Annotated in this window: 58 protein-coding genes and 1 tRNA gene (2 of these 59 running past the window's edge); 37 read left to right on the forward strand and 22 right to left on the reverse strand. The window is 35.1% G+C overall.

The window, feature by feature from the left end:
- On the forward strand, positions 1-1,212 hold the 3' portion of the coding sequence (locus ACODST_RS09225) for a gliding motility protein GldB-related protein (protein ID WP_488931825.1). The gene continues 84 nt to the left of window position 1, outside the view; the window shows 1,212 of its 1,296 coding nt (coding positions 85-1,296); its start codon lies off the left edge, out of view; the stop codon is at positions 1,210-1,212.
- Between the two features lie 32 nt (positions 1,213-1,244).
- A complete protein-coding gene (locus ACODST_RS09230; protein WP_488931826.1) occupies positions 1,245-1,805 on the forward strand; it encodes a hypothetical protein in 561 nt (186 codons plus the stop codon).
- A 378-nt stretch (positions 1,806-2,183) separates the two neighbouring features.
- On the opposite strand, the gene ACODST_RS09235 is transcribed toward ACODST_RS09230, so the two are convergent.
- A complete protein-coding gene (locus tag ACODST_RS09235; protein WP_488931827.1) occupies positions 2,184-2,801 on the reverse strand; it encodes a thioredoxin family protein in 618 nt (205 codons plus the stop codon).
- A gap of 190 nt (positions 2,802-2,991) precedes the next feature.
- On the opposite strand from ACODST_RS09235, the gene pyrH reads away from it, so the two are divergent.
- From pyrH to ACODST_RS09250, 3 genes are all read left to right on the forward strand, one after another.
- Positions 2,992-3,699, forward strand: a complete 708-nt coding sequence (pyrH, locus tag ACODST_RS09240; protein ID WP_207298697.1) for a UMP kinase — start codon at positions 2,992-2,994, stop codon at positions 3,697-3,699.
- 55 nt (positions 3,700-3,754) lie between these two features.
- A complete protein-coding gene (frr, locus tag ACODST_RS09245; RefSeq protein WP_488931828.1) occupies positions 3,755-4,318 on the forward strand; it encodes a ribosome recycling factor in 564 nt (187 codons plus the stop codon).
- Positions 4,319-4,437: 119 nt separating this feature from the next.
- Entirely contained in the window at positions 4,438-6,933 is a 2,496-nt protein-coding gene (locus tag ACODST_RS09250; protein WP_488931829.1) for a DUF5686 family protein, read from the forward strand.
- A 129-nt stretch (positions 6,934-7,062) separates the two neighbouring features.
- Here ACODST_RS09250 and ACODST_RS09255 read toward each other — a convergent pair whose 3' ends face one another.
- From ACODST_RS09255 to ACODST_RS09270, 4 genes are all read right to left on the reverse strand, one after another.
- Positions 7,063-9,333, reverse strand: a complete 2,271-nt coding sequence (locus ACODST_RS09255) for a cation:proton antiporter (protein WP_488931830.1) — start codon at positions 9,331-9,333, stop codon at positions 7,063-7,065.
- 113 nt (positions 9,334-9,446) lie between these two features.
- Positions 9,447-10,166, reverse strand: a complete 720-nt coding sequence (locus tag ACODST_RS09260) for a LytR/AlgR family response regulator transcription factor (protein WP_488931831.1) — start codon at positions 10,164-10,166, stop codon at positions 9,447-9,449.
- Complete coding sequence (locus ACODST_RS09265; protein WP_488931832.1) at positions 10,129-10,887, reverse strand: sensor histidine kinase; 759 nt, start codon at positions 10,885-10,887, stop codon at positions 10,129-10,131. The genes ACODST_RS09260 and ACODST_RS09265 overlap by 38 nt, the downstream gene beginning before the upstream one ends.
- A 25-nt stretch (positions 10,888-10,912) precedes the next feature.
- Entirely contained in the window at positions 10,913-11,500 is a 588-nt protein-coding gene (locus ACODST_RS09270) for a YcxB family protein (RefSeq protein WP_488931833.1), read from the reverse strand.
- A gap of 288 nt (positions 11,501-11,788) precedes the next feature.
- Here ACODST_RS09270 and ACODST_RS09275 point away from each other — a divergent pair, with 288 nt between their 5' ends.
- The 4 genes from ACODST_RS09275 (at position 11,789) to rpoN (ending at position 18,418) form a co-directional block, all read left to right on the forward strand.
- Positions 11,789-14,155, forward strand: a complete 2,367-nt coding sequence (locus ACODST_RS09275; protein WP_488931834.1) for an efflux RND transporter permease subunit — start codon at positions 11,789-11,791, stop codon at positions 14,153-14,155.
- Positions 14,156-14,179: 24 nt separating this feature from the next.
- Complete coding sequence (locus ACODST_RS09280) at positions 14,180-15,163, forward strand: PDDEXK nuclease domain-containing protein (protein ID WP_488931835.1); 984 nt, start codon at positions 14,180-14,182, stop codon at positions 15,161-15,163.
- 198 nt (positions 15,164-15,361) lie between these two features.
- Positions 15,362-16,810 carry an asparagine--tRNA ligase gene (gene asnS, locus ACODST_RS09285; RefSeq protein ID WP_488931836.1) on the forward strand — a complete coding sequence of 483 codons (1,449 nt, stop codon included), beginning with the start codon at positions 15,362-15,364 and terminating at the stop codon, positions 16,808-16,810.
- A gap of 147 nt (positions 16,811-16,957) precedes the next feature.
- Entirely contained in the window at positions 16,958-18,418 is a 1,461-nt protein-coding gene (gene rpoN, locus ACODST_RS09290) for an RNA polymerase factor sigma-54 (protein ID WP_091494921.1), read from the forward strand.
- A gap of 120 nt (positions 18,419-18,538) precedes the next feature.
- Here rpoN and ACODST_RS09295 read toward each other — a convergent pair whose 3' ends face one another.
- The 7 genes from ACODST_RS09295 to ACODST_RS09325 all read right to left on the reverse strand — a co-directional run bounded on the left by ACODST_RS09295 (position 18,539) and on the right by ACODST_RS09325 (position 25,884).
- On the reverse strand, positions 18,539-19,537 hold the full coding sequence (locus tag ACODST_RS09295; RefSeq protein ID WP_488931837.1) for a helix-turn-helix domain-containing protein: 999 nt from the start codon (positions 19,535-19,537) through the stop codon (positions 18,539-18,541).
- A 30-nt stretch (positions 19,538-19,567) separates the two neighbouring features.
- On the reverse strand, positions 19,568-20,581 hold the full coding sequence (locus ACODST_RS09300; protein ID WP_488931838.1) for a helix-turn-helix domain-containing protein: 1,014 nt from the start codon (positions 20,579-20,581) through the stop codon (positions 19,568-19,570).
- Positions 20,582-21,174: 593 nt separating this feature from the next.
- On the reverse strand, positions 21,175-22,284 hold the full coding sequence (locus ACODST_RS09305; RefSeq protein WP_488931839.1) for a hypothetical protein: 1,110 nt from the start codon (positions 22,282-22,284) through the stop codon (positions 21,175-21,177).
- Positions 22,285-22,329: 45 nt separating this feature from the next.
- Positions 22,330-23,352 carry a hypothetical protein gene (locus ACODST_RS09310; RefSeq protein WP_488931840.1) on the reverse strand — a complete coding sequence of 341 codons (1,023 nt, stop codon included), beginning with the start codon at positions 23,350-23,352 and terminating at the stop codon, positions 22,330-22,332.
- 8 nt (positions 23,353-23,360) lie between these two features.
- On the reverse strand, positions 23,361-24,416 hold the full coding sequence (locus ACODST_RS09315) for a hypothetical protein (protein ID WP_488931841.1): 1,056 nt from the start codon (positions 24,414-24,416) through the stop codon (positions 23,361-23,363).
- A gap of 423 nt (positions 24,417-24,839) precedes the next feature.
- Positions 24,840-25,259 carry a hypothetical protein gene (locus ACODST_RS09320; protein WP_488931842.1) on the reverse strand — a complete coding sequence of 140 codons (420 nt, stop codon included), beginning with the start codon at positions 25,257-25,259 and terminating at the stop codon, positions 24,840-24,842.
- Between the two features lie 34 nt (positions 25,260-25,293).
- Complete coding sequence (locus tag ACODST_RS09325; protein WP_260673092.1) at positions 25,294-25,884, reverse strand: thymidine kinase; 591 nt, start codon at positions 25,882-25,884, stop codon at positions 25,294-25,296.
- A 245-nt stretch (positions 25,885-26,129) separates the two neighbouring features.
- On the opposite strand from ACODST_RS09325, the gene ACODST_RS09330 reads away from it, so the two are divergent.
- The 9 genes from ACODST_RS09330 (at position 26,130) to ACODST_RS09370 (ending at position 35,297) form a co-directional block, all read left to right on the forward strand.
- Positions 26,130-27,128: a DUF8457 domain-containing protein gene (locus tag ACODST_RS09330; RefSeq protein ID WP_488931843.1), complete on the forward strand. Its 999-nt coding sequence runs from the start codon at positions 26,130-26,132 to the stop codon at positions 27,126-27,128.
- Between the two features lie 101 nt (positions 27,129-27,229).
- A complete protein-coding gene (rsmI, locus tag ACODST_RS09335) occupies positions 27,230-27,949 on the forward strand; it encodes a 16S rRNA (cytidine(1402)-2'-O)-methyltransferase (protein WP_488931844.1) in 720 nt (239 codons plus the stop codon).
- 166 nt (positions 27,950-28,115) lie between these two features.
- On the forward strand, positions 28,116-28,460 hold the full coding sequence (locus ACODST_RS09340; protein WP_488931845.1) for a HopJ type III effector protein: 345 nt from the start codon (positions 28,116-28,118) through the stop codon (positions 28,458-28,460).
- A 322-nt stretch (positions 28,461-28,782) separates the two neighbouring features.
- Positions 28,783-30,489 carry a single-stranded-DNA-specific exonuclease RecJ gene (recJ, locus tag ACODST_RS09345; RefSeq protein ID WP_488931846.1) on the forward strand — a complete coding sequence of 569 codons (1,707 nt, stop codon included), beginning with the start codon at positions 28,783-28,785 and terminating at the stop codon, positions 30,487-30,489.
- Positions 30,473-31,753 carry an MFS transporter gene (locus tag ACODST_RS09350; RefSeq protein ID WP_488931847.1) on the forward strand — a complete coding sequence of 427 codons (1,281 nt, stop codon included), beginning with the start codon at positions 30,473-30,475 and terminating at the stop codon, positions 31,751-31,753. Before recJ ends, ACODST_RS09350 begins: the two co-directional genes overlap by 17 nt.
- Positions 31,754-32,668, forward strand: a complete 915-nt coding sequence (locus ACODST_RS09355; RefSeq protein WP_488931848.1) for an alpha/beta fold hydrolase — start codon at positions 31,754-31,756, stop codon at positions 32,666-32,668.
- A gap of 47 nt (positions 32,669-32,715) precedes the next feature.
- Positions 32,716-33,579: a carboxypeptidase-like regulatory domain-containing protein gene (locus ACODST_RS09360; protein WP_488931849.1), complete on the forward strand. Its 864-nt coding sequence runs from the start codon at positions 32,716-32,718 to the stop codon at positions 33,577-33,579.
- Positions 33,580-33,658: 79 nt separating this feature from the next.
- A complete protein-coding gene (locus tag ACODST_RS09365) occupies positions 33,659-34,015 on the forward strand; it encodes a hypothetical protein (protein ID WP_488931850.1) in 357 nt (118 codons plus the stop codon).
- Positions 34,016-34,097: 82 nt separating this feature from the next.
- Entirely contained in the window at positions 34,098-35,297 is a 1,200-nt protein-coding gene (locus ACODST_RS09370; protein ID WP_488931851.1) for a cytochrome c3 family protein, read from the forward strand.
- Between the two features lie 12 nt (positions 35,298-35,309).
- On the opposite strand, the gene ACODST_RS09375 is transcribed toward ACODST_RS09370, so the two are convergent.
- The 4 genes from ACODST_RS09375 to ACODST_RS09390 all read right to left on the reverse strand — a co-directional run bounded on the left by ACODST_RS09375 (position 35,310) and on the right by ACODST_RS09390 (position 37,805).
- Positions 35,310-36,053 (reverse strand): UDP-2,3-diacylglucosamine diphosphatase, encoded by a 744-nt coding sequence (locus ACODST_RS09375; RefSeq protein ID WP_488931852.1) that lies wholly within the window; start codon positions 36,051-36,053, stop codon positions 35,310-35,312.
- A 66-nt stretch (positions 36,054-36,119) separates the two neighbouring features.
- Entirely contained in the window at positions 36,120-36,572 is a 453-nt protein-coding gene (locus ACODST_RS09380) for a 6-pyruvoyl trahydropterin synthase family protein (RefSeq protein ID WP_488931853.1), read from the reverse strand.
- A gap of 32 nt (positions 36,573-36,604) precedes the next feature.
- Positions 36,605-36,781: a hypothetical protein gene (locus ACODST_RS09385; protein ID WP_488931854.1), complete on the reverse strand. Its 177-nt coding sequence runs from the start codon at positions 36,779-36,781 to the stop codon at positions 36,605-36,607.
- 259 nt (positions 36,782-37,040) lie between these two features.
- Positions 37,041-37,805, reverse strand: coding sequence for an enoyl-CoA hydratase/isomerase family protein (locus tag ACODST_RS09390; protein ID WP_488931855.1), 765 nt, complete (start codon positions 37,803-37,805; stop codon positions 37,041-37,043).
- Between the two features lie 106 nt (positions 37,806-37,911).
- On the opposite strand from ACODST_RS09390, the gene ACODST_RS09395 reads away from it, so the two are divergent.
- A tRNA-Ala gene (locus ACODST_RS09395) sits at positions 37,912-37,985 on the forward strand.
- Positions 37,986-38,064: 79 nt separating this feature from the next.
- Here ACODST_RS09395 and ACODST_RS09400 read toward each other — a convergent pair.
- The gene (locus ACODST_RS09400) at positions 38,065-38,241 is read right to left on the reverse strand and encodes a hypothetical protein (protein ID WP_488931856.1); all 177 of its coding nucleotides are present in this window, start codon (positions 38,239-38,241) and stop codon (positions 38,065-38,067) included.
- 173 nt (positions 38,242-38,414) lie between these two features.
- Between ACODST_RS09400 and ACODST_RS09405 the strand changes: the two genes are divergently transcribed.
- The 15 genes from ACODST_RS09405 (at position 38,415) to ACODST_RS09475 (ending at position 49,436) form a co-directional block, all read left to right on the forward strand.
- Complete coding sequence (locus tag ACODST_RS09405) at positions 38,415-38,918, forward strand: YfbM family protein (protein ID WP_488931857.1); 504 nt, start codon at positions 38,415-38,417, stop codon at positions 38,916-38,918.
- 100 nt (positions 38,919-39,018) lie between these two features.
- Positions 39,019-39,618, forward strand: coding sequence for a hypothetical protein (locus ACODST_RS09410; RefSeq protein WP_488931858.1), 600 nt, complete (start codon positions 39,019-39,021; stop codon positions 39,616-39,618).
- 14 nt (positions 39,619-39,632) lie between these two features.
- Entirely contained in the window at positions 39,633-40,085 is a 453-nt protein-coding gene (locus ACODST_RS09415) for a hypothetical protein (protein ID WP_488931859.1), read from the forward strand.
- A 3-nt stretch (positions 40,086-40,088) separates the two neighbouring features.
- Complete coding sequence (locus ACODST_RS09420; protein ID WP_488931860.1) at positions 40,089-40,436, forward strand: hypothetical protein; 348 nt, start codon at positions 40,089-40,091, stop codon at positions 40,434-40,436.
- A gap of 124 nt (positions 40,437-40,560) precedes the next feature.
- Positions 40,561-40,992 (forward strand): YybH family protein, encoded by a 432-nt coding sequence (locus ACODST_RS09425; protein WP_488931861.1) that lies wholly within the window; start codon positions 40,561-40,563, stop codon positions 40,990-40,992.
- Positions 40,993-41,209: 217 nt separating this feature from the next.
- Complete coding sequence (locus tag ACODST_RS09430; RefSeq protein WP_488931862.1) at positions 41,210-41,491, forward strand: hypothetical protein; 282 nt, start codon at positions 41,210-41,212, stop codon at positions 41,489-41,491.
- 290 nt (positions 41,492-41,781) lie between these two features.
- Positions 41,782-42,792: a PDDEXK nuclease domain-containing protein gene (locus ACODST_RS09435; RefSeq protein ID WP_488931863.1), complete on the forward strand. Its 1,011-nt coding sequence runs from the start codon at positions 41,782-41,784 to the stop codon at positions 42,790-42,792.
- Between the two features lie 195 nt (positions 42,793-42,987).
- The gene (locus tag ACODST_RS09440) at positions 42,988-44,022 is read left to right on the forward strand and encodes an oxidoreductase (protein ID WP_488931864.1); all 1,035 of its coding nucleotides are present in this window, start codon (positions 42,988-42,990) and stop codon (positions 44,020-44,022) included.
- An 18-nt stretch (positions 44,023-44,040) separates the two neighbouring features.
- Positions 44,041-44,166, forward strand: a complete 126-nt coding sequence (locus tag ACODST_RS09445) for a hypothetical protein (protein ID WP_488931865.1) — start codon at positions 44,041-44,043, stop codon at positions 44,164-44,166.
- Positions 44,167-44,322: 156 nt separating this feature from the next.
- Entirely contained in the window at positions 44,323-45,036 is a 714-nt protein-coding gene (locus ACODST_RS09450; protein ID WP_488931866.1) for a hypothetical protein, read from the forward strand.
- Positions 45,037-45,074: 38 nt separating this feature from the next.
- Entirely contained in the window at positions 45,075-45,635 is a 561-nt protein-coding gene (locus tag ACODST_RS09455; protein ID WP_488931867.1) for a hypothetical protein, read from the forward strand.
- A 143-nt stretch (positions 45,636-45,778) separates the two neighbouring features.
- Entirely contained in the window at positions 45,779-46,372 is a 594-nt protein-coding gene (locus tag ACODST_RS09460; RefSeq protein WP_488931868.1) for a hypothetical protein, read from the forward strand.
- An 8-nt stretch (positions 46,373-46,380) separates the two neighbouring features.
- Complete coding sequence (locus tag ACODST_RS09465; RefSeq protein ID WP_488931869.1) at positions 46,381-47,544, forward strand: leucine-rich repeat domain-containing protein; 1,164 nt, start codon at positions 46,381-46,383, stop codon at positions 47,542-47,544.
- Positions 47,545-48,127: 583 nt separating this feature from the next.
- A complete protein-coding gene (tnpA, locus tag ACODST_RS09470; protein ID WP_488931870.1) occupies positions 48,128-48,580 on the forward strand; it encodes an IS200/IS605 family transposase in 453 nt (150 codons plus the stop codon).
- A 463-nt stretch (positions 48,581-49,043) separates the two neighbouring features.
- Positions 49,044-49,436, forward strand: a complete 393-nt coding sequence (locus ACODST_RS09475; RefSeq protein ID WP_488931871.1) for a helix-turn-helix domain-containing protein — start codon at positions 49,044-49,046, stop codon at positions 49,434-49,436.
- Positions 49,437-49,522: 86 nt separating this feature from the next.
- Here ACODST_RS09475 and ACODST_RS09480 read toward each other — a convergent pair whose 3' ends face one another.
- Complete coding sequence (locus ACODST_RS09480) at positions 49,523-49,936, reverse strand: hypothetical protein (protein WP_488931872.1); 414 nt, start codon at positions 49,934-49,936, stop codon at positions 49,523-49,525.
- Between the two features lie 10 nt (positions 49,937-49,946).
- Positions 49,947-50,963: a type I restriction enzyme HsdR N-terminal domain-containing protein gene (locus ACODST_RS09485; RefSeq protein ID WP_488931873.1), complete on the reverse strand. Its 1,017-nt coding sequence runs from the start codon at positions 50,961-50,963 to the stop codon at positions 49,947-49,949.
- A 372-nt stretch (positions 50,964-51,335) separates the two neighbouring features.
- Between ACODST_RS09485 and ACODST_RS09490 the strand changes: the two genes are divergently transcribed.
- Positions 51,336-52,106 (forward strand): DUF2185 domain-containing protein, encoded by a 771-nt coding sequence (locus ACODST_RS09490; RefSeq protein WP_488931874.1) that lies wholly within the window; start codon positions 51,336-51,338, stop codon positions 52,104-52,106.
- Positions 52,107-52,170: 64 nt separating this feature from the next.
- On the opposite strand, the gene ACODST_RS09495 is transcribed toward ACODST_RS09490, so the two are convergent.
- Genes ACODST_RS09495 through ACODST_RS09505 form a run of 3 tightly spaced genes read right to left on the reverse strand, consistent with a single transcriptional unit; the run spans position 52,171 to position 55,011 of the window.
- Positions 52,171-53,130 (reverse strand): lipid A deacylase LpxR family protein, encoded by a 960-nt coding sequence (locus ACODST_RS09495; protein ID WP_488931875.1) that lies wholly within the window; start codon positions 53,128-53,130, stop codon positions 52,171-52,173.
- Entirely contained in the window at positions 53,117-53,899 is a 783-nt protein-coding gene (mtgA, locus tag ACODST_RS09500; protein ID WP_488931876.1) for a monofunctional biosynthetic peptidoglycan transglycosylase, read from the reverse strand. The genes ACODST_RS09495 and mtgA overlap by 14 nt, the downstream gene beginning before the upstream one ends.
- A complete protein-coding gene (locus ACODST_RS09505) occupies positions 53,899-55,011 on the reverse strand; it encodes an NAD(P)/FAD-dependent oxidoreductase (RefSeq protein ID WP_488931877.1) in 1,113 nt (370 codons plus the stop codon). The genes mtgA and ACODST_RS09505 overlap by 1 nt, the downstream gene beginning before the upstream one ends.
- Positions 55,012-55,264: 253 nt before the next feature.
- Here ACODST_RS09505 and ACODST_RS09510 point away from each other — a divergent pair, with 253 nt between their 5' ends.
- Both ACODST_RS09510 and ACODST_RS09515 read left to right on the forward strand, forming a co-directional pair.
- Entirely contained in the window at positions 55,265-57,166 is a 1,902-nt protein-coding gene (locus ACODST_RS09510) for a S9 family peptidase (protein WP_488931878.1), read from the forward strand.
- 179 nt (positions 57,167-57,345) lie between these two features.
- Positions 57,346-57,671, forward strand: partial view of an ATP-binding response regulator gene (locus ACODST_RS09515; RefSeq protein ID WP_488931879.1) — the start only. 2,116 nt of this gene lie beyond the right edge of the window; the window shows 326 of its 2,442 coding nt (coding positions 1-326); it begins with the start codon at positions 57,346-57,348; the stop codon falls past the right edge of the window.

The following is a 57,671-nucleotide window of genomic DNA, read 5'->3' on the forward strand; positions in this document are numbered from 1 at the left end:
ATTGATCATTTCTGGGAGGCTTATGATAAAATTACTTCCGAAAAAGACACCACAAAACAATATCAGTTTTTAAAAAAACTCTATATCGACAAAGCAGCTCCCGGTTTAAAGAGTTTACTTGAGGTTCGAAATTATACTTCTAAAAATTTTATTGATGCAATAAACCAATATCCGAAATTCTGGAATTCGATACGGCCAAACACCTTAAACGTGAAAAATCTTTATCCGGAAATTGAAGCTGATATTAAAAAACTCAAAGAAGCTTATCCTGATTTAAAACCGTCGACTATTTATTTTTCTATTGGTGCTTTCAGGACCAACGGTACCATTCAGAACGATCGCATTTTAATTGGAAGTGAATTGTCTTTAGCAGATGAAACTACTTTTACAGACGAACTTCCCGCATGGAGGCAGCCTTTCTATAAAGAATACGAACCCAGAAAAAACATTGCTCTTTTATGCACACATGAGTACATTCATACACAGCAGAAGGAACCAGCGGAAAATCTGCTTGCTATGTGCTTATACGAAGGTACTGCCGAATTTATTTCCTGTACAGTAACCGGTAAAAAATCTGCCAGTCCCGCCATAGAATTCGGAAAAAACAACCAGCAGCAGGTAGTCATACATTTTATTCAGGACCTTTTTATCGCAAGTAACCAGTACAACTGGTTATGGGGCGAAAACAGAAACACTTTAAAAGTCCGTGATTTAGGATATTACATAGGCTATGAAATCTGCGAACGTTATTACCATTCAGCCAAAGACAAAGCAAAAGCCCTAAAAACGCTTATTGAACTGGACTATCAGAATGAAAAGGAAACAGCACAAATTGCCGATGCTTCAAAGTTATTTCCGAAAAGCATAAAAAAATTACAGGAGGACTACGAAAAACAGCGTCCGGCTGTAACGGCGGTATCCGGCATTAAGAACGGAAGCCAAAAAGTAAAACCGGGCCTGACTGAAATTACCCTTATATTTTCGGAACCGCTAAACGGCTATAATACCGGTATTGATTTCGGGCCTCTCGGCGAAGAATTCTGTCCAAAAATAAGCCCTGAAAGAATTTGGTCTCCGGATAAACAATCATGGACTTTTAAAGCCAATTTAAAACCGGATCAAAAATACCAGATCCTCATTACCAATAATTTCAGAAAAGAAAACGGAACGAGATTAAAACCTTATCTGATCGAATTCAAAACTTCAAAATAACATGACCAAAACTTTAGGATTTTAAGATCAACATGAAAAAAAAGTTAACGCTATTTATTCTGGTATTTCTGTTCTCTCTGACTATTTCCGGTCAGGCCAAAAAAATCACCTATGTGCAATTTGATATTGCAGCTTCTATAACCGGGAATCCCAACAGAGATAATGTTCAAAACAACGGTGAGCCGTCATCGTCTAATGCTTTTTTTGTTCCCAATGGTCTGGGAATAAAAGCAGGATACGGGGTTCATTATAAAAAATGGATTACGCTGGGAATTCACAGTGGTATTGACTGGAAATGGGACGATAAACTTGCTGCGGTCCCTGTCTTTTTAAATCTTGGTTTAAACCCCAAAATAGCTCCCGAAACCCGAATTATGCTGCAGGCCGGTTACGGAAAAGGATTTGCCTTAGGGCGCGGCGACTTAAACGGTGATTATAAAAAATTAAAACTGGGAATAGGTTCTGATGATTTTACGCTTTTCGCAGAAATCAGCGAATATGGTTTTCCTCTTCATGAGGAAAAAACGGTAGGAGCTATTTCTTTTGGAATAACTTTACTGGATTTCTTCTATTACAAACCTAAAAGCGATTAGTCGTTTTTCTAAAAATAAGAAGCACATTACATCTAAATTGTAATGTGCCTACTTCTAAAAAATAATGTTGCATCATACTTGTTCCTGATTAATAGTGAGGAACGTTTTTTCCTCCAAACAAGAATGTTGAAAAAAAATCGTAGAACCTTTCGAATAACTTTTTCATGATAGTGGTATTTTTTTAATCGTTAGTATTAAATAGACACCAATAAAAAGAGTAAATCAAAAAATAATAATAGAAGTGGGATCTTTACAGCAAGATACAAAATTTTCTATTACGAACAACATCTTCTGCGATTTTTTACAACATTATTTGTTTTATTATCAATATGTTACCATATAAGTAAAGAGATATTTATTACAAAAACAAAACAAAAATTACAGTCGGTTGTATTGAATATTCTCCATGATTTGAACCAGCTCCTGCTGAACAGAAACCCCTTTGTCAGCCAGATACCATAATTGTAAATCGGTTTTGATCTTTTCATCGATCGGTCCCACCTCCCTTTTATGTCTGGTCATCAAATCGGCTGCACCTTTTGGTCTCGGCCCCCAGTCGGCGCGAACAATTCCAGCTTCTTTACAAATCACGATTACTTTTGGAATTGCTCTTCCGCCATTGGTTAAATACTGGTTCATTAATTCGTCATTTTCATCACGAAGCGCAATACGCAGGTCTATTTTTTTATCAGACTCATGTGCCATTTTATTTAAAATGGGCAGAATTTGTGCTGCATCACCGCACCAGCCTTCCGACAAAACCAGCCAGATATAATGATTATCGAGCTGTTTTAATTTTGAAATAACATCTTCAGAAATCGTGATTGTTTTTTCGAGACGGTTCATTCTGGCCTCATTTAGTTTTGAATAATTGGTCAGGCTTTCGGACTGTTCGAATCCTGTCGATTTCCCTTCCGATAACAAATCCGTTACTAATTTTCGGTATTCAGCATAAGAGTGGCTATTGAATAATGCCTTGGCTACAGTACTTTTCATAGATTTTTATTTTGCTTATTATAAAATTACGGATTTTAGAAAGACAGGTGAATGACTTTTATCACATTGAAAAGAAAAAATAAAAAAAGTCTTTATAAAATTAAAACCTGTGGTCCAATTAATTTTTTGTAAACATTATTTTTAAAAATCAGAATATGTCTATATTTGCACAAATTAACGCAACACAAACATGAAATATAAAAGAATTCTTCTAAAACTTAGCGGCGAGGCCTTAATGGGTGATTTACAATACGGAATTGACCCGAAAAGATTAGGCGAATATGCAGATGAAATTAAGCAGATTCACGATAAAGGAGTAGAAATTGCAATCGTTATTGGAGGAGGAAATATTTTTAGAGGCGTTGCCGGTGCAAGTTCGGGAATGGACAGAGTTCAGGGAGATTACATGGGAATGCTTGCTACTGTTATTAACGGAATGGCGCTGCAGGGTGCACTCGAAGATAAAGGAATGAAAACGCGTCTTCAGACGGCTTTAAAAATGGAATCTATTGCCGAACCATACATTAAAAGAAGAGCTGACCGCCACCTTGAAAAAGGAAGAATTGTAATTTTTGGTGCCGGAACCGGAAACCCGTATTTTACCACTGATACAGCAGCGGTTTTAAGAGGAATCGAAATCAATGCCGATGTAATCCTGAAAGGAACCCGTGTCGATGGTGTTTACGATTCAGATCCTGAAAAAAATGCTGCGGCTGTAAAATTTGATTTCATCTCTTTTGATGACGTAATCAAAAAAGGATTAAATGTAATGGACACTACTGCTTTTACTTTAAGCCAGGAAAATAAACTGCCAATCGTTGTTTTTGATATGAACAAAATTGGAAATCTTTTGAAAATCTGCGAAGGCGAAAACATCGGAACTGTAGTAAATATATAGTCATCAGTACAGGCTTATCCCTAAACTGAAACTAAAAACTGAAAACTAAAAAAAAATGACTGAAGAAATCGATTTTATATTAGAAAGTACTGAAGAATCTATGAATGGTTCTATTGCACACTTAGAAAAAGAATTTCTGAACATTCGTGCAGGAAAAGCTTCTCCGGCAATGCTTGGAGGTGTTTTTGTTGACTACTACGGTTCAGCAACACCCCTTTCTCAGGTATCAAAAATTAGTGTTCCTGATGCCAGAACTATTACTTTGCAGCCTTTTGAAAAAAACATGCTGCAAGCCATTGAGAAAGCAATTTTAATTGCCAACATTGGTTTTAACCCAATGAACAATGGAGATATGATTATTATCAGCGTGCCGCCTTTAACAGAAGAACGTCGTCGTGAATTGGCAAAACAAGCCAAATCAGAAGCGGAAGATGCGAAAATTGGTATTCGTAACGTTCGTAAAGATGCCAACACTGATATTAAAAAATTAGAAAAAGAAGGAACTTCAGAAGACATCTGTAAATCTGCAGAAGAAGAAGTTCAGAACTTAACCAATACTTTTACTAAAAAAATTGATGAGTTATTAGCTGCAAAAGAAGCTGAAATCATGAAAGTATAAGTATTTGATACTGAATTTTAAAAATCCGTCTGATAAAACTATCAGGCGGATTTTTTTTATTACTATTTTTGCATACCAAAATCAAATACTTTACGTTTTTGAATTCTATATAATTCTCTATGAGGCTATTTTGTTTACTGACTTTTTTTTTCACGCTTAGTATTCAGGCACAATTTCAAATAAGCGGAATTGTTACTGATTCGGATAACAAACCTCTTCCCTTTGCCACTATTACGACTTCCGATAACAATAATACGATCACGGATGTTGATGGAAAATTTATATTTAATACTCTCACTAAATCAGGGACTTTCACCATTTCGTATATTGGTTTTCAAAGCAAAACAATTTCCTTAACCGAAGAAAAAAAGTTTTACTCTGTGTCTCTGATGCAAAAAACAGATGCACTGAAAGAAGTTATTGTTTCTAATGAAAACCCGGCTTTAACTATCATCAAAAAAGTGATCGCCAATAAAAACAACAATAATCCTCAAAAACGATTACGCAGTTTTGAATATAAAACCTACAATAAACTAATCGTAACGGCCAATCCTGACTCAATTCAGGGACGTATCGATTCATCGGCGGTTTATAAAGACCTGGACAAAAAGAAAATTAATATCGATTCTTCCGATTATAAATTCAAAGAAATTATAAGTAAACAGCATTTATTTCAAACCGAAAAAGTTTCACAATACCAGTTTGCCGACAACAAACTGAAAGAAACCGTACTGGGTACCAAAATAGCCGGTTTTAAAAACCCTATTTACGAAGTGATCGCTTTTAGTCTGCAGTCCATTTCGATATACGACAATAAGTACGAGCTTTTTGAAACCAAATATGAAAATCCGATTTCAAATACCGCAACTGTTAATTACAATTATAAATTACTGGATACAGTAAACATAAAAGGCCGTGAGACCTATATGATTTACTTTAAAAATAAACATAAAAGAAAAACATCCGGTCTTGAAGGGGTTTTATATATTGACTCTCAGAATTTTGCCATTGCCAAAGCTGTCATGCGGATAAAAGGCGTTCTGGACATCAGCGGTATACATGAATTTGAGTATGTACCCAGTGAAAAAGTGTGGTTCCAGAGCAATACGACTTTTAAAATTGTAAAAGGAAAAAATGATGACGACATCAAAATTTTAGGCGGAACGATTCAGTTTGACGGAGACGTTTCGGAAGATTTTGAACCCCGAAAGAAAAGCGCTTCGGATTTCACCTATCTGCTTTCTGAAAGTAACAATTTTGATATTCATTACAATACCGTAACTCCCATAAAAAACCCGTCGCTTTATATTGAAATTAAAGATGATGCCAGCAAAAAAACAGAAGAATTCTGGAATCAGTACCGAAAAGAAATTTTAGACCCGAAAAGCCAGAAAACCTATCAGCTTCTAGACAGTATCTCCGTAAGCAACCGAATCGAAAAACGTTTAGGTTTTGGGCGAAAAATCATTAACGGCTACATTCCGGTTGGTCCTGTCGATTTTGATTTAAAAAAACTCATTAGTTACAATAATTATGAAGGGTTTCGATTAGGGCTTGGCGGTGTTACGAATGAAAAGTTTTCTAAGAATTTCAGAATAGAAGGTTATACGGCTTACGGTACCAAAGACGGCGTAATAAAATACAGTTTAGGCACGGGATTCCTTTTAGATAAAAACACCAATACCTGGTTAAACGGATCTTACACGAATGATATTCGGGAGATTGCGAGTACCGTTTTTGCGGTGGACAAACGTGTCTTTAAAATTTACGATCCAAGACCTATCAACATTAGTACATTCTACCATTACAACAGCTGGAAAGCCAATGTACAGACCAAAATTGTTCCCAAAACAGAAGCTGTCGCAGAACTGGCCAGAACCTATGTAGAACCTAAGTTCGATTATTTATTTAATTACAACGGACAGCTGTATTCAAGTTATATTATGACAACGGCTATGGTTTCGCTGGTATGGGCGCCTTTTAGCGATTTTATGCAGACTCCAACAGGACGAACAGAATCTGACAAGAGGTTTCCAAGATTTACTTTTCAGTACACACAATCACTGCCGAATGTTTTAGGCAATGACTTTACTTTTGGAAAAATAGATTTTAAAACCGAATACGAGAAGAAATACCTGAACGGTCAAAAAACAAGCCTGCTTTTACAGGGAGGTTATGCTATAGGCGATGTCCCGTTGACACACTTGTACAATACTATGCCCAATAATCTTACTAAAGAAACGGTTATCCAGCGTATTACTTTTGCCGGAAGAAACAGTTTTGAAACCATGTATTTTAATGAGTTTTTCTCAAGTCAGTACCTGTTTTTCCAGATAAAACACGGCTTCAAACGTCTTCAGATTCTCAAAAAAGTACGTCCCTCAATTGTGCTGGTAAGCCGAATGGCCTGGGGAGATCTCGACAAACCGGAACAGCATGTAGGCCCTGCTTACAAAACACTTGAAAAAGGCTTTTTTGAATCGGGTATTGAACTGAATAAAATCTACAAAGGTTTTGGTCTGGGCGGATTTTACCGTTACGGACCAAATCAGTTAAACGAATTTGAAGACAATATTGCGGTTAAGATTTCTTATGTTCTGGATTTGGGGCTTTAGCGAATTAAATTCCAATAAAAAATCCCAAATTCCAATTTAAAGCCGTTTACATCAAAAAAACAAAAAAATCCCAAATCCCAATCAGTAAAAATTGGAATTTGGAATTTAAAAAATTGAGATTTAAACTATTTAGGGTTTCAAAATCAGCACTGACGGTGTATTATTCAGCCAGGTACTTTGAGATTCGATTAGTTTTTTCCAGCTGTCTAAACTTATGATCATTAGGTCCTGACCGTCTAAAAATTCCTTTTTAATTGTCCTGTCATGCATAATCATGATATGATTTGGAGCAATCTGTTCAATAGACCGAATGGTTTCCTGAATATCACGGGTGTTTTTTACTTCACCGCTGGCATCCAGAACCGTAATCTGCGAACCGTTATTATTGATCAGCTTTTTGGCATAATCAATTAAAAAGGCGTCTTCTTTACTAAAAACCGGCATAAAAACCTGATTCACCTCTTCTAAATCTTTCTCGATTAAAATACCAACCGGCATTTTGGTTTTAGTAATAATGTGGCGTGTTCTTTCATCAAACGGATTGTTTTCAAACAAACCTTCTTTTCCGGTAAACTTATCGATCAAACGATCCGGATTTACTATTCGGGTTGTAAAACCAAGGATTTTCCCCAATAAAGTGCCATCAAAAATAGACTGTCCTAAACCAACCAATAATAAATCGTATTCTCCCTGATTGGCTGAATCGATAATATCAGTATCAATATCATTCGAAACTTTAAAAAGGCTGACCATATTCTGGTTTAAACGATGCGATTCTTCCACAACCGGAACCAGCATTTTACGTTCGTGGTCTTTTATATCAAACGAATGTATTTCGGTACTTAATGACAAGTGCATGGCGGTTACAATCGAATTGTCCTGTTGTTTTTTAACTAAACTATTGGCAATTTTAAGAAGCTTTTTTCCTCTTTCAGGAGTTGCAAACGAAAGCAGGATTTTGTATTTGCTTTTATTTCCAATTTCCTGAGGAACGGCTGTAATTTTATCCTTGAAAACAAATCCGATAAAATCCAGAGCCGGACCTGTCATAAAAGTCGTAACCAAAGCCATAATTACCATCATCGTAAAAATTTCTGTAGATAAAACGCCAAGATCATAACCGATGTTTAGAACAACAAGTTCCATTAAACCTCTCGTATTCATCAATGCTCCAATGGCTAAACTATCTTTCCAGCTTTGTCCGACAAATTTCGCTGCCAAAGCACTTCCAAAAAACTTTCCCGCTACAGCAACAGCAATAATTAAACCTGTTATTTTCCATAATTCGGGATCATTTAACAAACCAATTTGTGTACGTAAACCAGTAAATACAAAGAATAATGGCAATAAAACGATAATGGCTACATCTTCTACTTTTTCAATAAATATGTTTCTGAATTTATTGTTCTCCGGCATAATTGCTCCTGCCAGGAAAGCCCCAAATAAAGCATGAATTCCGATTAATTCTGCCGCATAAGCAGAAACCAAAAGTGTGATAAAGAAAATCGCAACAACTGGTTTATTCAAACTTTCACGAGTCGAATTTAAATCGCCGACACGTTTCAGGAACGGACGAACGATTTTCAACATAATAATTACGTACAAAATCGCTAAACCGATAACGTATAACGAACTTGTAAATGAACCTGCTTTTACGATAGCAATCACAACAGCCAAAATACACCAAGCTGTAATATCATCGGCTGCCGCACAAGTAATCGCGATGGTTCCCAGTTTTGTTTTCTGCATTCCTCGTTCCTGTACAATTCTGGCCAAAACCGGAAAAGCAGTTATACTCATGGCAATTCCCATAAATAATCCGAAAGAAGAAAACTCAACACCAATTGGGGCAAAAGTGTGGTATATAAAATAGGCTAAAGTTAATCCTAAAGCAAAAGGAATTACAATACTGGCGTGGCTGATTACAACCGCATCATGTGCTTTGTTTTTTAACACTTTAAGATCCAGTTCCATTCCGATTACGAACATGAAAAGAATTAAACCAATCTGGCTTAAAAACTGTAAATTCCCTAATGATTCTTTTGGAAATAAAGCGGCTGAAAATTCAGGAAAATACATTCCAACCAAAGACGGCCCAAGAACAATGCCTGCAATCATTTCTCCAATTACAGATGGCTGACCGATTTTTCTGAAAAACCATCCAAATAAACGGGCTACTAAAATAATCGTAACAATCTGTGCCAATAAAATGGCTAACGGATGCTGTAAATTATGAACCATAGAATCCAGGAAGTCATTCCAATGGTTGCTTTCGATTTGTTTTTTAACGATGTTGCGCCCCACTTCTAATGCGGCTCCTTTTGAAATTACCCAATAAATCAGCGCCGTAAAACCGCCAATAATTGTAATGTAAAATACAGAGTTTTTAATGTTATTCATAACTCGTTCTTTTGATTTATTGCCGCAAATATCAGAACTGAGTTTTAAGTGAAAAAGCAAATTTCCAGCTAATTTTCAATGTATGTAACAAGATGGAAAAACTTTGTAATAAGTTATAATTTTACCTTTTTCAAAAAATCAGAACGATAGGTTTCACTTAAGATTAAGGCTGTATTTTTATTGTTTTCTTCTAAATGATGAAGCACAATTTCGTTGTGATTAAAAAATTTTATCGCCTTTACCGCTACAATTTCTTTTTTGTTAATTCTACAGAAATCGGCGTCGGGTAATTCATGTAAAAGAGTATCGAATTTTACGTTCTTTAAATTCAGAAAACTTCCGTCGGCAAGCAAAACTGTTTTATCGCGGCTGTCACTTGAAGCTGTTGTGATGTATTGGATTTTATTAAAATACAGCAAAGTCTTTCCTTTATCTGTATTTAATTGTATAAACTTTTTTGCATTATCTGATTTATCGAAACGTTCAAAAGCTTTTGTAATGGCTTTTTGAAGACGTTCCAGTTTTACAGGTTTTGTGATATAATCAACAGCATCAATATTAAAAGCATCGGCAGCATACTCTTTATAAGCCGTACAGAAAATCACTAATTTATTATCTAACATTTCAGCTAAATGCAAACCGTCCATTCCCGGCATTTCGATATCTGAAATTAAGAGATCAAAATCCAGGTCCGGAATATCAGACAAAAGTTTCTGCGGATTATTGAATGTTTTGACGATTTCCAGTTCCGGAATTTGTTCGCAAAGCATTTTCAAATAAGTCAATCCAGGAAGCTCATCGTCCAGAAGCAAGCATTTCAGTTTTGTATTCAAGTAAATCTATTTTAAGATGAGCAATATAAATGTCGTTTTCTATAAACTTATCGAGTTTGAAATTATTCTTGTAAATAATCCGCAGACGATGTTCCAGAGTAGCATGGCCAAAACCGCTTCGCTCCTTTTTCAATACTTTTTTATCTGAGATTTTGTTTGAAACCGTCATAAAAAAAGCATTGTCTTTAAATTCAAAAACTACCGAAATAAAAGCATCGGCACTTTGAAGATCGGCGTGTTTAAATGCATTTTCTATTAAATCAATAGAAATCAAAGGCGCTAACAAAGGCTGATCGTATAATTTATCATCTTCATTAATATTGGTTTTAATCTTCAATTCAAAAAGCGGACTGATTTTAATTTTATTGATTTCGATTAGATTCAATGCAAAATTGATTTCTTCTTTTGCCGTCACAAATTTCTTTTTGCTTTCATATAAAATATAATCCAAAACATTAGCCAGTTTATCTAAAGCGAAGTAAGTCTGATAAGCATGTGACTGAATCGAATTTAAAATGTTCTTAAACAAATGCGGATTGAGTTTTGATTCAAGATTTTCTAACTGAAGATCATTTACTTTTACTTCAAGTGCATAAAAACTTCTTTCAGCATCTTCTTTTGCTTTTTTCGCCTGCATTAACTGATAGACCATAAAACAGATAATAACGATCAGTAGTAAGAGGATCGCTAAAAAAATAAAAGTGGTGGTATTATCCTGCATACTTATTAGTGTAAAAAAGAAACTATTATTTTAATTTCTGAATATTTTTTGCTTTAAGCAGTTTAAACAAATTGTCCAGGTCCTCGCTGCTTAGCCATCTTTTGTCTATTGTAATTATGGAAGCAGTCCCCTGAAAACCAATAAAAATATACTCCTCATATATTTTATAATTTGAAAACACAACCCAATTCATCTTCATATAAACATCCGGGCTATTGTATTCTACATAATCTTCCTCAATCTGAATAGAATATTGATTACCTGTTTCCAAGAACCGCTCCGCCTTTTCTTCTGCTTTCTTTAAAAAAGCTCTTTTTCTCAGACCATCATAATAAAGTGTCCAAATCAAAAGGGAAATCATGAGAAAGCCCGTTGATTCTAAAACATGTCGATTTGAATATTTATTGTAGGTCTGTACCTGCACATTGGATTCTGAATAGTAGGACTCGTTTTTAGAAAACTCCGTGGAATGCATTAAGCCATAGACAAAAAGAAACATGCTGAAGACAAGCAGAAAAATCAGTATCGGCTGCCTTTTTCCGGAAAGCGCCTTCCACAAGGCTTTATTCATTTCTAAAATACTTTCAGATGCATTTGAACATTTTATTTCCATATCATACAGTTTATTTACGGGGAACAAATTTTGAATATTGCTTGAGTAAAAAATAACAACAGAAATCTCCTCCAAAAAACTACACCGCCACTGAATAGTACAGTATCTATTCGGCTTCTTTTTGAATTAGTTGCAAATATGAGAAAAGGGAATGGTTTGACCATAAAAACTAAAATAATATTTCTGAACCAGTCTCTTTCTATTTGTGTTAACATTAAGTAAAATACAATCGATTGTGGATGATTTCTAGCACTTTTCACTACATTTGCATCCATTTTTACAGATTTTATGAAAAACACAGTTCAAGTTGGATTTTGGGAGAAACTAGCCAGAATCATACTTAAAAACAGAATTACAATTCTGGTTATCCTTTCTGCCTTAACTATTTTCTTTGGTTACCAGTGGAAAAACCTTTCTATGACCTATACTGAAGCCAATCTGCTTCCGAAAGATCATATTGCGAATAAAGAATATCAAAAATTCTTAGACAAATTTGGAGAAGAAGGAAACCTCATTGTTATTGGTTTTCAGGACAAAAACTTTTTTACACCAAAAAATTATGCTGCCTGGACTGAATTGATGAATGGGCTTAAAAAAGCCAAAGAAGTGGATTTGGTCATTTCTTTAAATGACCTGAAGAAACTGGAAAAAGATACGGTAAACCAAAAATTTGTTTTAGCACCATTTATTGATGAAAGCAAAGTTCTTGATGATGCTTATTTAAAAAGTGTTCAATATGATTTGTTTCACAATCTGCCTTTTTATGAAGGTTTGTTATTTAATAAAGAAAGCGGGAGCGTTCGTTCTGCTATCTACATGAACAAAGCACTTGTAAATACGGCTGAAAGAAAAATTTTTATCTTAAATGATTTAGTTCCGAAAATCGATAAATTCGAAAAAACTACCGGAATAGATCTTAAAGTTTCGGGAATGCCCTACATTCGTACGATTAATGCGGACAATATGAAAGGTGAAATCGGACTTTTCATTGGAGCCTCTTTATTGACGGTTTCTTTGATTTTCTTTTTCTTTTTCCGTTCATTCAGAGCTACGTTTATTTCGATTTGTATTTTAATTGTCGGTGTAACCTGGTCATTTGGAACACTGGGATTATTTGGTTATAAAATCACGATTTTAACGGCAATTATTCCGCCGCTGATTATTGTAATCGGAATTACGAACTGTATTTTCCTGATTAATAAATACCAGCAGGAAATTAAAATTCACAACAATCAGGCAAAAGCTCTACAGCGTGTGATTTCAAAAATTGGTTCTTCGACTCTGATGACCAATTTAACAGCTGCGATTGGTTTTGCAACTTTGATGATTACAGGAAATGAACTCCTTTTTGAATTTGGTTTGGTTACTTCTATCAACGTACTTTCTGTTTATACGCTGACACTTTTTATCGTGCCGATTATCTACAGTTTTATGCCATTGCCAAAAGCAAAACATTTATACCATTTAGATAAAACTTATATTTCAACACTTTTGAATACGGTTGCAACTATACTAAAAGGTAAAAAGACAATCGTATATATCATTTATGCAGTACTTTTTGTAGTAAGTTTAAATGGAATTAGACAGATGAAAGTATCAGGAAGTTTGATTGGTGAAATGCCGAAAAGTGCTTCTTTCTTTAAAGATATTTTATTTTACGAAAAAGAATTCAATGGTGTAATGCCTCTTGAAATCATGATTGACACCAAAAAGAAAAAAGGTGTTATGAAACCGTCGACTATTCGTAAAATGGACGAATTGCAGAATACTATTTCTGAAGTTCCTGAATTGGCAAAACCGGTTTCTGTTGTAAACCTGGTGAAATATGCCAAACAGGCTTTCTACAACGGAAACCCTGAATATTACCAATTGCCAACTTCTCAGGAACAGACTTTTATTTTGGGTTATGCTAAAAATGCCACCAAAAACAGCAAAGAAAACTTAATGAAAGCGTACGTGGATTCGACTGGACAATATGCGAGAATTACCACTTTCATGAAAGATATCGGAACCGATGAAATGGCAAAAGTAGAAGGGAAATTACGCAAGAAAATTGACGAAATTTTCCCGAAAGACCGTTATGAAGTTACGATTACCGGAAAAGCATTGGTTTTCCAGAAAGGAACAACGTATCTGGCACACAACTTAATCGAATCGCTCCTTTTTGCGATTGCCACTATTGCGATTTTGATGCTGTATTTATTCCGTTCGTTTAAAATGGTAGCCGCTTCTTTGATCACGAATATTTTACCACTTTGTATTACTTCCGGATTAATGGGGTATTTCGGAATTCCGTTAAAACCTTCTACGATTCTGGTATTTAGTATTGCTTTTGGAATCTCGGTTGATAATGCGATTCAGTTTATGGCGAAATACAAACATGACTTAATTCAAAATAAAGGAAAAGTAAAAAAATCAGTTTTCAGCGCTTTAAGAGAAACCGGAGTAAGTACTTTCTATACTTCTGTCGTTCTGATTTTAGGTTTTGCGACTTTCACGTTATCCAGTTTCAGCGGAACAATCGCTTTAGGAGGATTAATTTCCTGTACATTGGTTTTTGCAATGTTTGCAAACTTGGTTGTATTACCTTCGCTGGTTTTAACTTTTGAGAAGAAGAAAACTAAGAAAGAGGAATTGGAAAATTTGGAGAAGTAAAAAGTAATTCCCACAAACAATTGTATGGATAAAAGTTTTGCAGAAATAACCAGTTTAATTAAACAAACCCGCAATAACACCTTAAGATTTGTTAATGCCGAGCTGATTAATTTATACTGGAACATTGGAGAACATATCCATATAAAAATAGAACAAGCGAGTTGGGGACAAGCTGTTGTAAAAGAATTAGCTAAATACATTCATGATAATGAACCAGAACTAAAAGGCTTTTCTGACAAGAACCTTTGGAGAATGAAGCAATTTTATGAAGCTTATAAGGATTTTCCAAAACTCTCACCACTGGTGAGAGAAATTAGTTGGACAAATAATTTGCTCATATTTACCAGAACTAAAACAGCAGAAGAAAAAGAGTTTTACTTAAAAATATGTAAACAGGAATCTTATAGCAAAAGAGAACTTGACCGCCAAATTTCGGCAAGTCTTTTTGAAAGAACGATGATTGGAAACTCAAAACTCTCAACAACGTTGAGAGAAATTGATTCAGATATCACTAATTCTTTTAAAGACAATTATATTTTTGAATTCTTAAATCTTCCTGAGTTACATAACGAAAAAGATTTACAAAAAGGTCTTGTCAATCAGATGAAAAATTTTATTCTTGAACTAGGAAAAGATTTTTTATTTATAGACGAAGAATACAAATTACAAGTAGGGAGCAGTGATTTTTATATTGACTTATTGTTTTATCATCGTGGTTTACAATGTTTAGTTGCTTTTGAATTAAAAACGGACAAATTTAAACCCGAACATTTAGGCCAATTAAATTTTTATTTAGAGGCACTTGACCGGGATGTGAAAAAGCCAAATGAAAATCCAAGTATTGGGGTTTTACTTTGTAAAGACAAAGATAATGAGGTTGTAGAATATGCATTAAGCAGAAGTCTGTCACCAACATTAGTTTCAGAATACAAAACACAGCTTCCGGATAAGAAACTTTTGGAGAAAAAATTACATGAAATCTTTGAAAGTAAAAATGAAGAAGAGTAATTTTCTTTACTCAAAAAAATATCCGCCACGAATTCACGAATAAAAAACAAATAATTCGTGAATTCGTGGCGAATAAATTTACACGAACAATTATCAGAATAACAAAAGGAACTTGAAACAGCTTCAAAAATTAATTATTATCGATTATATTTGCAGTTGTTCAAAATGAATATTACTTAATATCAATTATATATAAAAATGAAACACACAAAGGTTAGAGACTTATTAAACAGTACGACGACGTTACAGGAAGTGAATGCAAAAGGATGGGTGAGAACTTTTAGAAATAATCAGTTCATCGCTTTAAATGACGGTTCTACCATTAATAATATTCAATGTGTTGTTGATTTTGAAAATACACCAGAGGAGACTTTAAAAAGAATTACGCCGAGTGCAGCAATTTCTGTAATCGGAACTTTGGTTGAAAGTAAAGGCGCTGGTCAGAAATACGAAATCCAGGTTTCTAAATTGGAAATTCTCGGAGATTCGGATGGAGAAGCTTATCCAATTCAGTTAAGAAACAGACCAAGTTTAGAATTTTTAAGAGAAAAAGCGCATTTACGTGTACGTACAAATGCTTTTGGTGCGATCATGCGTGTTCGTTCAGTATTGTCTTATGCCGTTCACAAATATTTTCAAGATAAAGGTTTTGTTTACGTAAACACGCCAATTATCACCGGAGCTGATGCTGAAGGTGCTGGAGAAATGTTCCAAGTAACATCTTTACCATTGGATAATCTTCCAAAAACAGAAGATGGAGCTATTGACTACAAACAGGATTTCTTTGAAAAACATACCAACTTAACGGTTTCCGGGCAGTTAGAAGGTGAAACTTTCGCTATGGCATTGGGTCAGATTTATACGTTTGGTCCAACTTTTAGAGCTGAGAACTCAAACACTTCCCGTCACTTGGCAGAGTTTTGGATGATCGAGCCAGAAGTTGCTTTCAACAATTTGGATGACAACATGGATTTGGCTGAAGATTTTATTCAGTACGTAATTAAATATGCTTTAGACAACTGTAAAGACGATTTGAAATTCTTAGAAGGAAGACTTTTAGAAGAAGAAAAATCAAAACCTCAGGCAGAAAGAAGTGAAATGGCTTTGTTAGAGAAATTGAACTTCGTTCTGGAAAACAACTTCAAACGTGTTTCTTATACGGAAGCTATTGATATTTTAAGAGATTCAACTCCAAATAAAAAGAAGAAATTCCAATACATCATTAACGAATGGGGAGCTGATTTACAGTCAGAACACGAGCGCTACCTGGTTGAGAAACACTTTAAATGTCCGGTAATTTTATTTGATTACCCGGCAAACATTAAAGCGTTTTACATGCGTTTGAACGACAACACAGAGCCAGGAAGAGAAACAGTTCGTGCAATGGATATCCTTTTCCCTGGAATTGGAGAAATCGTTGGTGGTTCTGAAAGAGAAGAGCGTTATGATGTTCTGGTTCAGAAAATGGAAGCGCTTGGAATTGACAAAGAAGAATTATACTGGTATTTAGACACCAGAAGATTTGGTTCTGCAACTCACGCAGGTTTTGGTTTAGGTTTTGAACGTTTAGTATTGTTTGTAACAGGAATGACAAACATCAGAGACGTAATTCCTTTCCCAAGAACTCCGGGCAGCGCAGAGTTCTAAAAGTTTAAAAAAGTTTCACGTTTCAGGTTTCATGTTATTGGAACTTGAATTAAAATTATAAAATTTGTTTTCAAGTTTCAGGCTTCAGGTTTTTCCGTTCAGTTGGAAAACTTGAAACTTGAAACTTGAAACTTTTAACAAAAACAAATGCTAAAGCAATTTTTAAATTTAAAATTATCTCAAAAATTATCTCCACAGCAGATTCAGCTGATGAAGTTAATTCAATTGCCTACGCAAGCTTTTGAACAGCGTTTATTAGAAGAAATGAACGAAAATCCAGCTCTTGAAGCGGGTAAAGAAGACGAATACGAAGCTGATGAATATGCTAATGACGACTATGACGATTATGATGACAATGAATCAGACAGAATCGAAGCAGACGACATTAACATTGACGAATATCTAAGCGATGACGATACGCCTGATTACAAAACTCAGGTTAATAATTATAGTGACGACGAAGAGCGCGAAACGCCTTTTGCCGCTCCGATTAGTTTTCATCAGGATTTAATCAATCAGCTGAATACTTTTATTTTAAATGACGAGGAGCGCGAAATTGCTGAATTCCTTGTTGGAAGTATTGATGATATGGGGTATATCCGCAGAAGCATTCCGGACATTGTAGACGACATGGCTTTTACTCAGGGAATTTACACTGATGAAGCAATGGTGGAGAAAATGATGACGGTAATTCATGAGCTTGAACCTTCGGGAGTTGGTGCACGTGATTTACAGGAGTGTTTATTACTTCAGTTAAAACATAAAACGCCAACTGAATATGTTGATTTAGCGATTGACATTATCGAAAATCAGTTTGATGCTTTTACGAAGAAACATTACGACAAACTTTTACAGAAATACAGTGTTTCAAACGAACAGCTGAAAAAAGCCATTCACGAAATTGAAAGACTGAACCCAAAACCAGGGGGATCTTTTGCTGGAAATAATAAAGTTACCGAAAATGTGGTTCCAGACTTCGCGATCAGAATTGTGGACGGCGAATTGGAACTGACTTTAAATGGAAGAAATGCTCCTTCTCTGCACGTTTCTAAAGATTATCAGGAAATGATGCAGACGTATAAAGAATCTAAAGATAAATCGACAGCGCAGAAAGATGCCGTTCAGTTTATCAAACAGAAACTGGATTCTGCCAAATGGTTTATTGATGCGATTAGACAGCGCCAGGAAACACTTTTTGTGACTATGAATGCGATTATGCATTATCAGGAAGAATATTTCTTAGACGGCGACGAAACGAAACTAAAACCAATGATCTTAAAAGACATTGCAGATATGGTTGGTTTGGATATTTCGACAATTTCACGTGTTGCAAACAGCAAATATGTTGAAACACCATACGGAACCAAACTAATTAAAGAGTTTTTCTCTGAAGCCATGAAAAATGATCAGGGAGAAGATGTTTCGACTTTAGAAATCAAAAAAATTCTTCAGAATACCATTGAAGAAGAAGATAAAAGAAAACCGCTTCCAGATGATCAATTGGCTGAAATTCTAAAAGAAAAAGGGTATCCAATCGCGAGAAGAACTATTGCTAAATACCGTGAGCAATTAGATATTCCGGTCGCGAGAATGAGAAAGAAGATTTAATTTTCTTCTTTAACCATATAAAAAATTAAAATAACAAACCCGTCAGCTTTTTAAAATCTGGTGGGTTTAATTTTCACAACACATTGTGTAATCTATAATCAAAATTAAATTTTACTATCCCTATTTTAAATTTTTATAAACTCCCGGCATAACATTAAAATGTTTTTTAAATGTTCTTGAAAAATGCCCTATATTGTTATATCCTAATATCATCGACACGTCTGTAACATTGTTGTCTTCGTCCAGCAATTCTTTTGCTTTCTCCATTTTTTTACGGATAAAATATTCCCCATAATTTTCCTTGAATAAGGTAGTAAACATTGTGGCAAATTTAGACGTGCTCATAAAACATGCAGCAGCTGCTTTGGGAACGGTAACTATATCTCTGAGATTTTGCTCTTGGGCTTCTTTTAACTCTATAACACGCATAGCATCTGGAGACATGGCATTTTTTTTATCTGCATATCCTTCTTTCAGATTATTAAAAAACAAAGCTATTAACTGACAGGCATATCCTTCTAATAATTGTACTATATTAACTCTCGAAGTGTCAAGTTCAAATAAGTCATTTACCAGTTCATAGCTTTTGACGTCAAAATTAGCAACACTGCTCATTGGCTGCGCATTGGCAAACTCCTTAAATTTGACAAGCATTATAGGTATAGGTTCTATCAAGTTTTTTATGCCCCAGCTTCTGTGTGCAACAAGCTGTATGTAACGTACAGGAACCTCTTTTGGGAACAATATTGACGTATCAAAAGCATGCGAACTAAGCACTACAGATTTTATAAGTCCGCTGATTTCAGCAGTCTCTTTACTGTCTTTTAAAGTTACTATCGCCGGCTGTTTTGACAAGTAAAAAGTCAATCCATAATAATCATTTCCCTGCAGCTGTTTTTTATGCAGCAATAGTTCTTCTTTAAATACTACATCTACAAATACAATCCCTAAATTCTCATTCAGTTCATAATACTCATACCTTCCTTTACCAACTGATGGCGGCAATAAAAGCTTATTATTTCTAAATGTTATTTTAACTCCAGCACTTTTACTAAAAGCCTGAGCAAAATCAATTATCCATTGCTTCGTTGTGTTAAAATAATATTCTACTTTTATCATAATAATCCTCTTGTGTGGTATGTTGTAATGTCAATACCTCTTTATGGCCTGGCTGTACTCTTTTGGAGTCATCTTAAAATACTCTCTAAATATTCTGGTAAAATGGCTATGATTTACAAAACCAACTGATCTGGCAGCATCTGCAATTTCCCATCTCTTTTGCAATAGTCCGGCGGCTTTCAGAATTCTTAATTCCTGAAAAAACTGCAGATAATTTTTACCATACATTCCCTTAAATATAGTAGCGAATTTAGGTGCACTCATCAAACATCTTTTGGCTAAATCGTTTATTGTTGGAAGTGGTTGCGCTAAGTTGTCTTCTACATTTTTTTTCACATTCATGACATTCAAAACGTCCTGATATTCTAACACTGTTTTGGGCTGCATATGCCCGGCCTCTCTTTCTAAAGCCAATGCTAGTAAACGTTTAACAGAACCTTTATAAAATAATTTAGAAAGAAATGGCAAGGGGTCTTCAGTAATAATTTCTTGCGTTAAAAGCAATATTTCTAAATCAAAATCTAAAGCAAACTGCAAGGGTGCATTTTCCAATAATTCTTTATGGTATTGAATTTTATTTTTTGTTAATCTAAGCCTGTATTTATTAATAAGCCAGTCCCGAGATAACAATAGTACCACCATTTTCAAAGGCACATCTTTAGGTGCTGTCCAGGAAAAACTTGTTTCTGCAGTACTATAGAAAATTTTATTTTTCCAGCTTTCACTGCTTAACTTTTTTTCTTCGTCATGTCTTTGTACCATTAAAGAAAATGCAATAAGATTAAAACTCATAGCATGAAAATAATTCGTTACAGAAGGATTACGCTCAAAACAGACCTCTTCAAAGAAAACACAATCCATGATGACTAATGCAAGTCCTGTATCAATATCATAACATTCAACCCGTCCTTTTGCCAGACTTTCCGGAAAAACTAACCTATTGTTTTTTACATAAACCTCGTCTTTATAAACAGAGCTAAAACCTGTTGCCAAATCTTTAAGATAATCGCTGTAAGTTGTAAGGTTATAATGTACGTTTAGCATATCTTTTAAATTATCACAATTAACAGAAATGAGTTTTTGAAAAGTGCATTTAAAATCTAATAAACAGCGTATAAGGCTACAAAAATGTAACAAGACACCATAAATTTACAATATTTCTATTTCCAATTTTCAATAAGAAAACATTTTTCTTTAGAACGAACTATAAACGTTGACTCAAAAGAAAAAAAACATAAAAAAATTAAGAGTCAAATAATATCAAAAAATAAATGCTTTTCAAAATTCTACTTTTTCCTGTTTTGGCACAATTTCTTGTTGATTAACATTCGTAAATCTTATGAAAACCGGGCCTATTGACCCTTTTTTACCTAGGTCAACAGCCTATGTTATCAAGTTAAAGGATTAAATACTAAAATTATTGCTGATTTTTGATTGCAGATTAGAAGGGTTTCCTAAAGGCGACAATCAAATATTTAGTCACACCAAATCTGAAATCATTAATCCTCAGTCTAAAATCTATTAACTTAATGACATTGGGCCAATAGCCTTAAGAATATTGCAAACACAACATACAAGCAATAATTTCTTGCAAATATTTAATGCCTTTATAACAAAAGCAAGCAACTATTCAGTAATTATAGCCCAATTATTGAAGTACCAACAACAACAGTAGGGTAAAAGACCCCCGTTAGCACATGCCAGGCAACATCATTAGGATCGCTTCCAAAAGCTGCGGGTGAAAATTTCAATTGGTTATAATTATCACCGTCAGGAGTATCTCCCGGCTGCACGCCTTCTCCTGCCACAGTAATCTTAAAGGAATATGTCATGCCTTTTTTTACTGGAACGGTAGTAGAAAGATAAACAGCATGTCGGGCACCTGATGTAACTGCATGTGTCCCGGGCAAATAGTATATATCCTCTGCGCAAACCGTAAACACCGCTTTAACTTCACTATTAGATACTGGTACATTATTTTCCAAAGGCTGTAACAAAATTGACCCCACAGTATATTGCAAATCTTCTATACCACCCAAGTATTGATCATTCTGAACTCCGGAATACATACCCGGATACATTACCAGGGATACTTCCAGCGTTCCATCAGCCGGTGCGATATAAGTTTTGCCATCAAATTCCGGCCATGGCATAGAACGGGCAGGCTTTGCAAGAGGATAAAAGGTACTTAAATCGGCAACTTTGCCTCCTTTCCAGAAAAAAGTCCTGTTGTATTGGGGTGGCATTGTCCAGTTACTGTTTCCATTACCATCTCCTGCTGTAAGCACAGCTCCGGAAGTAGCCGCTATCCCATTTGCCCCTTTTGCTATTGAAGTGGTTTGAGTAGAGAGTTTGGCAATATTATTCACATTATAATTTTGCATATCTAATGTCGTTACTGCCGTATGGTTTCCTAAATCATCAGATGTAGTACCCGATTGTCCAGCTACCAGCTTTACCCATTTGCTGCTGTCCCAATAATAATAGCCCGTACCTCCCGTAAGAGCGGCATTCGTATTGTACACCATAAGACCAACATCTGTATTGCCGGCATCTCTTACAGGGCTTTTAACGGTCAATGAAGTTAGACTCACTTTAGGAAGTAAAAGCCCTTTATTAGCATTAGGCACTCTCAAATCAAGCACTGCCGACTTTGCCGGATTATTACCTGTCATACCTACTTGAGCAGAAAGACTGGCATTGAAAAAAATCAGCAAGAATAGTATTGTTATTATATGTTTTTTCATCTTTTTATATCTTTTACAAATTAAAATTTATGCTGTACCCAAATTCTAATTTGGGATTGAAAGAAGAGATACATATGAATTATATCTATTTCCTCCCAGCGAAATTACACTTCCCACTAAAGAAGGTTTGGTGTCGTTTATCCTGAAAAAATCACTGCATTCAAAATTAAATGTATAAGTAACCCCTTTTGTGACTGGAAACTGAGTGAATATTATAATACTATTAGGGTTTTTTCCAGATCCTGCCACGATATCTGCCGAAGCCACCAAAGTTTGATACCCGTAGGCGGTTCCTCCAGGATCTGCAATGATATTGCCTCCTGTTTTGACCGTCAAACGAGCACCTGTCTGATACATGATAGTTTTCACAGGAGCAGTGGCATCGTTAAGCTCCGCATATATAACTGCTTTCACTACTAATGTTCCGGTATAAGGTGCAGTGTATTGGTGGTTTTGTAAACCATTAATCGGAGTCCAGGCACCTAAAACATTGGACGAAGTGGTTGTGAAAGTAGCATTAGTCAAATAAATTCTTTCAGGTTCGAAGTTCATATTAGGATAAGGGCGCCATACCACATTGCCTGCATCATCTGCCGCAGTGGCCACATCGCCTATATTTGGCGCCATACCATCTGTGCCTTGCTTAATTTGAACTGTTTGCACCGCTGTTTTTGCTGCCTGATTGATATTAAAACCCGACATATTTAAATCCTGAGTGGCAGTATGGTTTCCTAAATTATCCCCTTTCAAATCTGTCTGATTAAGGAACTTGTTCCATTTGCCCGACTCCCAGTAATAATAGCCAACTCCACCAGGCAGGGCCGAATTGGTATTGTAAACAACAAGACCAACAGCCGGTATGCCTCCTGCAATTAAACTTCCGTCTGTTAAACTGGTTAGGCTTAACTGTGGCGCCACCAATCCTTTATTTCCTCCTTCCGGCCTTGGATCCCTTAAATCCAAAACGGCCGATTGTACAGGACTATTCGTTAATACTCCCAACTGTGCAAAAGACTTACCACTGTATAAAAAAGCTAAAAATCCAGCAACTAAAATATAACGTTTCATAGCTTTTATTATTTATTTGTAATTAAAAATGCATTAATATAAGATGTAACGGTAGGTCCCCCGTCTATGGTTATAGAACCGAACTGTGACAGTGCTATTGTATACAATGATGGATTCAATAGATTAAGAGAACTAGTATTCATAATACACATAGTAGCAAAAGTATAAGTGGTCCCTTTTTTTACAGGCACTTGCAATAGTATCACCCCTCTCTCAGGAAATCCCGATGTAGCACTTGTTGCATAGGTTTTAACCGAAAATGCAGTACAGTTTTGATCAACCAGAGTAGCTCCGTTATAAACCTGCAGGCGCACTCCCGTTGAACCAGGGGAATAAAAGCGGTTTGGCTCATAAAAAGAGGTAGAAGGTACGTTAGGGTCCATTCTGCCGTAAAACACACCTTGGATAACCAATGTGCCATCTTCAGGCGCTGTATAAGTAAAATTACTTAGTCCAGGTATGTCTTTCCACATTTGGTTACTAGTTATTACAGAACCGGTACTTACCTTATAGAATGAAAACTTATCAAATGTTTTAACTCCCGGCGGTTCTTGCCATATTATATTGCCAGCATTATCTGCAGACATAGCTATGTTGTTTTGTTGGGGAAATTTATTGTCTGTACCTTGCGCAATAGACTCTGTAGTAGTAGTTTGTTTGTTTACATTCTTAATATCATTATTACTCATTGCCAATGCCGTAGTAGCAGTATGATTACCCAGATTATCTAAAGCTACTGTATTATTGCTTGTCAGCATACGGCACCATTTTGATCCGTCCCAGTAATAAAACCCAAGTCCGCCTGGCTGCTTGCTTAAAGCTGGCAGTGATGCATTTTTATTGTAGACCATCAGTCCAATTTCCGGGGCATTGCCTACTATTGGTGCCGGATTATCTAAAGCAACTAAACTTACATCTGGGATTAATAAACCTTTATCATTCATACCTGTTAAGTCTAATTGAGCAGACTTATCCGGATTGTTAGTTACAAGCCCCACTTGGGCATGAAGTATTTTACATTGCAGTAATATGCAGATCATTACAATTCTAATTAGCCTATTCATTTTATACATTATCATCTTATTTATTCTTAAAAACTCAGTTTTAAACACTGAAAAACAATTAGTTATATTCAGAACAATTAGTTTTTCGGATACAAAATTACCTTTAGAATAAAGAATATGCATTCCACTATTCATTTAAAAATTGTTCTGTTTTTTAAATTTTAAGACCAAAGTCAAAATAAAGCATGTTTGCCTCGACAAGACACGATAGAGCTTTATACTATGAAAAAGAACATCAAGCAAGTACAAATACATTAATAAATTGTTCTAAAAACATAAAACCAATGTCGACGAAAAACTACAAAATGCCTGAAACAAGCTTAAATCGCCCATTTTATTTTCAAAAACATTTTTCACAACTTAAAAAAAAGCCCCACAGGTTTTAAAAACCGTAGGGCTTGATAAATATATCGAAAGGGTTAATTACTTATACTGATCCGGTAATAACTTCACATCAAATAAAAATACTTTCTTTCTATCACTATAACTATAATTCAGCGTATAGTCATTATCTCTAAAAACCTGAAGTCCTGGATTTGATTTTGCAGTACTTAATAGACTCTTTTCAATTTCTTCCTTAATTACATCCGTTTCTGCAGTTTCTTGTACTACATTCATCAAAGTCAAATTGTACTGAACCGTTCTTTCTTCAGTTAAGCTGACACTGTCTAAACGAATGCCTTCCTGAATGGTCAGCGGACAGTTTTTATTATATTTTGCGACTAATTCTGTTATTTCGGTATTTGTTTCTTCTGCTTCTTCGGTAAGGAAAAATTGAAAATAAACTGCCGTTGCAAGTGCAATTCCTATAATAACCAACAATAAAATATTCGATTTTCTCATGTTTTGTTTACTTAACAAGATTTAAAACAGCAAATTACTTTTCCTGATTTTTTTTCATTGCCTTAAAATACGCTGCACGGCTTAGAGGCTCGTATTCTTCGGTTTCCCCCAGCATGACCAGTTTGTCATTATCGGTTTTTCTGAAACTGTAATTGGCCAGATTACCGGTTCTGGTACAAACCGCATGCACTTTGGTTACATATTCAGCAGTTGCCATCAGTCCGGGCATTGGACCAAACGGATTTCCTTTAAAATCCATATCTAAACCGGCAACAATTACCCGTATTCCCTGATTAGCCAAATCGTTGCAGACTGTGATAATCTCATCATCAAAAAACTGTGCTTCATCAATTCCGATTACATCACAGCCCTGTGCTAAAATTAAAATATTAGCTGCTGCCGGAACTGGTGTCGAACGAATTTCATTAGCATCGTGAGACACGACCATTTCATCATGATAACGGGTATCGATAGCGGGTTTGAAAATTTCAACTCTTTGTTTGGCAAACTGCGCACGCTTTAGCCTGCGGATTAATTCTTCGGTTTTACCCGAAAACATTGATCCACAAATAACTTCAATCCACCCAAATTGTTCTTTGTGGTTTACGGTATTTTCGAGAAACATTTTGTATTTTTCTGCCTTTAAAAATGAATAGTTTTTATTACTTTGTACTGGTAATAAATCGACGTAAAAATGTGTTGTTTTACATTTTTTCAAAAGTAGAAAAATTTTATCAAACCGGAGATTGGCAAACGCTTATTAACAGAAATTAAAAACATCTTTAAAATATCTTTCAGATTTATTTCAGATTAAAGACATTCAGGCATTAAATATACTAAAATACCATATTCACTATAATTTCAACAGTTATGAAAAAAAAATTGGAAGCTGATTTAATCAGCATTGCACATCGAATTTTAAAACTTAAGAACAAATCCGATATCAATCAATTATATATTGAAACTCAGAAATTATATGAAAAATTAGCGATTTTAAAATTTGTTGATGAAAATTTCGACGAAGTAAAACCAACCGTAAACCACAGCGAAATTACAGCCCGGATTGAAACTGTTTTTGAAAAAGAAACTGCTCCTGCCGAAACGATAACAGAGCCTCAAACTGCTGCTGAAGAAATTAAAACTGAAGACATTATTTCTGATCCGGTTATAGAAGAACCAACTGTTGAAACACCTCCCGAAATAATTCCGGAATCCGCTGAAGAAATTATCGAAACTCCTGCTGACGATGCTATAGAAAAACCAGTTACAGCAGTAATACCTGAACCGGAAATTACTGCAGAAGTCAAAAAAACAGAAGAACCTGAAAATACAGTTGAAGAACTTTCGTTTACTACTGTAAGTGAATTAAAACCAATTCCTGATTTTAAACCGGCCTTCGAATTAGACCTTACCGAAATCAAAGAAGAAGTAAAAGAAGAGTCCAAAACAGAATCCAGATCAACACCTGTTCCAATTGCTTTTGAAGATTTCGGAATTAACTATGCCGATGCACAATTTGTGAAAGTAGAAAACGCTGAACCGGTTTCGCAGTCACTTCATACTATCAAAAAAGATATCGCAAGTCCGGTTACGGAAACATCAAAAGAGAGCAAACCCGTTTCTTTAAATGAAAAACTGTCAAGAGGTTTTCATATTGACCTTAATGACCGCATCGCTTTTACTAAAAACCTTTTTGGAAACAGTACAGAAGATTACAGCCGTGTTTTAAACCAGCTCATGACTTTTGATTCTTATGCCGAAGTAAAAGAGTTTATCGAAACTATGGTAAAACCGGATTACAACAACTGGGAAGGAAAAGACGATTATGCAGAGCGCTTTTTGGGAATTATCGAGAAGAAATTCGCTTAAAAAAATAAATACAAATTTACACGGATTTTTTCTTTGTGGAATTTTATAAACATTAAAAATTTGTGCTAATCTGTGAAATTAGTGTTATAACATAAAAAACTATGTCAAAATTATATATCGTTCCAACGCCGATTGGCAATCTTGAAGACATGACTTTCAGAGCCATTCGGGTTTTGAAAGAAGTCGATCTGATTTTGGCCGAAGACACCCGCACAAGCGGAAAGCTCTTAAAACATTTTGAAATTGGCACGCACATGCACAGCCATCATATGCACAATGAGCACAAAACTACTGAGAATTTAATTGCACGCTTAAAAGCAGGTGAAACCATCGCTTTAATTTCAGATGCCGGAACTCCGGCCATTTCCGATCCCGGTTTTTTACTAACGAGAGCCTGCGTAGAAAATAATATTGAAGTAGAATGTCTTCCGGGTGCCACCGCTTTTGTTCCGGCATTGGTAAACAGCGGACTCCCAAACGACAAATTTGTTTTTGAAGGTTTTCTGCCTGATAAAAAAGGACGCCAGACCCGATTTCTGGCTTTGGCCGAAGAAACCCGAACGATGATTTTATACGTTTCTCCACATAAACTCGTTAAGACTTTAAGTGAATTTATACAGTATTTTGGAGAAGACCGACAAGTCTGCGTTTCGAGAGAATTATCAAAATTGCATGAAGAAAATGTCCGCGGAACAGCAAAAGAAGTTTTAGCACATTTTGAAAAGACAGCACCCAGAGGAGAAATCGTTGTGGTCGTTGCCGGAAAAACCATAACAAAAGAACCTAAGAAAAGTAAGTTTTCTAAGGACGAAGAAGAATAAAAATAATGTTAGCCACAGATTAAAAAGATTAACACAGATTAATAAAAAAGTTAGCCACTAATTACACAAATTATCACGAATTGAATTAGTAAAAATTCTTGCAATTAGTAGCAAAAAAGATCCTTTTAATCCTTTCAATCTGTGGCAAAAAAATCAAACCATAGTCATGAGCATTCAAGCCTTTTTAGAAAAAGTAAAACAAACTCCAACTCAAATCACATTTCCTGAAACTATTGCCGTAATCGAAGAAAATTACAACTTTACACCAACCGCTTTTCAAAACGGAACACAGCACAATGCTGCCGGAGAAAATTCAGGTTCCTGCAAATTGTTTTCTTTCGCCAAACTGCAAAACTTAAGCAAAGAGGAAACTTTGGCTTGTTTTGGGGCCTTTTATTTTGAAGAAGTTTTAGGAGATCCAGACGGAACAAATCACCAAAACATTCGAAATTTCATCAACTTAGGCTGGGACGGGATTCAGTTTGAAGGAAATGCTTTAGAAGCGAAATAATATATTTTAGAATTCAGATTGTGGATTTTACTAAGCCTGCAATCTAAAACTTAAAAACTTTGACAAAGTTGAAACCGAATATTCCGCCACAGATTAAAAAGATTAACACAGATTAATATGAAAGTTGCCACGAGCCGAGCTATAGCGAACAGGCGAAGTAATTACACAAATTTTCACAAATTAAATTAGTGGAAATTCGCGGAATTCATGGCAAAAAATAATCTTTTAAATCCTTTTAATCTGTGGCTAAAAAAAAAATTACCAATCAGATTAAACGATTTCAGGCATCTGCAATCTAAAATCTAAAATCTAAAATCAACCCATGCGTTGGACATTAAAACCAAAACCTTCTGATGAAAAAATCAAACATTTAGCAAACGCTTTAAATGTAGAAGATTTTGTAGCGGTACTTTTGATTCAACGGGGTATTGAAACTTTTGAAGAAGCCAAAAATTTCTTTCGCCCGTCATTAGAACATCTTCATGATCCGTATTTAATGAAAGATATGGACAAGGCCGTTGCCAGAATCGAACAGGCTATTGAAAATCAGGAAAACATTTTGGTTTTTGGTGACTATGATGTCGATGGAACCACTGCGGTTTCTTTGGTTTCCTCCTATTTAAAATCACATTATCCTAATATTGCCACTTATATTCCGGATCGTTATGATGAAGGCTACGGGATCTCTTACAAAGGAATTGACTTTGCCGATGACAACGGATTTTCTTTAATCATCGCTTTAGACTGCGGTATTAAATCCATTGATCATATTGCTTATGCAAAAGCAAAAAACATCGATTTTATTGTTTGTGACCACCACAGACCAGGAGAATTTCTACCGGATGCCGTTGCCATTCTAGATCCAAAAAGAGAAGACTGTTCCTATCCTTACGATGAATTATGCGGCTGCGGAGTTGGTTTTAAACTAATTCAGGCTTTAGGTCAAAATCGAAATGAAACGATAGAAGATTTAGTTCCCTATCTGGATTTGGTTGCTACAGCAATTGCTGCCGATATTGTTCCGATTACAGGTGAAAATCGTGTTCTGGCTTATTTCGGATTGAAAGTAATCAACAGCGAACCAAGACCTGGAATTAAAGCTTTGGTACATCAGGTAAAAAAGAAAGTTTTAGACATTACCGATGTCGTTTTTATTATTTCGCCGCGAATCAATGCAGCCGGGCGAATCAAACATGGTAACCATGCCGTTGAACTGTTAACCGAATTTGATTTTGAACAGGCACAGCAATTTGCCTCAGAAATTGAACAATACAACGCCGACCGAAAAGATCTGGATAAAAAAATCACCAAAGAAGCTTTTCAGCAGATTATCGAAAACAAGGAAGAACAGCGTTTTTCAACTGTTGTTTTTCAGGAAGACTGGCACAAAGGGGTTATTGGAATTGTAGCTTCAAGACTAATTGAAACCTATTATCGCCCAACTTTGGTTTTTACCAAAAGCGGTGACAAATATGCGGCTTCTGCAAGATCTGTTAAAGGATTTGATGTTTACAATGCACTGGACGCCTGCTCCCAGCATCTCGAACAATTTGGAGGCCATATGTATGCGGCCGGAATGACACTGAAAGCCGAAAACTATCAGGCTTTTAAAGAAGCTTTTGAAAAACAGGTCGAAGCCACCATTCTGCCCGAAATGCGGACTCCGGAAATTGAAATTGACGCCGAAATAGATTTTACGGCTATTACGCCCAAATTCATGCGGATTTTAAAACAGTTCGAACCGTTTGGCCCCCAAAACATGACTCCGGTTTTCATGACATCAGATACAAAAGATACTGGTTATGCCAAAACTCTGGGTGCGGAAGAAGAACATTTAAGACTTTTTGTAAAACAAAATAACTCCGACGGAATCGCCGCTATAGGATTCGGACTCGGAAAAAAACTAAACATAGCACAAAATCAAAATCCGTTTCAGCTCGCTTATCACATAGCCGAAAATGAATGGAACGGTACTGTTTCAACACAACTTATACTGAAAGACATTAGAACTAATGGAAGAGAAATCTAATAAACCTGACCCGTATCAGGCACTTCGTTACAAAGAATTCAACGTATTTTTATTATTGCGTTTTGCCATGGTTTTTGCCTGGTCGATGCAGTTTATTGTCATCGAATGGGAAGTTTATAGTTTAACCAAGAATCCGCTTTCTTTAGGGATTATTGGTTTAATGGAAGTTATTCCTGCGGTAGGTATGGCTTTATTTGCCGGTCATATTGTAGACCAAAAAGAAAAGAAAGGTTTATTGGTAAAATGTATTTTGGGCTTTTCTGTAATTAGTTTTGGACTATTTTTACTGACCTGGCCTAAAGTCGTGAGCGGCTGGTCTTCACATGTTGTTCTTTATTCTATCTACGCTTTAGTATTTTTTGGCGGACTAGTTCGTGCTTTTCTCGGCCCAACTATTTTTGCTCTTTTATCTCTTATCATTCCTAAAAAAGCATATCCAAATGCCGCAACCTGGAGTAGTACCGTTTGGCAGATTGGAGCTGTTATGGGTCCTGCATTAGCTGGTTTTTCAATTAACTGGATTGGTGTTCACTGGTCAATGTGTCTGGTTTTCGGATTTTCTATTCTTTCTTTAATTGCTTTATCCCAGATCAGTGCAAAACCAATTATAAATCCGAAGATTGGTGAATCCATAAAAGACAGTTTAACCGAAGGTTTGACATTTGTATTCAGAAACAAAATTGTACTTGGTGCATTGTCTCTTGATATGATTGCTGTACTTTTTGGTGGCGCTGTAGCATTACTTCCTGTTTTTGCGCAGGACATCCTAAAAGTAGGTTCTGAAGGTTTTGGAATCTTAAGAGCTGCTCCCGCTGTTGGAGCTTTTATCACTATGATTGTTTCAGCCTATATTCCTTTGTATAAAAATGCTGGTAAAAAACTTTTGGCTGCCATTTTTGTTTTTGGATTATCTATTATTCTGTTTGGCTTCTCAACCTCATTCTGGCTTTCTGTTTTCGCTTTATTTTTAAGCGGATTGGCCGATGGAATTTCGGTAGTCATCCGCCAGACCATTCTACAGCTTAAAACTCCTGATCACATGCGCGGACGAGTTGGCGCTGTAAATTCAATTTTTGTTGGATCTTCAAATGAATTAGGTGCTTTTGAAAGCGGGGCAACTGCAAAACTAATGGGAACGGTTACCTCTGTAATCTTTGGAGGAAGTGTTACACTTCTGACTGTTTTAGGTTTTGGATTTGCATCACCAACCTTTAGAAATTTAGATCTTCAAAGAGATATGGACGATCATCGCAATTTGGAATAAATGAAATCATTATTCTTCCCTTTTATTTTATTGGTATCCTTTTTCGCAAACGGACAAAATCTTTATATTAAAACTTACGGTAATCAGAAGAATAAACCAGTGATTTTCATTCACGGAGGGCCAAGTGGTAACGCCACATTGTTTGAAGGAACTACAGCGCAAAATCTCGCTGACCAGGGATTTTATGTTATTGCTTATGACAGACGCGGCGAAGGAAGATCTGCAGATCCTGATGCAAAATTCACTTATGAAGAAGCTATTCAGGACTTAAATTCAATTTATACAAAATATCATTTAAAGAAAGCTGTTTTACTCAGCCATAGTTTTGGCGGTTTAGTGGCCGCTTTTTTTGCTAATAAATATCCGCAGAAGGTAAGCGCTTTGGTTTTGGCCGGAGCTTTGTTTTCACAGCAGGAAACTTACGATCATATTCTGGATACATTAAAAAATAAATACAGCAGTAATCCTGAACAATTACAAAGAATAAATACGGTAGAAAATCTGGATAAAAATTCAGCCGGATACCGAAAAAAATGTTTTGAACTGGCAGGAGAAAACAACTTTTTCAAAATGCCAAATCCAACTCCTGCATCTAAAAAATTATACGCCGATTATGAAGCCGGCGCATTTTACAAGACGAATATCCGAAACCAGAATGCGCCGCTGCTTTTCTATCAAAACGAAAAACAAAACAACATTGACAGCAGACCTTTCTTAAAGAAAATTAAAACCGCGGGTGTTCCTGTTTTTGCCATTTACGGAAAACAGGATGGCATTTTTTCATTGGCACAAATCAAATCTATTAAAGATATTGCTGGTCCAGATCACTTTGCTTTTCTGGACAACTGCTCTCATTATTTATTTGTAGATCAGCAGAATGAATTCATTTCAAATGTTAAAAATTGGCTAAAATAGAATTCTGATTTAATCTTATTTCATTTCTTTATTAAAAAAATAATGGAATGAAATATACTGCTGCTCTACTCTTTCTTTTTTTATCTTTTGAATTTTACGCACAGGAAAACCGTATTTCCGGCGAAATAAAAGATTTTCAAAACAACTCCCCTTTAGAATACGTAAACATTGGAATTGCCAATAAAAATGTTGGTACGGTTTCGAATAAAAAAGGAAAATTTGTTGTAACACTTAATGAAAAAGTGAGTTCTAAAGACACTATTCATTTTTCTCACATTGGCTTTGAAACTAAAAAGATATTGGTTGATCAATTAAAATCGGACGGGAATATTATAGAAATGATCCCTTCCGAAAGTATTTTAAAAGAAGTAGTTGTAAAATTCAGGCAGCCCAAACCGAAACAATTTGGAAGAAGTTCAAAAGGATTAGGACTTATGCATTTCAATTTTTTTACTGCTTTAGACAAAACTGTCGACGATTATTTGAGTCGTGAAAGAGGAATGAAATTTAAAATAAAAAAAGACTGTCAGGTAAACGACTTCAATTTCAACATTACTTCCAATGAATTCAAATCGGTTAAATTCAGACTTAATTTTTATACTGTTGAAAATGACCTGCCTTCGAAAATCTTAATTGAAAAAGATATCATTTTTGAAGTTAAGGACAACAAACTCGGATTATTTACAGTTGATTTAAAACCTTACGATATTTATCTGAATAAAGAAATGGGAGATATTGCCGTAACCATCCAATGGATTGAAAGTGTAAAAAACAACGAAAAAAGTAAATTCTTCTCTATTTCGACAGCGGCATCTGCAACAGAAACCAGTTTTTACAGAGAACGAAATTTGGCAGGATGGAGTAAAAGCGGACAAAGCTTAACATTTTATCTGAATACAATGTGTCAGTAAAAAAATATATTTTTTATGATTTTTTTATTTAGAATTAATTTAAATAATATTTATATTTGTTGAAATAAAAGGATTTACGATGAGAGAAATAGAACAGATATATCATAATAATTTTGGAATAGCCTTTTACTGGAAACAAAACAGCCAAACCCTTCTGGACAAAGTACAGCTGGTTTTTAAAGAAACGGGGTTTTATTTTACGGTTGCCGAACTGAATCTTTTCTGTGACCTGATTGAAGACAGCATGATTGAAAACACCTGCTGCGAAGCTTGTGAAATGAAATATTCCTGCCATAAATTTTTATTGAAAACACCCTGTAATTCCATCGATTTGGCTGTAAATATGACCGAATTAAAATCGATTAAAGATCTTGTTGAAGGCTCATTGTTCAGAATTGAATTAGATGAATATATCTACGGACCGGGATTAAACTAGAAACATTCTAAATATTTTAACACCTTTTTTTCATTATTGAAATATATTTTGATTGTATTCAAAATAAAGTATATTTACAGCAATGAAAAAAATGTCCATTCTTTTTATTTTCGTTGGTTTATCTGTTTTCTTTATCAATTGCACAAACAAATCTGACGAATATATCGATCCCCGCGGAACTGATTACGCCGGATCTGAAAGCTGTGTTCAGTGCCATCAGGTGCAATATAATATGGCTGTACAAAGTTCACACTTTAAAGCTACCGCACCCGCCCTTCCTGAAAATGTTTTAGGCGATTTTGACAAAGGCCATCATACTTTTATTTATGATCAAAACACTAAATTGGTCATGGAAAAACGCAATGACAGCCTGTATCAGGTTTTGTATAAAAACGGTAAAGAAGTAGAAGCACATCGTTTTGAAATTGTATTTGGGATCAAGCATGCACAGACTTCTGTCTATTGGCGGAATCGTAATACTTATGAATTACCCCTTTCCTATTACAATTCGATAAACAACTGGGCGACAAGTCCCGGATTTCCTGCAGACAAACCTTACTTTGACCGAATGGTTATAAAAGACTGTTATTCCTGTCACGCTTCAAATGCGAGCAGCAGAATGGTGAACCAGAATTCTGATCAGAGAAATTTCATGTCTATGGATGTGGAAGATGTTATTGATAAAAAAACAATCGTTTACGGAATTGACTGTGAACGCTGCCATGGCCCGGCCAAAAAACATGTTGAATTTCATCTGAAAAACCCAAATGTAAAAATCGCCAACAGCATCACCAGCCTTAAAACATTAAGCAGAGAGCAAAAACTGGATGCCTGTGCCCTTTGCCACGGCGGAAATGACGGTATGAAAATGCAATCCCGTTTCGATTTTAAACCCGGAGATAATTTATCTGATTTTTTCAGGGCTACAAAAAGCATCAATGATACCACCCAATTTGATGTTCACGGCAATCAGTTTCGTCTGATGGCACAAAGCAAATGTTTTGTAAACAGTAACAAAATGGACTGCATTACCTGTCATAATCCACATGAAAATGCTTCAAAAAACATGGCTTCTTATTCTAAAATATGCATGAGCTGCCATCAGGGATTAAAACATACTGAAAAAACACTGCAGACCCTATCAGAAAAGCAGCTGGCAGATAATTGTATTGAATGTCATATGCCGAAAAAACTATCGGGTGCTATTAAATTCCAGCTGTCAAACAGTAAACAGCTGTCTAATTATATTTTAAGAACACATCGAATAGGGATTTATCCTTAGGACAAAAAGTAGTTATTTTTGAAACTCTTCGAGTTTAAAAGTATCTCCGTCAAAAACGCCATATGTAAAATAACCAATCCAGTCTCCCAGATTTACATATTCAGAGTTTTCGCCTACAGGTCGAATCATAGGCAGATGGCGATGGCCAAAAACAAAATAGTTGTAATGTTTCGTTTCTAACTTTCGTTTGGCATATAAAATCAGCCATTCCTTATCCTCTCCTAAAAACTTAATATCTTCGTCGCCGGAAATCAATTTATTCTTAACCGATAAATACTGTGCTAAACTTACCCCAACATCCGGATGAAGCCAGCGGAAAAGCCATTTTGAAAACGGATTGGTAAACACTTTTTTCATGCGTTTGTACCCTTTGTCGCCAGGACCTTTTCCGTCGCCATGGCCAATTAAAAAGGTTTTCCCGTTAAAAGTAAATTCTTTGTTGTCGTGATAAACCGGAATGTTCAGTTCTTTTTCAAAGTAATCGCTCATCCATAAGTCATGATTCCCTACAAAGAAATAAATCGGGATTCCACTGTCGCGAATTTCAGCCAGTTTCCCCAAAACACGTACAAAACCTTTTGGCACTACTGTTTTATATTCAAACCAAAAATCGAATAAATCGCCTAACAAAAAAATCGCTTCGGCATCTTCTTTAATCACATCTAACCAGGCAGTAAATTTCTTTTCACGCGGTAAACTCAATTCGGGAGTCGGCGCGCCAAAATGCTGATCTGAAGCAAAATATACTTTTTTCATCTGGAAAGTTAGAAGTTAAGACTTATTAGTTTGAAAGTTGGAATTTGGAATTTATTTTTTGGAATTTTAAACATTATCACTTGCATACCATTCGGCAAACGAAGATTCAGTTTCCTGAAGTTTTAAGGAAAAAAGAGCAATTCCGGCAGGAAGGCGATTTTTAATTCTTTCTGCAAAATCAACTACCATATTTTCACTTGTTGGTTGGTAATCAACTAAAATTACGTGGTGCCCGCGGTTTTTTAATTCATTAGCCAATTCGATATGCGGAGTCGTCTGATTAAAAACAGTAGCATGGTCAAACTGATCGACGATTTCTTCTTTTACAATTTTCTTCAGATCCGAAAAATCGATTACCATTCCGTACTTCACATTAGACCGATCCGTAATTGGCGAACCAATAACGGTTACCGATAATTTATAACTGTGCCCGTGAACGTTCTTGCATTTTCCGTCGTAACCGTATAAAGCATGCCCGGTTTCGAAACTAAATTGTTTTGTAATTCTGATTTTACTCATCGATTTTAATTTTAAGCTTGCAAATTTACGAATTAATTGCCGTTTTTGTCTCTTTTTTTAGCCCTAAGATACATCCACAAAGCAAGTCCGCCCAAAACCAGAAACGGAATGAAAGATCCAATGACAACGCCAATTTGATAACCGCTGTCCGGAGCCTCTTTAATTTTCTCTGCGATATCAACTTTTAGGAATAAGGAAATAAGTTTCATTTTAAATTGTATTTAATTTTTCCAGCCACTTCCGACAACTATCGGGATAAAAGGATTCATTGGATTATTCTAAAATCTTTTTAAGCTGCATTATTCTATCTAACTCTTCTTTGAAGTCTAACCAGTTTATAGAAACTTTACCGCTATATTTAAACGCAGATTTTTCCAAGATTTTAATTCTCTCTAAGCTTTTTTTAGTTAGCAGCTTCTTGTCAAAATTATGCTGCTATTTCTCCAAAATCAATGACTTATATCATGACTATTTTTTAAACTGAAGTAAAGCATTTTTTGTAAAATCAGACAAAACCAATTTACCTGTAATTGCGGCACGTTCAAACAAAAGAGATTCCCATTGTTCAGTTCCTTCCCAAATAATCTTTTTCATTTCAAATAAAGCTTCGGGATTATAAGAACTTAATTTTTGAGCAAAACTTTCGACTTCTTTATCCAGATTCTCCGAATCACTTAAAACCGAATAAAGTCCTTTTTCAAAAGCCCATTCAGCAGATTTCCATTCATGCGGTGCCAAAGTCATTTGAGTCATTGCTGTTTTTCCTATTTTACGGGATACAGCGGGCTCAATTACAAAAGGGCCTATTCCAATGGCCAGCTCAGACAGTTTTATATCACTTTGAGGAGTTCCAAAAACATAATCACAAGCCGAAATAATCCCGACTCCGCCTCCAACTGCTTTTCCCTGAACACGGCCAATGATGAGTTTATTGCAATTACGCATGGCATTTAACAAATGGGCAAAACCTGAAAAAAATTCCTTACCCTGTTCTTCATTCTCGACCTGTAAAAGTTCATCGAACGAAGCCCCGGAACAAAAAGCCTTTACCCCTTCACTTTTCAAAATAATAAGTGAAACTTTTTCATCGCGGCTCAATGTATTGATTTCAGTTGTTAACTGGTTTAGTAATTCACGCGGAAAAGAATTACTCGCCGGATGCCCAAACTGTACTGTGGCAATGGTATCCTTAAAAGAAGTTTCTAAAGATCCTTTAGTATTTCCTATACTCATAAAAAATAGATTGAACTGTAAAGTTACAGTTTTGAAAAATATTTTATCAGATACGCGACTAAATTTGTTTTTTGAAAAATATTTGATTTAATTTGCTGAAAGTTTTGGGGGATTAGCTCATTTGGCTAGAGTACTTGCCTGGCAGGCAAGGGGTGACCGGTTCGAATCCGGTATTCTCCACAAAAAAACCGTATTACAATTGTGTAATACGGTTTTTTTTTCTGAAGCAGGAAATCTTATTCGGAATACCTCTCCTCTCTTATTTTTCATTTGCCGAATCATCGGCATCAACATCGACTTTTTCTGCTTTTTTGAAATCATTATTCAGCAGGTCGGTTAGTTTCTTTTTCTCTTTCTGATTTTTTCTAATAGTTATAACAACTAAAAGAATAACCAGTAAAGCCACAACTCCTATTACAATCCAGTTAATTTCCATAGTTTTAATTTTGAATAAAAATAAAAATTTATGCTATGCACCATATTATCAAAAGGTTAAGATTGCAATTACAGACCAATTCTGTACAATTACCTGTTTTGAAAGATATTTCTTTAAAAAGGTTTTATATTTTTGCGTAAACCTTACTTACTAATTTTAATAAATCATTTTGTATGGCATGTCTGGGTGTATTGTTCTCGCTTGATGAAAAAACGGTTTCAAAACTTAAATCTTTTGAATCCGATGAAGACCGACTGGATTTTTTACAGGAAGATATTGAAGAAGAAATAATGACTAATGATCCCGAACGGTTTGCCGAACTGGATAAATCATGGGATGCACTTCACAGAAGCCTTACCGATGGAAAAATGGAATGGACCAACGGTACTTTTCCACTGAGTAATGTTATCCTGGGCGGAGAACTGATTTATCAGGAAGACGACTATATTATGTCATTAAAAACCCCGGAACAGGCTGTCGAAATTGCGAAAGCAGTTGTTCTGGTTACTGAGGAAGAACTGCGTAAAAACTATTTTGCAATTGATAGTAATGATTACGGTTTTGAATTATCAGAAGAAGACTTTGAATATACCTGGACGTGGTTTCAGGATTCGCTGGAATTTTGGAAAAAAGCAGCAGAAGAAAAAAGATATGTTTTGTTTACTGTTGATCAATAAAAACTAAATTGATTTTACAATAATTTGGAATTTTTATTAAAAGCGGATTACCAGCCTTTTACATCGCCTGTGGAAGTTAAAACTACTTAAATACTAAAAAATGAAAAAAGAAATATTAGATCGAATCCAGCAAATTGGCGGAAACATCGACAAAGTAAAAGGTAATTCATTACAGGAAGATTTACAATCAATCGAATTCAGTCACCCATTATATACCGATTATTATGAAGACGAGTTATATGGAGCCGATGAATTTTATGCCAATAACCGTGAATTGTATCAGGAAAACAGAAAAGAATTTTATGACCAATTACTAAATCATTTTTTCTCTGATCATGAACTTCCTTACGGACAGGATTTTTACAGAAACTTTCTTTTTACCCCTTTTAAAAAAGGCACAAAAGATTTTGAAGAATTTGTCGGATTAATCGATGAAGCTGAAGTCAGAGAGGTAGTGGAAGGCATAGATTTAGATTTCATTTGTATTTGCTATTCATACGGATATCCGGATCAGTTTTTTATCTGTCTGACAGATCCTGATCCCGAAAACCCAACAGTTTATTCGACCGATCATGAAGTATTTTTCAGTGAAATTGAGAATGAAGGAAGTCTCGAAGAATTTCTTAAACGTTATTTAACCAAAGAGGAATTCTTAGAAATAGTTAAAAATTATATTGAGAATGAAAAAACCGATAAATAGCATTCTGTATCAACATGAAGCAATCTTATTTAAGTAAAACACTTCGTTTTTTAACAAAACACCTCATCATTGTTCTGCTTCTCTTTTCAGGGACATTCTTAGAAGTTTACTGGTCAATGGGCGAATTTTCAGAAAAAATATCAAGCGGCTGTCCTGACTGTTCGTTTACAGAAGATCTTATTCTGATGTCAGCTTTAAACGGTATCTTTTTAACTTTTGTTTTTTTTCTGATTTCTTTTATCAAAAACAAATATTTAGAAGTCAGTATTCAATTGTTATTCTTATTTTTAACATGGCTGTTTTGGAATTACAGCATTTTTACAGACAGAGAATCTTCATGGAGTACTTATACTTTAAACGAAGAACTGACTTATACGATGCATTATTCCCTACTGCCTGTTTTTATTACAGCTGTTATTACTATCTTGATCTTAAATTTTATTTCTAAAAACCGTAAAACTAAATAAACCATGACACTATTAGGCTGGCTGCTAATCCCTATAACCATATTGATTATAGTACTATTTAAAAAAGGCAGTACGCTTATAATAAAATCCGTGTTACTTATTATTCCGTTATTGATTATTATAGCGTGGTTTGCCAACGAAGGAGCCTTTAGCGGAAGCGGCTTAGCAAAACTCTACGGATCGCTGACGATAATATGTTATGTTTTTTGTTATGAAGTAGGATTACTCGTCCATCATTTCTATCTGCCCAAAAAGAATACCAATGCAATAGAAGATGATGTACTTCTAAGTATCGGACTTGTAATTTTAATTGCGTCACTGGCTTACTTTTTCATCGTACTTTCACAATAGGGAAACACCTTCTCAACATAATCAGTTAATTAAAAGGCTTATCCTAATACATTTATAGCTTTTTTCAGCTGTTTTATACTGCTGTCTTCTATAATTTTAGTCATTCAAAATTAAAATTATCGATATGCGTTACTTAAAATTCTTTTGTATTGGATTCCTGATCATGATTTCCTTTAAAGGCAGTTGTCAGGATAAAATTACCAGTCAGGTACTCGAACGTTTAAAAGCACAGCAAACCTGCTGGAACAATGGCGATCTCGATGGCTACCTAAACTTTTACGCTCCGGTAGATAACGTTAGAATGATTTACAGTGGCGGCGTTGTATACGGAAAAGAGAATATTTCGGCTTTTTTCAAAAAATACTGGCCCAAGGAAAGAATGGGCAAATTAACCATGACCAATTTTGTTGTCGAGCCGCTTTCACGCACAGATGCCTTTGTAAGTGCCCAATTTAATGTCGAAGCTCCCAACGGGAAAAACAGCTCTGGCCAATTCTCCGGAATCATGCGAAAAATAAACGGTCTTTGGTATTTGTATATTGACCATTCAGGATAAAAAAAACTGTCATAAATTAGGAATAGAACTGTATTAACCATTTATAATAAATCGGATGAGCTTCTTTAATAAAATTCAAAAAGCATTTTTGTCTTTTCTCATTATCCTGTTAAGCCTCTTTACATACAATCATACAAATGCACAAGCATCCGGAAATTTAAAAGAACTAACAAAAAAGTTCAGCAGAACATGATACAGCAGCAGTGAGAAAAGATACGTGACTTTTTTCTTTGAAAAAGGATATGACTACGCCACGGTAAATACCTGGTCAGGTACACTCAACAAACAAAAAAATATCGATGCCTACAAAGCCTTTACAAAAGGCAGTAAATTAATATTACCGGCCGAAAACGATGATCATCATGGCTGTTATTGTGAAATTGATGTAAAAAATAACAAACTCATTTATAAGTGTAATGAAGGATTCAATTTCACAGATAATTTTTTGAACACCAAAAAACCAATTTATACAACCCAATATAAAAAAGTCCAAAATTAAACGCTGATTACATCAATTACAACAAAGTCATTCGATCGAATGGCTTTGTCTGTTATACAATCAATTGTTTCAAGGGAACATATTCCCGGCAGTAAAAACCCACAAAAATTAAACAACCACTAATCTCTCTTTTGAAACTATTCAAACATACCACAACAACAGCTGACAGTACCTTTTCAGACTAAGACTTATACTAATACAATTAAATCCTATTACGGTATAGAATTGTGAACCACTTAAGATAGTTTTACAGGATTCTGAATTTCTTAAAATTTATAATAAAGAAAATCATGGAACTAAAAAGAGAACTTATACAACAAATACAGGCAATTATCGCCGGTTCCAGAGAAAGAGCAATCCGATCAGTAGATATGGAGCGGGTAGTAATGTACTGGCAGATAGGCAAAGTAATTCTGGAAGAAGAGCAGGCAGGAAAAGAAAGAGCAGCATATGGCGAGTTCTTAATAAAGTCATTGTCAAATGAGCTTCAGCCTCAGTTTGGAAGTGGCTTTTCGATAAGACAATTGGAGCGCTACAGACAGTTTTACAGAATATTTCCAAATACGTCCGCACTGCGGACGCAATTTAGCTGGACACATTATAAAACACTACTAAGTATTTCCAACGAAGATAAAAGAAGTTTTTACATTGCCGAAACGGAGAAAAACAACTGGACAGCAAGAGAACTGGAAAGACAGGTAAACAGTCAGTTGTTTGAACGGCTTTTACTGAGCAGCGATATAAAATCGGTTTTAAATGTGGCAAGACAGGAAAAACTTCCTGCCGAGGCAAAAGACATTATTAAAGATCCTATGGTTCTTGAATTTTTAGGATTAAAACGAGAAACATCCTACTATGAAAAAGATCTCGAAAGTGCCATCATTACACATCTTCAGGAATTTTTACTGGAAATTGGCAATGGCTTTTCTTTTATTGCAAGACAAAAACGTATACATCTTGACGGTGATGATTTTTTTGTTGATCTGGTACTGTACAACCGTTTATTACAAGCCTTTGTTATAATGGAAATCAAAACCGAGAAACTGACCCATCAGGATATTGGTCAGCTGCAGATGTATGTAAATTATTTTGACCGCTACGAAAAACAGGATTTTGAAAACCCAACCATTGGAATTTTGCTGTGTGCCGACAAAAATGATGCAATAGTAAAAATAACACTTCCGGAAAACAACAAGACAATTATCGCCAGTAAATATCAGCTCTATCTTCCAACGGAACAGCAATTAATTGCAGAAGTAAAAAGAGAAATCGAAAAACTGGACACTACAGATCTGCACTGACATTACAGTAATACTAAAAACAAACATCTTAAATCATCGCCAAAACAATTATCAACATCATCAGCCAGGAACAAACCCCTCTCTTCTTATAGAGAAAAACCAGAGCTATCGGTTTTAAATTTTCATTTTCAAATTTCAACAAATTAAAGTACTTTCGTACATAACGATTAGCAACTTAAAATTTATAACTGAATAATGAAAATAAAGCCTCTAGTATTATCTGCCGTTTTTTTAAGTCTATTAGCTGCCTGCGACAAAAAAACATCTGTTAAAACATCCCCGTCGTCTGCATCTGAAAATAAAATAGTCGAAAACGATACTCTTCAGGAAACCGACGAAGGAACACCAAGAAAAGAAAGTATCAATTTGTTTACCATTATGCCAAAAGACAGCAGCGATGTTGCTTTTGTTTCCCTTTCGGACATTTATCCCGCAGTCGATGAAAAAGACACTCTTGTGCTGCCAAATATCGAAAAAATGGGAAAATACGAGGCACAGTATTTTACCTTCGATAAAAACTACCGAAAAAGATTCTTATCCAAAACCAATCTCAGCGAAACTGACTCTGTTTTTGTTTACGATTATGCCAAAAACAAGTTGGCTTCATTTGCTGTAAAAAATCTAAAAACCGCAGCCATGCTCAATGGGTATTCTTCAGAAGAAGACTGGCCGTATCATCCTTATGATTTTATGATTGGGTTTGAAATCAATAAAAAATATCTAAAAGGATTCAGTGAATATTTTCGGGATGCGATTGTTTATGCAGGGCCTGAAAATCCTTTTGCCAACGAACCTTTAAAGGCTATAAAATGGAAAAAAATCACCCAAAAAGAATATCCATCGAAATCTTTAAAGAATGCTTACAAAAATACGTTAAAGGGCACCATTGCCGGAAATACTTATTTTTATCAGACCAGCAGCCATCAGTATTTTTTACAGGATTATCTGGATAATCATAAAATAATTTATGCCAGACGCCTTTTGGTAACAGATGCCAAAACAAAAGAAATTATTATCGAAAAACTATACAGCCAGGGCGAAGGCACTTCTCCTTCTCCGCTAAATTATGAAAACGGAGATGACGCCGTTGACCAGTGGACGGGAAAACTTTTCAGGAATAAACCTGAAGTTGTTTTTGGTTTTTTATATGAATCTTTCGGCTGTCCGGGAATTTCAATTATCGACAAATCAAATGAAGAAATTTACCTTCAGTGCGACAATCGTCATTAAAATAAAAAACAGAAAATTTTGTTTTCAAAAGAATCTTTTACAATAAACATGAAACAAATAAAAACACGTATCGCCGATTGCGCACTAGAATATGACGAAATAAAAGAATCGTCTCCGGCATCAGAGAAAATCGCTGCTGATTAGTTATTAAAAACAGGTCTTCCGGAACGATCCCTTGAAAATGTTCTGAAGGAATTATTTGAAAGAGCCGAAGGAAATTTAAGCCGCTGGGATTAAAACCTCTCCAAATGAGCCGCAGAAATAAATACCATCTGTCAATAAAATCGAAAGGACAATACCATGATAGAAAATTTACCTTTGTATATAACCGTAGTTTTCATTCTTACAACAGTTGTTGTATTGGGACTTTTTCTCTGGAATATTAAGAACGCAGCCTCTCAGGAAATCCGAAAAAAAACAGGGCTGATTGCAATGATTTTGATAATCTGGCTGCTTATTCAGGCTGTTTTATCACTTCAGAACCTCTATAGCTCCAATACAAATTCTTTTCCGCCAGACATTATGCTCTTTGGTATTTTTCCGGCAGTGATTGCTATTATCCTCTTATTTATTTTTCCAAAAGGAAGACGATTCGCAGATAGTTTACCATTAAAACATTTAACTATTCTACACAGTATCAGGATTCCGGTTGAAATTGTCCTGTTCTGGCTTTTTATTTATAAAACGATTCCGCAGCTTATGACTTTTGAAGGACGCAATTTTGATATCCTCGCCGGAATCACAGCGCCGTTTATAGCTTACTATGGATTTATAAAAAGCAAGATCAGCCGAAACGGAATTTTATTCTGGAACATTATCTGTCTTGGTCTTTTATTAAATATTGTAATCAATGCTGTGCTTTCGGCCCCTTCGCCTGTTCAAAAATTCGCTTTTGACCAGCCCAATACTGCCATTCTGAATTTTCCTTTTATCTGGCTGCCTTCGTTTATAGTGCCTGTCGTCCTTTTTGCACATCTGGCCTCGATCAGGCAGTTGTGGAAATCCAAAGATTAATTCTCTTTCGTCAAAAAAAATAAAAAATATCCTAAATCATGTCTGAATTAAGCTCCTTATACTGCAAAGTAAAAATTACAAAACCTCAGCTGGAAGCATTTTTAAACAGTCCGCTTGAGCAACCTGAATTAAACTCAAACTGGCTCAACTGGTGGGACAGTAGAAAAATGCATTCCAAAATGCCCCTGACCAAAGAATTACTCCGTGCTTATAACGATCAAAATAATAAAGAAGTCCTCGACGGCTGGATGGAGTACCAGCAAGCTATGGCTTTTTCAGATTATGACGAAACAACAGAAGAATGGCAGTGGGGAATGATGTTTTTCAGCCAGAACTATATCGAAATGCTGCCCATGTTTACGTTTATCATCAGCCTTGAAAAATATATAAGCGAAAGCAGCGGCAATATGGCAATTGTTTTTCCTTTTTTCTGGGGAGATAATGGTGTTCACGCTTATATTCATTTTGAAAAAGGAAATGCTATTTTAAGTCCAACGGTGCAAACAACAGATGATATCAATCCTGAAACAGTACAAAACATAAAAGAGTATCTCAACAACAAATGGGATGAACTCGCCAGAGATCTGGATATGGATTAACTTGTTTAAAATAAAAAAATGACACGGAGGCACAATAAAACCCGACTCTCCTTCGCATTCATAAAATCATATTTTTTATCGATTCTGGCTTTTCCTGTGATTATTGTGACTTTATGAGGCTTTCAAAAAAGAGTGTCTCTTCTATGTTTGCAGAAAACAATCATAATTACAAAATCATGTCTGAATTAAGCTCTCTGTACTGTAAAGTAAAAATCACCAAACCTCAGCTTGAAAAATTTTTAAGCAACGCTCCTAAAAAACCGGAATTAAATGACAATTGGTTAAAATGGTGGGACAGTCGAAAAATGCATTCCAAAATGCCTCTGACCAAGGAATTCTTTTGTTCATATAACAATGATACGAATGAAGAAATTCTAAACGAGTGGATTAACAATAAAGAGGCTTTCGCTTTTTCAGATTATGATGAAACTTTACAAGAATGGCAATGGGGAATGATATCTTTTAGCGAAAATTATTTGGAAATGCTTCCCATGTTTGCATTTATCATCAGTATGGAAGAATATGTCAGCGAAAATAGCAGCAATTTAGCGATTGTCTATCCTTTTTTTTGGGGAGGTAAAGGTGTTAATGTCTATATTTGTTTTGAAGAATCTAAAGCAATTTTAAGCCCAACAGTACAAACAACCAATGATATTAATCCCGCAGCATTGGAAGGAATAAAAGAGTATCTCAAGGACAAATGGGATGAACTCTCAAAAGATATGGAACTCGATTAAAAAACACAATGATGGATATTACACATTCTTTTACCGATTCTGCTTTTAGACAATATGTTCTGGAAAATTTTTCACAGGACAAAACAACCCTTCAAACAAGTGATATTGAAAAGATTGTTTCACTGGATTTAAGTGTGCAAAAGTTGAAAAATCTGAATGGATTAGAATATTTTATTTCCTTAAAAAGTCTGGACTGCTCTTATAATAAACTGCAGTCTATTGATGTGAGCCCTAATTTACAGTTGGAACAATTAATCTGTAATGAGAATGAAATCCTGTCGCTCGATTTATCAGCCAATACAGAACTGCAGCATTTGAACTGTGGTTTTAATCGGTTAAAAAAACTAAACCTGAAACACAATCCCCTTCTAAAAGAACTTATCTGTCATTGGAACTTACTGACTGATCTTTCTACAGAAAACAATCTGCTTTTAGAAGAACTCGACTTTTCATACAATCATATTTTTGGAATAGAATTGGGCGAAAAACTCCATCTCAAACATTTAGAATGCAGTCAGAATGGTTTATTGAATCTCGATTTAAGCGGATGTATTTCATTACAAACCCTGCGATGCAGCAATAATGTACTCAAACAGCTTGATCTCCAAAACAACAAACAACTCGAAGATTTACGCTGTTTTTACAATCACATTTCGGTTTTAGATATTAGTCAGAATACCATACTTAAAAAACTCTATTGTTCAGACAATAAAATATCTGAACTCGATACCAGCCACAATCCTAAATTAGAATCTTTAGATTACGCCAATAATCTTATAAAAGAAGAAGATTATATCATTGACGGAATTGCGGTTTTCAAATACGATGTTTTGGCTTCGACTTATTCAGCTTACTTTATATTTGAAGATTCAGACCTTTATATTACTACAGAAGCCAAAACCAAAAAAGAAGTCAAAAAATTAAATCCGATTATTACAAAACTGTATCAAAACTTTACAAAACTTAATCAGGAAGCTTTAGCATTTATTCAGCAGAAACATCCGGATGAAAGTATCGAAACTCTAAAACCTTCGGATATTATTGTTGATGACGAAGAATTATTCAGAATAGGGTATGATACCGGCGATTCTCCTGCCGGAAGATTGTTTCTGTATGTTTCTTTTGATGCAAAACTTAAAATGAGCGATGAGATAATTTATGAAACGTATTGATTCTTTTTTTTTATTACAAAATGAACAAAGCCACTTCTTAAGGAAAAGTGGCTTTGTTCGTTTTAGTCACTCAGTATTAACTTATTATAGCACAATTATAACTTTTGCCAGCTCTTTTTAAATAATTCAGCTTTTAGTTTTGTTTTTTCGTACAACTTATGGTGAAAATAGGCATGAGAATAGGCTTTCGCCCTTTCAGGGCTGAATTAATTTATATTGGTATATTTTATATAGTGCGTTGCACCTATTCTAATGTTTAAGCTCTTTCAGAGCTATTTTGTTTGTCGCATAAATAAAAAGAACAGGTTTAAAAAATGGGCTGAAAGCCCAAAAGATATCACCATAGTGCAAAGCGCTATGCATACCGACCAAGAGCAGCCATCTAAAAAAAGGCTGAAAGCCCAAAAGAGACTACCATGTGCAGCGCGCTATGCATAGCGAGCAAAAACAGCCATCCAAAAATGGGCTGAAAGCCCAAAAGAGATTACCATAGCGCAGCGAGCTATGCATAGCAGCCATCTAAAATAGGCTGAAAGCCTAATACATTAATACTGTACAATTCACTTCAAATAAAAAGAAAATTATGCCGCAATCATTATACAAAGTATATGTGCATCTGGTATTCAGCACAAAAAAACGCTACCCTTTTATTGACGATGATATAAAAGAGAAATTATGGGCATATCTTGGAGGGATTTGTAAAGGGTTGGAATGCAATCCCATTCAGATAGGAGGGTATAATGACCATGTTCATATTCTATGCCTTTTATCCAAAAAAATTACGCAAATGAAATTGGTTGAAGAAGTAAAAAAGCAATCATCAAAATGGATAAAAACAGTAGACAGACGTTATGCAAACTTTTACTGGCAGGATGGTTACGGCATTTTTTCTGTTAATCCTTCGCAATTAGATATAGTGGTGAAATACATTAAAAATCAGGAAGAACATCATAAAAAAAAGACATTCCAAAAAGAGCTTTTAGCATTTTTAAACAAATATAATGTTGACTATGACGAACGATATCTTTGGGACTAGGCATTCGTCCTTTCAAAACTGAACTAATCCATATTATTACATTTTCTATAATACAATAAGCTGTGAACAAAGAAAATTTTATATCTCTAACTAATAAAAAGAAAAAAAAACAGACATCAACCTGTATAAAAAACATCAATCCCGTAATTATATTTTTTACACAGCAGCTGTAACAGATATAAAGCAGACACTTATTGTAAAGCCGGCTAAGTGGCAAGGGCCAGCAATAAAGCTATTTGGCAATAAAAGAATCCTAAATGGAGATGAGATTATCAAAATACAGATTCATCTTTCTGTAAGTAACGATTCACTTGTTTTTTCATATCGTTATGAGAAGAAGATAAAAATATCTAAATTTAAATCATTGACCAATTGCAAAATAAGCAAAAAATGTAATTTATCTGAAAAGCGCTGTTTTTTACCAAACGCTGTTTTGTAACCAAATTTTAAATACCTTTGAATTATGAGCACAACAAAATCAAATCATATAGGGCGAAAAATAAGCCGTATTCGTGAACTTCGTGATATGAAGCAGGAAGCTTTGGCACAAGCTTTAGGAACAAACCAGCAAACTATTTCGGCCATAGAAAACAGTGAAACTATTGATGAAGCAAAACTTCTTGAAATAGCAAAAGCACTTGGTGTGACTGCTGAAGCTATAAAAAGTTTTTCAGATGAAAATATGATTACGTATTTTAACACGTTCACGGATAGTCATGGAAACTTTGGAAATTTTGCCAGTGGTGCAATTTGTAATTTCAATCCTCTTGATAAAGTAGTAGAACTTTACGAACGTCTGGTTCAGGCCGAAAAAGATAAAGTTGAATATCTGGAAAAATTAATGAAGGGGAAATAATTCTTCTTTGTTTTAAATAATAGTAAAAGCCATTTCTGGAAACAGAAATGGCTTTTTTTGTTTTGTTCTAAAACTATTTAAAGACCTTATTTTAGAGTCTTAATATAATTTTGAACCAACATTAAATTTTGAAATTGATTTTGCAGAGAATTTGACATATTCTCTACAATAGCTCTGGTATAAATTTTATCAGAAAGAGTCTTTTCATAAATCTCATCTGAAAGACATTGTTCAAAATTATTTTTTAGAAACTGCAGATAGTCCGAAAAAGTCAAATTTTGAAAAAATAATTCATTCGAACAGTTTTTATTCTCAATATAGATTTCTAATAAATTTTGAATATCTAATGACATTTTTTGATTTACTTTAAAACTAACTTTCAAACTTTCCATTTCTTCATTTGGCTCTGTAAACTTCACCTCCTGAGGTTTCTGGCTCTGTATAAATGTTACAATAGCAATCAAGAGACCGATCAAAGCAATAATAAATTCAGCAGTCATATTCTATTTTTTATTCCAATAACAAAAGTGTTCTGTTGATCAGTTCATTTTTATATTTTAAAACATCATCAACACTACCTAACAAATACTCATTATTTTCAATTACAATCTTCAATTTTGTATCCGTAAAAACCAATTTACAAATCACTTTTTTCAGATTATCATCGACACTAATATTAAAAAAGCTTTTAAAATCTTTAAAGAAAATTCTTTGACTTGGTATTTTTTTATTCTGTATTAATAAAGTTCGGATAGTATGATAAGCCTGAATTTCCGTTTCGGTAGTTACAATTCCTCCAGTATTCGAATTAGATTCCGAAAGTATTTTTTTTTCATATAAAGATTTTAATAAAACCGAATTGATCATGTTGATCATTTTACCTTGTGTTTCTTCACTAAATTTTGTTTTGAAATTCATATTGCGATGAATAATCTTCAACAAATCTTTTGACGGTGCAATAAATTCTTTTAGCAGAGCAGACTCAAAATCTTCAACAAAAACACAATCCTGTGCCGTTTTAATAATTTCATTAATAACTACATATCTTTTATCAAATTTGATAAGTGTCTCTAAATCTTTATCAGAATAATTAGTAAGATTAAATACAAAGAATGGTTTTGTATCAATAACATTGGGTAATAGTATATCTGAGTAAAATCTATATTCTATCCCGTTAGTCAATACTGCAATTCTGGAACTTTTCGTATTATTAAAATATCCGTTAAGCTGTCCTGCTTCTTTGTCACTAAGTCTGCTGTTATACTTTTTTGCTTCAATTAAAATTGTCTCTTTTTTATTGAGCAAAATGGCATAATCAATTTTCTGACTCACTCTTTCGCCGAAATCGGCATTAAATTCCGGTATTAAATCATTAGAAATATAATTTAGAAGATGAAAGAAAGGTTCAATCAAAAATTTACGTGTTTGAGCTTCATTTGTACATAATTCAATTGCATCATTAATCTTGAAATTCTCAAGTGTTTTTTTTAACTGATTTATGGATTGTTTAGGAATGTTAGTGGTCATTTTTTGTAAGTGGTTAGTTAGACAATTTCTCAGGATCAAAACTAAGCAAATGAAACAAATAAAAGTATAATATTTTAAAAACCAATGCCTTAAAACATCAATTATCAAAACAAATATCTTGATTAAATTAAGTAAACATTTACGGAAAACCGTACTTAGTTAAAACAATATCGCTTTTCTTCAAAAGTATTATATTACCACCACAGGTTATCAGGTATTAATACCTGATTTGACTATTTAATTTCCACAAAACAAAAACTTTGCGCCTTAGCGTCTTTGCAGCAAAAAAACAATTTGATAAAAAAATTCCCGCCAGTCTTATCACATTACGTTTTAATTAGTACATTCACAAAACCCAAAACCGAATAGAATATGCTCCGATTTTTCAAAAAGAAAACTGCTAAAAGCGAGAATAATTTTGAGGACTTTCCACCAATTGGCGGACTTCTGGTCTCTAACATGGTAGTTGATCAAAAAATAAAACCCCGGTTTTTATATCGCGAAAAAAGAACCAGACCCGAAGACAGCGGCTGGAGGATTTTTACAGGTTACGAATCCGAAGATTACCTTGATGATCCGGACAACAGCGGTATTTATAATCCGTCGACTATTTTAGAAATCGATCCCTCGCTTCTGGATATTTTATTGAAAGGAGTGGGTTCTGTTTATGAAAGGGCAAACGACCATTCTGAATGGTACAGAGTTACTGATTTTGATCTGGAAGATGATCATATGATAATTGACCCGCTTACAGATGAATGGGAAATCGAAATCAATAATCTTTTCGAAAGAAGTACTGAAGAAGAAGATACAATCTATTATACTACAGGCGACAAATCGATTCGATTGATTATCTGGGATTCCGAAAGCAGTAAAAAAGAACTCTACGAAGAGCATCGTGAAATTGTTGATCACAGAGATGAAACAGATGCTAAAACGCTGAAGAAATTTGAGTTTTCAGACAATGAAGTTTTAAGACTGGGATATCTGATACAGGAACAGGACGAGCACAAAGTATATGATGTACTATACGGTTTTTCTATAATTAACAAACAAGTCATTCAGATCGCTTTTTATTTTGACGAAAAAGAAGATCTTGAATGGGCTATAAATACCTGGAAAAGTATCGTACCAACTAAATAAAAAAAGTTCAAAGATAAGGAATCAGAAAAGCCCTTTGTGTCCTGGCGTCTTTGCAGCAAAAAAATTACCGCAGTAAAAATCCCATGCGGATCGATCCATAAAAATAGCCTGCATTTGTATCAATTCCGGGATCATTCAGTTCACGTCCGCGGTAAATAAAAGAATACGAAATATTAAAGTTGTTATATCGGTACTTTAAACCCGCCTCTGCATTAAAACGAAGCGGTTCCAGCTCGAAAGTAATTGGACTGGTATCGTTAAACATACTGCCTTCGATCGTGGCATCGTAAAACTGATAATTGACACCTGGCATGGCATAAAAATAAAATTCCCTGATATTGGTCTGCGTCTGCGAACTTACCGAAGCATCATACATATTAGAATCATACAAAGGAAGTAGTTTTTTGAACCCAAAACGGGCCATAAAACCAGTTGAAACTCCTGTAAAAATAGTACCCAGATTGGCTTCTGACTGAAAATGGAGATCTACAAAATCGTTATGTTTAGATGGAAACATTTTTTTGGAATACATCACGTGTGCCTGCACTCCCAGAGCATTATGAATCTGGTTTTCCCAGCCATATACTTTTTTATAACCTATAATTTTATGGAAACCTTTCTGCAAATCTTCTCCAAGCGAATTAGGCCCCACAAACCCCAACTGAAAATCTGTTTTTAAAACCGATTCACTTTGATAAAAAAAACTTTTTCCGGCTTTGGCAAAAAGATAACCGGCAAAAGGACGGTCGTTTATTTCTATCGCTTCTACATTTATAAACCTCGGATTGTAGAGATACTGCCCTATTCTGAATTCGGTTATTTTTTTATTGATTTTTTCATTGCTGTTCTTAGACAAAAATCGGTAAAAAAGCTCCAGTCCATTGGTATAATACATGTCATTTTTAGACGATGTATACAAATCGTTATCGGTAATAAAACCTATTTCTGTTGTTTTGCCCTGTCCAAAAGTCAGCGTTACGGTCAATATCAGAAAAGCAAAAAGAGCTTTTTTACTTTTTCTCATCTCCTTTATAATTGATTTTTCCAACGTAACGCATTTCGCGGACAATTCTTTCTTTTCTTCTGTTGATATAACTGGACGAACCGGTAGCTTTAAACTTTCTTGGATTTGGAAGAATAGCGGCAATTCCGGCAGCCTGCATGGGTGTTAAACTCGAAGCATCACGTCGGTACCAGTGTTCGGTTGCGGCATAAGCTCCGTATACACCATCTCCCATTTCAATACTGTTCAGGTAAACTTCCATAATACGTTCTTTGCCCCAGATCAATTCGATCAAAACGGTAAAATAGGCTTCAAGCCCTTTACGGAAATAACTTTTACCCTGCCATAAAAAAACATTTTTGGCTGTTTGCTGCGAAATCGTACTTCCGCCCCTGATTCGGCGTCCGCGTTCGTTGCTTTTATAGGCTTTTTGAAGTGCTTTAAAGTCAAAACCATTGTGCGTTAAAAAAGTCGCATCTTCGCTGGCGATTACCGCTTTCTGCAGGTTCATTGAAATTTTTTCAATCGGTTCCCAGTCATGGTCAAAATACACCTCTTTTCCATCCATTTTATTTTCAATAGCCCTGATCAGCATAAGTGGTGTAAAAGGTACCGGTACGTATTTGAAAAATATAACCGATGCTATCGAAACTCCAAAAAACCATAAAGCCGCTTTGATAAAAAACCATTTTACCTTTTCTCCAAAAGAACGGTTTGATTTTTTTGAAGACGTTTTTGGTTTTGGTTTGCCTGCGGGCGCTTTTTTGGGTGCTGGTTTTTTAACTGCCATTATATTAAATCTGCTAATTCGGTTCCTATTAAACTGCCTATTGCGACTCCCATTCCGCCCAAACGCACTCCACAAAACACGTTTTCAGATAATTGGGTCACAACAGGATTTTTACTGTTTCCAATTCCCATAATCCCACTCCATCGGTGTGCGATCTGAAAATCCTGATTTGGTAAAATTACATTTTTCAGTAAATCCTCCAATTTATTTTGAATAATTTTCGTCTGTCCAAATTCAGTTGTCGTTTCTCCTTCAAAATCCAGATTGCGTCCGCCGCCCAATAAAATACGATCGTCAATATTCCGGAAATAATAATAGCCGCGGTCTAAATGAAACGTTCCTTTTATATCTAAATTGCGAATGGGCTCTGTAATTAAAACCTGTGCCCTTGCCGGTCTTACGGCACCACTAGTTAAAGAACCAGCAAAACCATTGGTGGCAAAAAGTAATTTACGGGTTTTAAAACTATAGTCATTCAGAACCACTTCGGCATGATTTCCGGCATCGGTATACGAAACAACCGTTTGCTGGTTCAGGATTAAGATATTTTCAGAAACCGCCTGTTTCAGTAATTCCTGCATCATATTTCCGGTATCGATCTGTGCCTCAAACGGGTTAAAAATTAAATAATCCTGAATATTTCCAAACCCGAAACGATCTGTTTCTTTTGTGAATACTTCTGCTTTAAAAAGCGGTTTAAGAATTTCGTTTATAAAAGGCATTTTCGAAATACATTCGCTGAATCCAAATTCATCTTCTTTCAAAAACAATTCATAACCGCCGTGAGGTTTAAAATCGATAGCAGTATCCCCTAATCTTTTTCGGAGAAGCTGTAACCCTTTCCAGCGTTTTTCAATAAGTGCCGTCACCTCTTCTTCTGAATGGGTTTTTAAATCATCCATAATTTCCGAAAGACTTCCAAAACAGGCAAACCCGGCATTTTTGGTACTGGCCCCCTGAGGCAGCATACCTCTTTCTAGAACCAGAATTTTAGCTGCAGGAAATCTTTCGCGTAAGCGCAAAGCGGTATGAAGACCAACAATTCCGCTGCCAACAATGGTATAATCTACATTCGTAAACCAGTTTTTTAATTCCCAATAGCTTAATTCCATAATTTCTTTTTAAGAAAAATAAATTCCAATGCTTAAAACTCCAAATTCCAATCCTGGGTTAAATTACAAAACTAAATGAAATTCTAAATCTAAAATTACAAATTACAAGAAGGAAAACGACATCGTTTTTGGAATTTGGAATTTGATTCATTGCAATTTTAACAATAACCGGGATTTGGAATTTAACTAATTGGTCCCGACGCTTCGGGATAAATGTTGTATTTTTAGCACTTCAAAAAATAGAATTTTTATTATGAAAAAAGTAGTATTAACAACCTTAATAATGATGAGTTTAAACGCTATCGGGCAGAATGTTATGTCTCCGGAATTGTTATGGAAATTAGGAAGGGTAACACCTCTTGGCATTTCTAAAGATGCAAAAAATATTGTTTTTAAAGTTTCGACACCTTCTGTTGAAGAAAACAAATCCAATTCTAAATTGTATACCATTCCTGTAAATGGCGGAAATGCAGTGGAAATTAAAGACACAAAAGAAATTCTGGCCGATAAAAATATTTCTCCTGACGGAAAATATCTGGTATATAATGACGAAGTAAAAATCGAAAAAGTTTTAGGCAAAGATTTTTATCCAAACCTGACAAAGTCTGATGCTCAGATTTACGATGGTCTGGACTACCGTCATTGGGATACCTGGAACGAAGGAAAGTACAACCATGTTTTTTATAAAGAAAACAAAGACGGTGCAAAAGGAATTGATATCTTAAAAGGTGAAACTTTTGATTCTCCGCAAAAACCTTTTGGCGGCGATGAAGATTATATCTGGTCTCCAGACAGCAAAAGTATTTTTTATGTGTGCAAGAAAAAAGCAGGAACAGCTTACGCCATCTCTACCAACACTAATATTTATGAGTACAATTTAGAGACTCAGCAAACAACAAATAAAACCGAAGACAATTTAGGTTACGATACTGCTCCACAGTTTTCTCCAACCGGAAATTTATCCTGGCTTCAAATGAAACGTGACGGTTATGAATCTGACAAAAACGATATTATAGTTGAATTTAAAGGCATCAAAACAAACCTGACGGCAAACTGGGATGGAACAGTAGACAATTTCTTATGGAGTAAAGACGGAAAAACGGTGTTTTTTACCGCTCCGGTTGATGGTACCAAACAGCTTTTTACCGTTAATTTCCCGGGTTTAACCAAAATTGCGATTAATGTTCGTCAAATTACAAACGGGGATTTTGATGTAAATGATATTGTTGGTTTTTCTGGTGATGATATTATTGTTACCCGAACGGATATGAATCATGCTGCTGAAATTTTTTCTTTTAACGTAAAGAAAAACACCTGGAAACAGCTTTCTAATGTAAATACCGATGTTTATAAAACTTTAGCCTTAAGTAAAACTGAAAAACGTTATGTTACTACCACCGACGGTAAAAAAATGCTGGTTTGGGTAATTTTACCTCCAAATTTTGATGCTTCAAAAAAATACCCAACTTTATTATTCTGTCAGGGAGGTCCTCAAAGCCCGCTGACACAGTCCTATTCTTTCCGTTGGAATTTTTCATTAATGGCTGCCAAAGGATACGTGGTGGTAGCACCAAATCGCCGCGGAATGCCGGGACATGGTGTAGAATGGAATGAGCAGATTAGTAAAGACTGGGGCGGACAGGTAATGGACGATTATCTTTCGGCTATTGATGATGTTGCTAAAGAAAGCTATGTTGATAAAAGCCGTTTAGGATGTGTCGGCGCAAGTTACGGAGGATACTCTGTGTTCTATCTGGCCGGAATTCACAAAAACCGTTTTAAAACTTTTATTGCTCATGACGGAGTTTTCAATACCGTAAGTATGTTAGGAACTACAGAAGAAGTTTTCTTTAACAACTGGGATTTTGGCGGACCTTATTGGGAAAAAGACAATACTGTGGCACAAAAAGCCTATACTACTTTTAATCCGGCAACTCTGGTGCAAAACTGGAACAGACCCATTTTGATTTTTCAGGGAGGAAAAGATTTCCGTGTACCAATAGGACAAGGGCAGGAAGCTTTTCAGGCGGCGCAGTTAAGAGGAATCAAAAGCCGTTTTGTGTATTTCCCGGACGAAAACCACTGGGTTTTACATCCTCAAAATGCACAGGTTTGGCAGGGAGAATTCTTTAAATGGTTAAATGAAACGCTTTAAATTTTAAACTCAAATAAAAATAACCGCAGTATTATTTACATAATCTGCGGTTATTTTATTTTTAGGACGTTTGAATTATGTAAATAATTGATTTGCTTTTACTTTTCTTAAATCGAAATTTTAAATAAATTGCGGGGGATTCCAACCAGTACAAACCTTCATCACCCCCGGATTAATTTATGGAAAGCAAAAAAAGTTACACAGCACTCAAAGTATTATTCAGCTATGTTGCACTGCTTGCTTTGGTCGTTACCGTGGGATGGTTCCTGTATTCCGAAAATGTAGTTTACAATAAACTCGAAGATAAAATTGCTCAGGAAAAAACGAAAATACTCCGGGTAAGTAAATTATTTTCTAATGTTTATAAAACCGAAAGTCTGGCCAGACAGACCATTCAGACAAATTCTGAACAGGATTTTAAAAGCTACTTAATCGAAACTGACTCTTTAAAAGCAAGGCTTGATACTTTAAAACAAATAGTTACTACCGAATATCAAAAAGCACT

Source organism: Flavobacterium sp. FG19 (genome assembly GCF_057809475.1).

What these genes read in the sequence shown, in the direction of transcription:
- ACODST_RS09380 (WP_488931853.1), bottom strand. Translation starts at nt 36,572, where the DNA reads ATGAGTAAAATCAGAATTACAAAACAATTTAGTTTCGAAACCGGGCAT.
- ACODST_RS09325 (WP_260673092.1), bottom strand. Translation starts at nt 25,884, where the DNA reads ATGTTTCTCGAAAATACCGTAAACCACAAAGAACAATTTGGGTGGATT.
- ACODST_RS09440 (WP_488931864.1), top strand. Translation starts at nt 42,988, where the DNA reads ATGAAAATAAAGCCTCTAGTATTATCTGCCGTTTTTTTAAGTCTATTA.
- ACODST_RS09270 (WP_488931833.1), bottom strand. Translation starts at nt 11,500, where the DNA reads ATGGAAATAAAATGTTCAAATGCATCTGAAAGTATTTTAGAAATGAAT.
- tnpA (WP_488931870.1), top strand. Translation starts at nt 48,128, where the DNA reads ATGCCGCAATCATTATACAAAGTATATGTGCATCTGGTATTCAGCACA.
- ACODST_RS09265 (WP_488931832.1), bottom strand. Translation starts at nt 10,887, where the DNA reads ATGCAGGATAATACCACCACTTTTATTTTTTTAGCGATCCTCTTACTA.
- ACODST_RS09370 (WP_488931851.1), top strand. Translation starts at nt 34,098, where the DNA reads ATGAAAAAAATGTCCATTCTTTTTATTTTCGTTGGTTTATCTGTTTTC.
- ACODST_RS09310 (WP_488931840.1), bottom strand. Translation starts at nt 23,352, where the DNA reads ATGAAACGTTATATTTTAGTTGCTGGATTTTTAGCTTTTTTATACAGT.
- ACODST_RS09250 (WP_488931829.1), top strand. Translation starts at nt 4,438, where the DNA reads ATGAGGCTATTTTGTTTACTGACTTTTTTTTTCACGCTTAGTATTCAG.
- ACODST_RS09360 (WP_488931849.1), top strand. Translation starts at nt 32,716, where the DNA reads ATGAAATATACTGCTGCTCTACTCTTTCTTTTTTTATCTTTTGAATTT.
- asnS (WP_488931836.1), top strand. Translation starts at nt 15,362, where the DNA reads ATGAAACACACAAAGGTTAGAGACTTATTAAACAGTACGACGACGTTA.
- pyrH (WP_207298697.1), top strand. Translation starts at nt 2,992, where the DNA reads ATGAAATATAAAAGAATTCTTCTAAAACTTAGCGGCGAGGCCTTAATG.
- rpoN (WP_091494921.1), top strand. Translation starts at nt 16,958, where the DNA reads ATGCTAAAGCAATTTTTAAATTTAAAATTATCTCAAAAATTATCTCCA.
- ACODST_RS09505 (WP_488931877.1), bottom strand. Translation starts at nt 55,011, where the DNA reads ATGGAATTAAGCTATTGGGAATTAAAAAACTGGTTTACGAATGTAGAT.
- ACODST_RS09415 (WP_488931859.1), top strand. Translation starts at nt 39,633, where the DNA reads ATGAAGCAATCTTATTTAAGTAAAACACTTCGTTTTTTAACAAAACAC.
- ACODST_RS09300 (WP_488931838.1), bottom strand. Translation starts at nt 20,581, where the DNA reads ATGCTAAACGTACATTATAACCTTACAACTTACAGCGATTATCTTAAA.
- ACODST_RS09255 (WP_488931830.1), bottom strand. Translation starts at nt 9,333, where the DNA reads ATGAATAACATTAAAAACTCTGTATTTTACATTACAATTATTGGCGGT.
- ACODST_RS09450 (WP_488931866.1), top strand. Translation starts at nt 44,323, where the DNA reads ATGATAGAAAATTTACCTTTGTATATAACCGTAGTTTTCATTCTTACA.
- ACODST_RS09340 (WP_488931845.1), top strand. Translation starts at nt 28,116, where the DNA reads ATGAGCATTCAAGCCTTTTTAGAAAAAGTAAAACAAACTCCAACTCAA.
- ACODST_RS09425 (WP_488931861.1), top strand. Translation starts at nt 40,561, where the DNA reads ATGCGTTACTTAAAATTCTTTTGTATTGGATTCCTGATCATGATTTCC.
- rsmI (WP_488931844.1), top strand. Translation starts at nt 27,230, where the DNA reads ATGTCAAAATTATATATCGTTCCAACGCCGATTGGCAATCTTGAAGAC.
- ACODST_RS09405 (WP_488931857.1), top strand. Translation starts at nt 38,415, where the DNA reads ATGGCATGTCTGGGTGTATTGTTCTCGCTTGATGAAAAAACGGTTTCA.
- ACODST_RS09280 (WP_488931835.1), top strand. Translation starts at nt 14,180, where the DNA reads ATGGATAAAAGTTTTGCAGAAATAACCAGTTTAATTAAACAAACCCGC.
- mtgA (WP_488931876.1), bottom strand. Translation starts at nt 53,899, where the DNA reads ATGGCAGTTAAAAAACCAGCACCCAAAAAAGCGCCCGCAGGCAAACCA.
- ACODST_RS09330 (WP_488931843.1), top strand. Translation starts at nt 26,130, where the DNA reads ATGAAAAAAAAATTGGAAGCTGATTTAATCAGCATTGCACATCGAATT.
- ACODST_RS09230 (WP_488931826.1), top strand. Translation starts at nt 1,245, where the DNA reads ATGAAAAAAAAGTTAACGCTATTTATTCTGGTATTTCTGTTCTCTCTG.
- frr (WP_488931828.1), top strand. Translation starts at nt 3,755, where the DNA reads ATGACTGAAGAAATCGATTTTATATTAGAAAGTACTGAAGAATCTATG.
- ACODST_RS09490 (WP_488931874.1), top strand. Translation starts at nt 51,336, where the DNA reads ATGCTCCGATTTTTCAAAAAGAAAACTGCTAAAAGCGAGAATAATTTT.
- ACODST_RS09350 (WP_488931847.1), top strand. Translation starts at nt 30,473, where the DNA reads ATGGAAGAGAAATCTAATAAACCTGACCCGTATCAGGCACTTCGTTAC.
- ACODST_RS09510 (WP_488931878.1), top strand. Translation starts at nt 55,265, where the DNA reads ATGAAAAAAGTAGTATTAACAACCTTAATAATGATGAGTTTAAACGCT.
- ACODST_RS09400 (WP_488931856.1), bottom strand. Translation starts at nt 38,241, where the DNA reads ATGGAAATTAACTGGATTGTAATAGGAGTTGTGGCTTTACTGGTTATT.
- ACODST_RS09420 (WP_488931860.1), top strand. Translation starts at nt 40,089, where the DNA reads ATGACACTATTAGGCTGGCTGCTAATCCCTATAACCATATTGATTATA.
- ACODST_RS09475 (WP_488931871.1), top strand. Translation starts at nt 49,044, where the DNA reads ATGAGCACAACAAAATCAAATCATATAGGGCGAAAAATAAGCCGTATT.
- ACODST_RS09275 (WP_488931834.1), top strand. Translation starts at nt 11,789, where the DNA reads ATGAAAAACACAGTTCAAGTTGGATTTTGGGAGAAACTAGCCAGAATC.
- ACODST_RS09460 (WP_488931868.1), top strand. Translation starts at nt 45,779, where the DNA reads ATGTTTGCAGAAAACAATCATAATTACAAAATCATGTCTGAATTAAGC.
- ACODST_RS09390 (WP_488931855.1), bottom strand. Translation starts at nt 37,805, where the DNA reads ATGAGTATAGGAAATACTAAAGGATCTTTAGAAACTTCTTTTAAGGAT.
- ACODST_RS09235 (WP_488931827.1), bottom strand. Translation starts at nt 2,801, where the DNA reads ATGAAAAGTACTGTAGCCAAGGCATTATTCAATAGCCACTCTTATGCT.
- ACODST_RS09315 (WP_488931841.1), bottom strand. Translation starts at nt 24,416, where the DNA reads ATGAATAGGCTAATTAGAATTGTAATGATCTGCATATTACTGCAATGT.
- ACODST_RS09495 (WP_488931875.1), bottom strand. Translation starts at nt 53,130, where the DNA reads ATGAGAAAAAGTAAAAAAGCTCTTTTTGCTTTTCTGATATTGACCGTA.
- ACODST_RS09305 (WP_488931839.1), bottom strand. Translation starts at nt 22,284, where the DNA reads ATGAAAAAACATATAATAACAATACTATTCTTGCTGATTTTTTTCAAT.
- ACODST_RS09480 (WP_488931872.1), bottom strand. Translation starts at nt 49,936, where the DNA reads ATGACTGCTGAATTTATTATTGCTTTGATCGGTCTCTTGATTGCTATT.
- ACODST_RS09295 (WP_488931837.1), bottom strand. Translation starts at nt 19,537, where the DNA reads ATGATAAAAGTAGAATATTATTTTAACACAACGAAGCAATGGATAATT.
- recJ (WP_488931846.1), top strand. Translation starts at nt 28,783, where the DNA reads ATGCGTTGGACATTAAAACCAAAACCTTCTGATGAAAAAATCAAACAT.
- ACODST_RS09385 (WP_488931854.1), bottom strand. Translation starts at nt 36,781, where the DNA reads ATGAAACTTATTTCCTTATTCCTAAAAGTTGATATCGCAGAGAAAATT.
- ACODST_RS09455 (WP_488931867.1), top strand. Translation starts at nt 45,075, where the DNA reads ATGTCTGAATTAAGCTCCTTATACTGCAAAGTAAAAATTACAAAACCT.
- ACODST_RS09320 (WP_488931842.1), bottom strand. Translation starts at nt 25,259, where the DNA reads ATGAGAAAATCGAATATTTTATTGTTGGTTATTATAGGAATTGCACTT.
- ACODST_RS09410 (WP_488931858.1), top strand. Translation starts at nt 39,019, where the DNA reads ATGAAAAAAGAAATATTAGATCGAATCCAGCAAATTGGCGGAAACATC.
- ACODST_RS09365 (WP_488931850.1), top strand. Translation starts at nt 33,659, where the DNA reads ATGAGAGAAATAGAACAGATATATCATAATAATTTTGGAATAGCCTTT.
- ACODST_RS09485 (WP_488931873.1), bottom strand. Translation starts at nt 50,963, where the DNA reads ATGACCACTAACATTCCTAAACAATCCATAAATCAGTTAAAAAAAACA.
- ACODST_RS09465 (WP_488931869.1), top strand. Translation starts at nt 46,381, where the DNA reads ATGATGGATATTACACATTCTTTTACCGATTCTGCTTTTAGACAATAT.
- ACODST_RS09435 (WP_488931863.1), top strand. Translation starts at nt 41,782, where the DNA reads ATGGAACTAAAAAGAGAACTTATACAACAAATACAGGCAATTATCGCC.
- ACODST_RS09375 (WP_488931852.1), bottom strand. Translation starts at nt 36,053, where the DNA reads ATGAAAAAAGTATATTTTGCTTCAGATCAGCATTTTGGCGCGCCGACT.
- ACODST_RS09355 (WP_488931848.1), top strand. Translation starts at nt 31,754, where the DNA reads ATGAAATCATTATTCTTCCCTTTTATTTTATTGGTATCCTTTTTCGCA.